We start from the raw sequence: 57671 nt of genomic DNA on the forward strand, positions 1-57671 counted from the left end.
GATTCAACACCGGTAGCAATATCGGGAAGTTGTTCTCCCATCATTAAAGTGGGTGCGCCTGCGGCAAATTCGACACATTCAATCCCCCGCTGTACTTCACCGTATGCTTCTTGATAACTTTTTCCGTTTTCCAAGGTTACGAGTTTAGCTAACTCTTCCCAGTTTTCAATCAATAGCTGTTGATAGCGAAATAGAATCCGAGCACGCCGAGGAACAGCGATCTTTCTCCATGTTTTGAATGCTTCTTTAGCAGTTGCTACAGCTCTATCTACATCTTCTTTAGTCGAAAGAGGCACACGAGCAATAATCTCTCCTGTTGCTGGATTTGGTACATCTTCAACATGTTTACTTGTAGATTCTATCCATTGTCCGCCAATATAATTTTTCAACGTTTGTATATTTTTCATTACTACCATGGTGAAGCCTCCTATTTTAAAATAACCGTCCTATGTATTTATTACACTCACAAAAGAAAGCGCATTCATTTGACGGTATGTAAACTTATTTGCATACATTTCTTCAACATTACTAATCTTAATCTTATCCATTGAATACACAGGAGCAGTCATCTGCTTAGCATTTGTCCACTCCCCAGTTCACATTATTTTAGATTAATCTCATGGTTCATCTTATAATTCTTTTTCAGAAATACTGGGCAATCCCATTCACAAACAAGATCCTTAGCTAAGGAAACGACCCAGTCCTTTGTAATATGATACTTTTTTCCATCAACAGTAATAAACACTTCACCGTCTGTCACATAGAAAACTTCCTGTTCTTCTACATGCCACGTTCCTTTATTCGGTTCGCCTACCCACGGTTCCCATGTGTTGGCACCTAGTTGCTCTGCTTCTTCTGCTGTAATTTTTTTCGCAAAAAACATGATGATATCCCTCTTTCTTATTGGTAATTTTGACGGAATACGTTCCTATAAATCTACTGTTTTAACATTGGTAGCTGTATTAACATTGGTAGCTTTTAAACGTTTGAACTCTTTTCTCATAAAGTATATGGCAATGAGAACACCTGGAATTTCTGCAGCAGGAGCAGCGTACCATACACCTTCTACACCCCAGTATTTCGGGAAAATAAATAGAAACGGTAACATGAACAACAATATTTTGCTTACACTAATAAACGTTGCGGACCAGTTTCTTTCTTGTGATTCAAAATAACCAGAGATAAGCAAACTAACTGCACTAAGCGTAAACAAACAATTGAATATAACTGTCGTCCAAATACCCAGTTTCTGTAATTCAGGATTACCACCGGAAAAAAATGCCACAATTGGATCTGCAAAAATGATTAGTATGGCTGTCACGATTACAAAGAAGGAAACTGTAAAAATGAGTCCCATCTTAATTGCTTGTTTCACACGATCAAGGTTGCCCGCACCGTAATTATAACTAATAATCGGTTGAAGTCCTGTCATCCCACCGAGCGCTGCTAAGGCGAGGAGATTTGTAATGTAACCGTTTTGAATTGTGAAAGCTGCAACGTGCAAACCACCACCGTAGCTTTGCAGTAAGTTGTTGGTGAAAATAATTGCAATAAACATCATGAACTGACTCGAGAAAGATGCAAAGCCCGTCCAAACCACTTCACCAATCTTCTTGAGATTAATCATCATATCTTTCATTTTCGGCTTAAGTTTTGTTTTACCAAACCAGAAATAAAAGATTAGGAGAGCAGGAATCGATTGCGAAATCGTATTAGCCCATGAAGAACCCATCATCCCCATGTCATACTTCACTACCATAATCCATTCCATAGTCCCAGCAACCACCGCTGCGACTAACCAACTGTTCATTGATAATATAGGTTTTTCATCGATATTAGCTAAAATACTTAATACAACGGCCAATATCGTTAATGGCAACGAAATCCATAGCAGTCGGCTATATTGCACCGCATATGGAAGCGCTTCATCACTTGCTCCAAATAAAATCATAATATCATTTTCAAAGATCAATCCAAGTATGGCTAACAAAGTGGAAAGGAAAAGAGTAAACCATAAAGTTTGTCCCATAATACCTCTAGCTTCCTCTATCTTGCCTTTTCCAAGCCGAAGTGAAATGACCGCTCCGGCTCCCACACCTAAAAGAACACCAATCATACGGGTAATAACCATGACCGTAAATCCAATTCCGATCCCTTCGACTTCCAGCTCCTGAAAGCCACTGACGAAATAGCCATCAACAACCGATACAACTCCTAAAATTACGTTAGCCATAATTCCCGCCAAAGCAAACCGTAAATATAGTAACGGAATACTTTTGGTTCCTAGCACTGAATCATCCACCGGCTTATTCATTACTTCTGGTTGCTCTATTTTTGATGACGGACCGTTGTCCACTATTTTCATGAGCATATCCCCTTATAAATAATTTATATAGCACGTTTTGCTCAATTAATTCGCATACCAACCTACAGGATTGGCATGCTGGTGGATATTGATTTGCTTCGTTTCCATAAAATGCTCTAGCCCAACAGCACCTAACGCTCTGCCGATTCCACTTTGCTTATATCCGCCCCAAGGGCCTTCAACATAAGCGAGATGATAACTATTAATCCAAGTAATTCCCGCACGCAGTTTACTAATAACACGTTTTGCTCGGTCCATATCTTCAGTAAATACAGCACCGGCTAATCCATAAATGGAATCATTCGCTTTTCGGATGGCATCTTCCTCATCTTTAAATTTCTGTACAACAAGGACTGGACCAAAAATCTCTTCCTTAACAATACACATATTCGCATTTACATCAGCAAAGATTGTTGGTGCAATGAAAAATCCTCGATCAAGCCCATTTTCTGTTAAGCGCTTACCACCACAAACTAACTTTGCCCCTTCTTCGATTCCACTCTTTATATAATGTAAAACTTCATTCATATGAGACTCGTTTGTGAGGGCTCCCATTTCGATGTTCTCGCTTTCTCCGTTGCCAACTACAATTTTGCTCGCACGCTCGGCCAATCTTTCAACAAACTTATCGTAAATGGTCTCTTGTACAAGCAAACGGGATGCAGCTGAACAAACTTGCCCAGCATTGTGGAAAATACCAAACATCGCATTATCGACTGCGGTTTCAAAATCCACATCGTCGAACACAATAAGTGGAGATTTACCACCTAGTTCAAGTGTGATTTTTTTCATATTGCCCGCAGCTGCGCGCATAATACTTTGACCTGTTTTTGTTCCACCGGTAAAGGCAACTTTGTCAACATCATGGCTCTCTGCAAGCTCATTCCCAACCTTTGAACCAGGTCCCAATACCAAGTTTGCCACTCCGTCCGGAAGTCCAACCTCTTCGATAATTTCAAATAATTTGAATACGCTTACAGGAGTGACGTCAGCAGGCTTAATTACAATTGTATTCCCCGCGGCAAGTGCAGGAGCAATTTGCCAAACAGCTAACATAAGCGGAAAGTTCCAAGGTACAATAAGTCCACAAACACCAATCGGTTCATGAATAATAATTGTTTCCGAAGCATCCTCGCGAGTGTAAGATTCCTTTTTCATACCTTTGATCAAGTCAGCATAATAGCGGAAGCATTGAATCGACACCGGAATATCCACATGGGTTGTTGCACGGATTACCTTACCGTTATTTGCAGTTTCCAAACGGGCAATTTCAGCTGTCTTCTCTTCAAGACGGTCTGCAATCTTATATAGATAGTCAGCTCTTTCATCAGCCGATAAATCCGACCAGATTCCGCTGTCAAACGCGTTACGAGCCGCCTTAATTGCTATCTTCGCATCATCTGCTGATCCATGAGCAGACGTTGCGATAACCTCTCCGGTTGCTGGATTGATAATATTTCGTCTAGCACCGGATAATGCTTCTACCCATTTCCCGTCAATGAACATGTTAATTTTCATAAACACTTCTCCTTTACGCAATAATATCTACCAGTTTGAAACCAATATGTGCTATATTGACCAGCATCGTTTTCTGATTATAGAATGGGAATGATTTGAGGCGTTCCTTTTCAAATCGGTATCCACCTGCACTCCCCGTAACGATCCATTGTGCCAATAACTTACCAAACAATGTCGAGAGAGACGCGCCGTGGCCCGTATAACCCGTTGCGAAATATGCGCCTTCTTTGGATCTACCGATAACCGGGAACGTATCAATTGTAACCCCGATAAATCCACCCCACCTGTAATCAATCTTGCTTCCTTCTAGTTTTGGCATTATTTTAACCATAGCATCGTAAACATTTTGATAAACAGCATCACCTAAGTTTGGACGAATATCGCCACCGCCAAATATGATCCGATTATCTGGTGTGCGCCTGAAATAGTAAAGGAAACTGCTTGTATCAAAAACCATGCGATCTTTAGGAATGACGGCATTCACCAGTGATTCTGGAAGCTGTTCAGTAGCAATAATACGTGCCGAAATTGGCAGTACGCCTTTATTCAGTTCAGTCATGATTTTTCCAGAGTAACCATCTGTAGCCACAATAATGTCTTTCGCAGTAACAGCACCTTTTTCTGTTACAACTTTCACACTATTTCGGCCGTACTCAATAGATAGTGCTTTCGAATGCTCAAAGATTTTTGCACCGATCGATTTAGCCGCTTCTCCCAAACCAATTGCATAGTTCAGTGGTTGGAATGAGTAACTCGAGTTGTCGACTAAACAGCCATAATAATGCGGGGAATCAATTTCTTGATGCAACTGACTTCGATTAAGCACGCTACATTCATATCCAAAATTTTTGTTTAAGTATTCCCTTTCATGTTTCAATCCTTCAAAATGCTTGGCTTTGTAAGCCGCCACAATGTGACCTGTTTTTCTGAAGTTACAGTTGATTTGATGCTCGTCGATAATATTTTTCACTAATTCAACACTAAGCAGAGAAAGATCGTTAAGCTGCCTCGCCTCTTCGGCACCATACTTCTTGGCAAGCTCCTGCATCGTTGACTTATAGCCCGGCAATACCATCCCGCCGTTGCGACCGCTTGCGCCATATCCGATTGTTTCCTGCTCAAGGACAATGACACTCTTCCCTAACTTTTGCAAATGATATGCAGAAGAAAGACCTGTGAAACCTGCGCCAATAATGACAACATCCGCCTCTTCATTTCCTTCAAGAGGTTTTCCTTTGTCATAGCTGTTTGCAGTCGCTGTCCATAGTGAGAGAGTATCCATATGATCCATCTTATCCATAGCTAATCCTTCTCCTTTCGTGACATGTATGTTACAATACAGTCAAAAATATTCAAAATATTCACATTTATTGAATTAATAATATGACTTGGAGTTTCCTCCAAGTCAATAGCCATTTGAGAGTTTTTTGAAGTCATTTTGCGAAAAAAATGGAGTAACTCCACTTTTTTCATTGGGGGGACATCTATGAAAATTGGTACATTTGCGAAGCTTTTTCATGTTACGACTGATACCGTTCGTTATTACATTGAACTAGGATTATTAATACCAGACAAAAAAAACACCCAGTATCAAATGAACCAATTGTGTTTCGACGACATGGCTTTTATTACTGAGCTGAAAAAATTTCATTTTTCATTGATAGAAATCCAACGAATTTTATCATATCGGCGTGTCACAAACTTCTCAGACCATGAGGATATCGACTACTACAACAACTTGCTCATTGATAAAAAGGACGAGCTAACCAAGAAAAAAGAAGACATATCAAAAGCTATCCAATTGATTGAAAAAGCAGCTCAAACTAGCTCACCTTCATCCAAAGAAGAGAATATTACAGGAATTCCGCTTGACTTTGTAAATTTGCTCTATTGTCCGAAGTGCCGCATTCCACTTGAAATGGAAGATGTAACGATTAAAAAAGTTTACATTCACACGGGGCGTTTAACTTGTACCTGTGGATACGAGGCAGCTATCGAAGAGGGTATTATCATTACCGCGAATTTGTACGAGACGTCTCCTTATCCATCTTATTTTTACGATAAAGAAACGATTAAAGAGATCAATCCCAAAATGATTAACTTATTTGAAAAAATTAATTTTCAGTTTCAAAAAGTTCTACAAAATATAGATTTGAAAAACAAATTAATTGTGGAAACAAACGTTGACGCTTTTGTGTCACTACCCAAATATATCGATGTTCTTGAAACAAGCGCGTCCTATGTATTCAGTGGCTATTCACTTGCGATGCTCAAGAAGGTTAGAAACAGAATTGAGCGTATGAATCCGAAGCCACGCGTCCTTTATATTTTGAATTCCGATTTAAATCTACCATTGAAACCGCTTAGCATCGATGTTTTTGTGGATAGTTTTTCAGTAACTGATTTTTCACTGCTCAATCCGCAGTTCCCAATTCACGTTCTAAAAAACTATTTACATAACAGTTCAACAATTGTCGGCGGATACTCATATTATGATAGTTCGGCCAAATCCTTGAAAAACATTTCAGCCTTATATCCAAATTCTCACGAGCATATTTTACATCCAAAATACTTAGAAGAAAATTTATCAGGCCACGAATTTCAAATCACGCAAAGTGAAAATATCGGTTACTGTACAGATCCAGGACCTTATTTCGATTATCATGTAAGAGACGAAAAATTCCACATGCTCATGTATTTGGCTAGTACGAAACAATAGCACAAAAAAGCGCCATCACAAGTGACGGCGCTTTTTATATGTAAGAGATACTAGAAGATATCCTTCTAGCCTACTCCCATTTATAAGTCCAAAATTGTTCAAGTTGCAGCCATTTTAATGTTGCTGCATCTTTGTTTTTTATTTTTGCATGTGTTTCTTCAAGCATTGCTTCTGTTTGTGAACGATGCGCGCCTAGTGCAGCTAATTTATGTTCAAATACTTCACTAATATTATTCACAACATCCGGCTCACCGAGTACCGCTTCGCGATTTCTCGTAATCGCAACTGCATGAATGACTGGACGCTCTTCTTTTGGCATACGTGATACAGCGCGAACGACAGCACGGCCAAATGCATCATGATCTGGATGTACGCCGTGTTCTGGATAAAATGTAATAATTCGAGATGGATTTACTTCTTGAATGATCGCTTCAATTTTGTCTGCAACGAAATCAACATCTTCAAATTCTAACGTTTTATCATGGAAACCAAGCATTCTTAAATCTTGAATTCCCATCGCTTCACATGCATCTTTTAATTCTTTTTCACGGATATTTGGAATCGTTTCACGGTTAGCAAATACATTTTTACCCATGTTACGTCCCATTTGTCCTAGAGTACCACATGCATACGTTACAGGTACTCCTTGATCTGTTAATAAGCGAATTGTTCCTCCCGCAGCAAATGCTTCATCATCTGGATGCGGAAATACAACAAGTACATGTCTCTCCATAAGTTTCCCTCCTTCTTACTTAAATGGCGTTAAGCTTAACTCAAGCGCTACCGCTAATCGTCCTTGATTATCATGCCCTGCAAGTAATAAACGCTCTTTATCGTCTACTTCCCAGTGCGTAATACCTTCTGCATATACCCAGCCATGATCCATCTTTAGACCAACTCGGTACGGATTTGTTCCAGTTATTTTCCCGCGTTCAAAGCGAATAATTGCATTTCGAATGAATGCTCCAACTGTCATCATCTTTTCATTGAAGTGTGACGCATACGCTCCGTTCGTCGTTTCTAAATGAATATATACATCTTTATTTACAAAACGTTCAATTTCATTTTGAATAAGAGAACTATCTTTTACTATTTCCATCGGAATTCACCTCTTTAAACCATTTTACGCAAAAATAATGTAAATTGCTATCTCTATATTAGAGGACAAAGCTCACTTTTCCTAATAATTTGCACTGTGTTTTTTATATTTTTTATATCATATGTAAAAATCACATTTTTTCCTTCACTTTGTTAAATAGTTTTCTTTCTTTTTTGAATTTGCTACAATATATTTTATCCCGTGTTAATGTAGCGAGATACATTTCGACAATTGAATACATACTTTAAAGAAGGTGACACGATTGGAACAATCAGCACATGAAGTAGCAAATTGGCAATATTATTTTGCAATTTCCGTATTTTTAGTCACGTACGGATTTATTATTTCTGAGAAATTGAATCGTGCTGTAATCGCACTATTCGGCGCTGCTATTATGATTATTTTTGGAGTTGTAGATTTACATACTGCTTTCACATCACATATTCAATGGGAAACGATCACTCTTTTAATTGGGATGATGATTCTCGTACATATTACGAGTCAATCAGGCGTCTTTGAATTTGTGGCCATTAAAGCGGCAAAAGCAGCTGGCGGAAAACCAATCCGTATTTTATTATTACTATCCTTATTAACTGCTATCGGATCAGCATTTTTGGACAACGTAACAACCGTCTTATTAATCGTACCTGTTACACTATCCATTACACGTATTTTAAAAGTAAACCCTGTTCCTTATTTGATTTCAGAAGTGCTTTTTTCAAATATAGGCGGAACAGCAACATTAATCGGTGACCCACCGAACATTATGATTGGATCAGCAAATAAGCACTTAGACTTCAATGCCTTTTTACTTAACTTAGCTCCTATCGTAATTATTATTTCTATCGTTACACTTGGCATTATTTACTTCATGTATCGCAACAAACTAAAAACAACGCCTGAGCAAATTAAAATATTAATGGCATTAAATGAAAAAGATTATATTAAAGATCGAAGCCTACTTTTAAAATCCATTTCGATTTTAGGACTAACTATTTTAGGATTTGTACTTCATTCTCTTATTCATGTAGACGCTGCGGTTATCGCGATGACAGGTGCTACACTTCTTATGCTAATCGGTGTGAAAGAACATGATATTGAAGATGTATTCGCCCACGTTGAATGGGTAACCATTTTCTTCTTCGCCGGACTATTCGTTCTCGTTGGCGGATTAATTGATATCGGACTCATTTCTTCTCTTGCACAACAAGTACTTGACGTAACAAATGGCGACATCGGTTTCGCTGCTATACTTATCTTATGGGTATCCGGTATCGCATCTGCGACAATCGACAACATCCCATTTGTCGCAACAATGATCCCACTTATTCAAGATTTGGCTACAGGACTCGGACTATCTGTCGATTCCCCGCAAATCGAAGTACTATGGTGGGCATTATCTCTTGGAGCATGCTTAGGAGGAAATGGAACATTAATCGGTGCATCAGCAAACGTAGTCGTTGCTGGTATTGCAAAACGTGAAGGACATGGATTCTCTTATATGGACTTCTTAAAAATCGGTTTCCCATTAACGATTATCGCATTATTATTATCACACGCTTATATATATTTACGTTACTTAATGTAAAAATTGTAGTGCATGAAATTATATCGTCAAAAACAAAAGGTTTGCAGCATCGTGCTGCAAACCTTTTCAGGCTGTGGAGAAAGTCTTCTCCACAGCCTGTTTTTGTGTCTGGTATTATCCCCTCATAGTAGACAATTGAAAGCAAGTTACTGTACTGTTTATTATGGAGGGGATTTTTTTATGGGGAAAATTAGAAGAATTTTTTCAATTGATTTTAAAATGAAAGCTATTGAAATGTATTTACATAGAGGAATGGGTAGTAAATTAATTGGAAGGGAATTAGGAGTTACATATTCAGTTATAGACAGATGGATTAAAAACTATAATAGTGAGGGTATTCTTGGCCTACAAGAAAAACGAGGAAGATCTAGACAAGCAAATGCAAGTTCAGTCAAGATGATAGAATCGAATGATTAGAAGCAGAAAATGCATACTTAAAAAAGCTCTTAGCTGCGAAAAAGGGGCTAAGGTCAAAAGAAACAAATCAATAGAATATGAGATCATCTATACCTTAAAGCAGAATTTTTCTATTTTATTGCTTTGTGAAACTGCGGGTGCCTCAAGAAGTGGATATTACAAATGGGAAAAAAGAAAAAACAATCCCCTACTCTTTTATGAACACCAACAAATGATTTCTTACAATTTTTACGGATTCACTCCCACTCCTTGTGGGGTATTTCCTACTGCTACGGTTGTTAGTACTGTATTTCCATCTATCACGGATACATTATTTGAACCAGCATTTGCTACATAGATACGATTCGTGGATGAATTCACTCCCACTGCGAATGGGTTCGTTCCTACTGCCACGGTTGCTAGTACTGTATTCGTATTTCCATCTATCACGGATACATTATTTGAACTAAAATTTGCTACATAAATCAAATTCGTTGATAAATTTACTCCCACTCCTACTGAGCTCGTTCCTACCGCTACGGTTGCTAGTACTGTATTCGTATTTCCATCTATCACGGATACATTATTTGAACCAGCATTTGCTACATAGATACGATTCGTGGATGAACTAACTCCCACTCCGAATGGGCTCGTTCCTACTGCTACGGTTGCTAGTACTGTATTTGCATTTCCGTCTATTACGGATACATTATTTGAATCAAAATTTGCTACATAGATACGATTCGTGGATGAATTTACTCCCACTCTTATTGGGGTCGTTCCTACTGCTACGGTTGCTAGTACTGTATTCGTATTTCCATTTATCACGGATACATTATTTGAACTTTGATTTGCTACATAAATCAAATTCGTTGATAAATTTACTCCCACTCCTGATGGATTCGATCCTACTGGTACGGTTGCTAATACTGTATTCGTATTTCCATTTATCACGGATACATTATTTGAAAGTGGATTTGCTACATAGATACGATTCGTGGGTGAATTCACTCCCACTCCTATCGGGGCAGATCCTACTGGTACGGTTGCTAGTACTGTATTCGTATTTCCATTTATCACGGATACATTATTTGAACTAGTATTTGTTATATAAATTGTACCTAGATCCATACCTGCTGCTGGTCCGGTGCTTCCTGTTGATCCCGTGCTTCCTGTTGGACCGGTGTTTCCTGTTGATCCCGTGCTTCCTGTTGGACCGGTATCTCCTGTTGGACCGGTGTTTCCTGTTGATCCCGTGCTTCCTGTTGGACCGGTGGCTCCTGTTGGACCGGTGCTTCCTGTTGATCCCGTGCTTCCTGTTGGACCGGTGGCTCCTGTTGGACCGGTGTTTCCTGTTGATCCCGTGCTTCCTGTTGGACCGGTGCTTCCTGTTGGACCAGTGTCTCCTGTTGGACCGGTGCTTCCTGTTGGACCGGTACTTCCTGTTGGACCGGTGCTTCCTGTTGGACCGGTGCTTCCTGTTGGACCGGTGCTTCCTGTTGGACCCATGCTTCCTGTTGGTCCGGTGCTTCCTGTTGGACCGGTGGCTCCTGTTGGACCGGTGCTTCCCGTTGGACCGGTGGCTCCTGTTGGTCCGGTGCTTCCTGTTGGTCCGGTGCTTCCTGTTGGACCGGTGTTTCCTGTTGGTCCGGTGCTTCCTGTTGGACCCGTTGGCAATGTTACTGGTGGAATGGGCGGTAAAGTAGGACCAATTAAATTGGGATCTAATGCATGAGCTTGAAGTATCTCACTTATTTTTTTCATTTGATGTTTATCATTCAATTCATTACCCCCTTCGCTTATTTTATTGTATGGGAATGTATACTGTTACTTTCCATACACATAGACTGACTCATGGGGGCTTGCTCTACATTACAAAGAAATATTAGGGGCAGCATCACACATTATTTACATGCACTGTATACCAGCGAACCAATTTAAACGATTAGTTTACGGAGAAAACCAAAAACATGATAGAAATATCTTAGAAAATGCGGAGTGTTCATTGTTGGACGGGCTGTATAAACAGCTTGAGATGACGAAAGAAGAGGAAACAGCATTTTTGTATCAGAAGGAGAACGTGCTGGACAAGATGGCAACGGAGTTAGAGAAGTAGAATTATAAGGATTAGATTTTATTCAAAGTATTTCTAATAGGGTATAAGTTATCATAGATACCCGTAAAGTGATTTCAAATCTTTACGAACATAAAAACTATTACACCTATAGGATGTTTACACCATCCGAAAAAAATTTATTTTATAGATGATTAAACATCCTATGATTGTTAATCAGTCATCATTAACCCCTCGATTACTTTCATATTATTAAGAGTCTCCTCATCAGTTGGTAAAAAACTAAGAACCCTTTTATTATGATGGTAAGACTGTTTATAGTCCTGTAGCTGAAAGTAGCAAAAAGCTAATTGTTTATGTGGTAACCAAGTTTTAAAGGGTTGTTGTTCAATGAAAAGAGTAGAATTAGCTGAAGGTGCTTCTATAGCTTGTTTATACCAATAAGCAGCTTGAGAAAACTGGTTATTCTTAAGAAAGAATTCCCCTAGGCGACAGCTGAATTCCGGTTGAGGAATATCATATTCTAAAGACTGAAATGTGATTTCTTTTTCTTTCTTTAAATTTCCAATTAGATGATAACAACTAGCTAATTTATGCATAACAAAAAGCCTGTGTTCTAATTGGATATCTTTGCGGTCTAAGAATTTGTTATAATATTCAATGGCTTGTCTATATTTTTTATGTTTATGTAATTCTCTAGCATAATGAAATATATCGTGAACTGTCATTTTACCTTTATTCTTTTTCAAAAATTGTTCATATAGTTTGAGATTTCGATCTGATTCATTATTGCTATAAATTTTTTTATGGGTGACTATGATGTCACTTTCGAGAGAATTATACTGATCATGAATACTTAGATCTTCATGAACAACGCCGTGCCATTGAAAGTTTTTACTTCTTTTAATTAATCTATTGCGGCGAATGCTGGTTAAAACATTATTAAATTTATCAATTTCCGCATGATAAATCATGGAAACTGCATCAATATTTTGAGTGAGTGATTGTTTTAAAGCAAGTAGCTTTTGACGTTCTTCTGGTAAAAGTATATCATCCGCATCTAACCATAAAATGTAGTCCATTGAAGCTTGATGAAAGGAATAATTTCGGGCTGCCGAGAAATCATATATCCATTTAAAATCTAAAATTTGCTCCGTCCATTTACTAGCTATTTGTTTCGTTTGATCTGTTGAGCCAGTATCTACAATAATAATTTCATCAGGGATACCTTTAACTGATTCTAAACATCTATTAAGTGTTTTTTCTTCATTTTTTACAATCATACATAAACTAATTGTAATCATCTGAACACCTCTGTTATAAATATCTTTGTTTTATTTGAATTTAGGTTTTTACTTATACCGTAGTACCTAAACGAATCTCAATAGGTGGGGCTGTAAGTAGTTCACGTTGTGGTTCTCGAACTGGTTTTATAGCTCGTAGTTCAACTATCATTTCAAGAACAATATTCCGGTATTTATTCACATCATCTAATATTTCTGCCCCAGTTTTCCCTTGATATTTGTTTGCATCTACAATGATTATAATTTTTTCGGTTAACCAATCGCCTCTATATCCATAATCTGCACGCCAATAACACGGTTGGCAAAAATAATCAAAGGAATGTAAAAAGTATTGTCTCACATGCGTCGGATCTTCAAAAGCACTATCACTTGATCCATAAGGCACTTTAACAACTGCTTTTGCATTTGACTTAGCAATACGATGTAACTCTGCCATTAAAAATAAAGGATATTGTATATGTTCTAATAAATGTTCAGCTAAAAATTCATCAATACTATCATTTTCAAAAGGTAAACGCCTATTTTTACAATCATCTAAATTAGCGACAACATCTACTCCATCTTGTTTGACCATATCAAGGTTTATCCAGTTTTCGAGAATGGTCCGTCCACAACCTAAATGGAGCTTTTTCTCTGCCATAAAATCACCTCATTTTAGTTTATTTTTATTAATATTGTTCTTAAAAAATGCTAAATGTAATTTTTAAATGAGATATTTGTTTAATCTTGAGTACAATCCATGACTATCAAGCTAATATTTTGAGATATCCCCGAAAAGAAAAAATGAGACTATTAAAGGTAAATATAGAATCAGAATGCCATCAATTATTATTTCCGTTATTGCAAGCACACTATCTAGTTGTGTAGCTAATGTTGCGATTCATTACCAGATTAAACAATTTTTATAAAAAGCAAAAAAGACTCTCCCAAGGGATAGAGTCTTTTCTCATAATATTTACATAGTTTTCGAGTGCGAAAGTAACCTTAAGTGTTAATCTTATTGTTTTATATTTTATTTAAGAAATGATTCCTATACCTGATGGACCAACCCCAACTGGTATAGTAGCAATTACAGTATTTGTTAGTCCATCTATCACGGATACGGTTCCGACTTGTGTATTTGCTATATAAATTCGATTGGTTAATGGATTAACTCCTACTCCCTCTGGACCAGCCCCCACTGGAATAGTAGTAATCACGGCATTAGTCGCTCCGTTTATCACGGAGACATTATTGCTGCTGAGACTAGCATTTGCTACATAAATAAGGTTAGTAGATGAATTAATTCCCACTCCATCTGGAGAAGTCCCGACGGCAATAGTAGCAATTACAGTATTGGTCATTCCGTTTATCACGGATACGTTGTTGCCGTTAAAATTTGATACGTAAATTCGATTTATAGATGGATTGACCCCTACTCCCTGTGGATTAATCCCCACCGGAATAGTAGTAATCACGCTATTTGTTAGCCCATCTATCACGGATACGTTGTTACTTCCAATATTCACTATATAAATCAGATTAGTTAATGGATTAACTCCTACTCTATATGGACTAGTGCCCAGAGAAGTAGTAGCGATCACGGTATTAATCGCTCCGCTTATTACAGAAACATTGTTGCCGTTACTATTTGTTACGTAGGTAAGGTTAGTAGATGGATTAATCCCTACTCCAAGTGGACCATTCCCTAGAGTAATAGTAACAATTACAGTATTAGTCATCCCATTAATTACGGAAGCATTGTTACTGCTAAAATTCGCTGTATAAATTCGGTTAGTTAATGAATTAACTCCCAAGTCTTGTGGGAAACTTCCGACAGGAATAGTAGCAATCACACTATTTGTTAGCCCATCTATCACAGAAACATTATTGCTTCCCCTATTTGATACATAAATTCGATTTGTAGATGCTGACCCTGTCGGACCCGTTAATCCTGTTGCTCCTGTTGAACCCGTCGGACCCGTTAATCCTGTTGATCCTGTTGGACCCGTCGGACCCGTTAATCCTGTTAATCCTGTTGATCCCGTCGGACCCGTTAATCCTGTTAATCCTGTTGCTCCTGTTGGACCCGTTAATCCTGTTAATCCTGTTGCTCCTGTTGGACCCGTTAATCCTGTTGCTCCTGTTGATCCTGTTGGACCCGTTAATCCTGTTAATCCTGTTGATCCTGTTGGACCCGTTAATCCTGTTGATCCCGTCGGACCCGTTAATCCTGTTGCTCCTGTTGGACCCGTTAATCCTGTTGCTCCTGTTGGACCCGTTAATCCTGTTGACCCTGTTGACCCTGTTGCTCCTGTTGGACCCGTTGATCCGGTGGCTCCCGGTGGCAAAGTAAATGGTGGGATAGCTGGAAATGTTGGACCTATTAAATTCGGATCGAGTGCCGCTCCGTACAGATCCTTATGTGGACCAAACTCATTTTTCTCTGACATATGTCACCCCAAAAAGTATTTATCATACCTAATAAATGTAGTGAGATGACAAAATGACACTGAAGAGTAAGTAAAAAACTTCTTCTTTTTACTCACTCTTCAAAAGTTACCTATATAAATTTCAATATTAATCTACAATTCTTGTTACAACTAAAGATAAATTTCCATAAGAAGAAATCTCACCTTGTACAACCTCAATTATAATATTTCGTGAATCATTTGTGGAAGCTTGTTTATTTGTAGGAAGTAACCTGATTCTTACCGTTACAGTTTGGTACATTTTTCTTAACCTAAATCCTAAGAAATCTAGCTCTATTACGACTTTTTTATTTGTCTAAAGTTATTTCTATTACAATTGACCACAAACCAAGTCACGTTATTTCTTTGATATAAACATTCGAGATTTTATCTCGTAAGTATCACAAGCATTTCACATATACATAACAAATAAGGTTTTATTGTAGTTATCTTTATATTCTCTGTTAAATTTGCACCTTTCTCAGCCCCTTTTCTTTTATTGTTCCACATATCGTTTAATAGTCACACTCCTTCAAGCAGTGCTTTTCCACAGCCTAAAAAGGTTTGCAGCATCGTGCTGCAAACCTTTTTTCATCACCAAAATATCCCGATAATTGCTAATCCACCTAAAATCATACCACCAATTTGTCCGATGATTGTTGGTGATAATTGAACACCTTTTCTCACTTCAACAACTGGTCTTTCGTGCCTTAGTTGCTGCACTTCACTTTGAAGTTGATGTACACTTCCGTGTAGTTCTTTAATTAGTTCTTTTAATTCAGCGACCTCTTCGTTTACTGGTTTTGTTTTCTCCAAATTCATCTCACATAACCCCTTATTTTTCAATCAGTACACTGTAAATTTTCGCCAATTATCATTATATCTCCTGCATACTACATATATAATATGGAATGTACTTTTAATCTTGCAGCTCTATCCATTCATCCCGCAATATCCCCATAATCATTCGATCAAAACACTTTCCATCTCGCTGAACTACTTCTCTCATACACCCTTCCATCTGAAAACCCATGTTTTTATACAACGCAATGGCAGCTTTATTATAAGAAATAACATCGAGGCCAACGCGGTGTAAATTCATTTCATAGAACGCATACTTTAAAATAAGATGCAACGCTTCTCTCCCATATCCTTTTCCTCTATCATTTGCATCGCCTATACCAATTGCTAATAAACCTGTTCTGTTATTCCACTCTATGCCGTGAATTGCAACAAAACCAATTAAGCGATCATCTTGAACTGTTCTTAACATGAAAGAAACACTATTGGATCTCCGTCCCTTTAATAGCCCATCACTCGCTATTTCATGTAACGATTGCGGGAATGCTAAGTCTGTATCTACATTTCTTAAATATTCACTATCCTCTTGCCACTTAGCCATCACTTCAGCATCTGCTTCTCTAATAGCTGATAATTTAATAGTTTTATTTTGAAAAAGATTCATCGTCATTTCAAACTCCCCCTTTATTTAAATAGCGGGGACAATTATTCTAGCCTATTTATCCCGCATTAACGGGCAGTAAGACTCCCACCTCAAAATTCAGCTGGAGCGAAGATGTTAGGTGGGAGATCAACTGCCCGTAAACGCCCGATTGGTTCAACTAATAATCAGTGGGGGATGAATAAAACCCCCACTGATTAAAGTTTCACTTTATCCCCTTGTTCCATAAACTGTTGTATAAACGGGATACTTACAATAAGCGCTGACATTGGCACATCTCCCTTGCATTAAATTAACTTCATTTTACATTTTTTTGTTTTTTTAAACAAATCAATTCTAGTTTTCTATTATTTAGAACTATAGTATACTTAATTATTCTTCAGATTATTCAATTAAAATAATAACTTACAGAAGGTGAAACGATGTTTTATATAAAACAACTACTCTATTTCACTTACGAACAAGCATTATCTTGTTTGTTCCCAGTCATTATTTTTTTAACACTAGCCCTTTCAAAAATCATTTCTATCCCAGGGTTATATCGCTATGATTTCATACTCATCGTATGTCTTCTTATGCAATATATAATGTATAAAACGGGACTTGAAACGAAAGACGAATTAAAAGTAATTACTGTTTTTCACCTTATCGGACTTCTACTAGAAATATATAAAGTGCATTTTGGATCATGGAGTTATCCTGAGGAGGCGTATTCAAAAGTTTTAGGTGTTCCGCTATACAGTGGTTTTATGTATGCGAGTGTCGCAAGTTACATATGCCAGGCGTGGAGAAGATTGCATTTGCAAATGTATTATTGGCCAAAGGCTATTTTTGCCGTGCCGTTAGGAGCTATGATTTACTTCAATTTTTTCACACATCATTTTCTATATGACTTTAGATGGGTATTAACTTTACTATTATTCATTATTTTCTTTCGGACATTTGTGGAATTTTCATTACAAGGCGTTACATATAAAATGCCGCTCGTTCTCTCCTTTTTCCTTATCGGATTCTTTATTTGGATTGCAGAAAACATCGCTACCTTCTTCGGAGCATGGCAATATCCAAATCAACGGGAAGCATGGAACCTCGTTCACTTAAGCAAAATTAGCTCATGGTTTTTACTCGTTGTTATTAGCATTATGATTGTTACGCAGCTCAAACATTTGAAGCAGTCGAAAGGATAATGCTGATTACGTTAGAAATATTAGAATTAATTAATTTTCTCTACTTGCTCAATAAAAAAACGAAATCCATCTGGGATTTCGTTTTTTTAAGCAATTAAATTCAAAACTATAAAGATTTCACCAGACGTTCCATCGCCTTCATTTGACCAATATGATCTGCTTCATGATAAAGCATCATACCATAAAGCTCCCCTACCGTTTCCAATCCTAAGAACGGCTCTGGAAGTTTATTTTCAAATGCTTCTGCTGGAATTTCATTAATACGCTTTGCTTGTTCTTGTAACTGAGACTTTAACACTTCTAATGATGGTCCTTCTGTTTCCCATTTAGATGGTCTTGATCCATATCCAAACATACCTGGATATTCACTTGGCAATTGCTTAAATTCTCTTCCAAACATGAAAGTCTCTGCTGCCGTTAATACGTGACCGATATGCCAGCGAATTGTATTGTTAAAGCCCTCCGGCTGCGTATCTGCAGTTTTATCATCTAATGTTTCCATAAATTTAAGTAATGCCCCACGCGTTATTTCAAATTGTTTTAAACCAACTAGTCTATTCATTTTATCGTTCTCCTTTTTTATGTACAGTTTATTATGAACTAAAAATGTTCAACTTATTAAAGTTTCACCTTGTTTAATCTATCAGAAACAATTAAAAAATACATCTAATATGCTTAACGCACTTTGGCAATATGTTTTTTAAAAAAGGTACAACCTTCGGAAATATAGAATTACTTAGTGCGCAAATATTTCAGTAAACAAAAGAGGAGTGTAATTACATGTTAGATGTTTTAAAACAACAATATAATCTTATTAGTTCTACAAGGGAAAATCTATTTACATTTTTGGAAGAAATTCCACAAGAAAAATTGCACAGTACGGTTCCTAACTTCGGAAGTGGCAGCATTATAAAAACCCATATTCATGTAGCCGATTGCTATCGATACTGGCTTGGAACATTCGCATTTAACCAAAAACGAGCAGATTTTTCATTTGCTAGCGATTATGAAATTGAACATGCAGATGTCAAAAAAGTCCGTGCTAGATTTAAGTTAGTAGATGAGACTGTACAACGCTTTTTAGATGAATACAATGACCGCTGGCTCGAAAATATAGCAAATGAAGTGAAATGGCAAAAAGAGCCTTGGAGCACAACTCCACTATGGCTTTTAACTCATACGGAAACACATGAGTTTCATCATAAAGGACAAATTGTATCTATGGCTCGCCACCTTGGATATACTCCTCCTGATACAGACCTTAGTTGATTCGTTTTTTCAATTATTATGGCCATACTTAAAGTGATTATAAAAATATACTATAAAGAACCGATACTTGTTTCATCCAAGTATCGGTTCCCTATATACAAAAGTGCTATTCTTCTTACATATAAAACAAATATTTCTCCACTTAATCCCTTGCAAAAGACTCCCTCGTTACATCAATGAATTGTTGTAGTGGCGATGTCATCCATTTATCTTTATGCCAAGCAATTTGTGTATAGATCGGAGTGATTGTATTCTTTAAAACTAACTCCTTTATCGTCCCCTCTCGTATATCCTTTTCTACTACTATTGCTGGCAAAACTGCTACACCTAAATCTGCAATAACACATTGTTTAATTGCCTCTACGCTAACAAACTCAATCTTATTTGCCGGATATACTTCTTCCGCACGAAATAACTCTTCAAATAAAGTCCGATACGAGCAACCGAGTTCTGTTAATAAAAGTGTTTCATTCTCTAAATCTTTTATAGAAACGGAAGATTGTTCAAGTAAACGATGCCCCGGAGCCGCTACTACTTTTAATTCTTCTTTCATAAGCGGCTCCACATGTAAAACGTCTTCTGTTTTACATTCGTCTAAAATAAATACAAGGTCTACTTTCCCCTCCATCAATTGTTCCTTCGCATCTTTATTGGAATGCGCTGGTTTAAATATAAGTTTTATTTTGGGAAATTGCGCTTTAAACCTTTTTAATATGGAAGGGAGCCTGTATGTACATTGACTTTCTTGCGCACCAATTATTAACGTACCTGCTATTTCCTCATCATCTTTCACAGCCATTTTCGCTTCGTTACTAAGCGCAATCATCTTATCGGCATATAGTTGAAACTTCTTCCCTGCTTCAGTTAAGAAAAGACGTTTCCCTAATCTTTCAAATAACGGCGTACCGAGCTCAGCCTCTAACGTTTTAATTTGCGCTGTCACGCTCGATTGGGCAAAGTTTAATTTCTTCGCAGTTTGGGTAAAGTTCAAAGTCTCTGCCGCTACTTTAAATGTAATTAATTGTTTTATCTCCATTTGCTATTCCCCCTTTTCAATCGACATTTTCGATTGATTCCATCGAAATAATCTTCTTTTTCTATTGATATTTGTATTGTATGATAAAGAACATCTACAAACAATATAAATGGAGGTATTCCATATGAAAGCACTTTATTTCGAAACATTCGGAGACGCTGATGTACTACAATATAAAGAAATAGCTGATCCAATCATAAATCCAAATGAAATTCTTGTTCGCATGCAAGCAATTGGTTTAAATTTCGCTGATATTTATAGACGCCGCGGCGATTATCATCTCGCTGGTAATCCGCCTTATATATTAGGTTATGAAGGGGCTGGTATTGTTGAAAAAGTAGGAGCTGACGTTACTACTATCAATCCTGGAGATCGCATTGCATTTGCTGACGTTCCATTTGCAAATGCAGAATTAGTTGCTGTTCCATCAGAAAAAGCAATTCCACTTCCAGATTCTATTTCTTTTGAAACAGCCGCTTCTATCTTATTACAAGGATTAACAGCACATTATTTAACGAAAGATAGCTATCAAATAAAACAAGGTGATATAGCTTTAGTACATGCCGCAGCTGGTGGTGTTGGTCAGCTTCTCATCCAAATGATTAAACTACAGGGCGGAACAGTAATCGGTCTTACGTCATCAAAAGAAAAAGCACAGATAGCAGCGTTAGCCGGTGCCGATCACGTATTTTTATATAGCGAAGCATGGCATACGAATGTACTTGAAATGACTAATGATGCTGGCGTAAATGTTGTGTATGAATCAGTAGGTTCTACATTAGAAGAAAGCTTTAAAGCGACTAAAATTGGTGGTACTGTCGTATTTTACGGAATGGCCGGTGGTAATCCTGCGCCAGTTGATCCACGTATGCTTATGGATACTTCGAAAACTTTAACTGGCGGAGACCTTTGGAATGTACTTATATCTTACGAAGAGCGAAAAGAACGTTCCTCTCAACTATTCGAATGGATTGCGAATGGAAAATTAAACATCGCGAATCCTACTACATTCTCTTTACAAGATGGTGCTCTTGCACATGAATTATTAGAGAGCCGTAAAAGTACTGGGAAGATTTTATTAATCCCATGATTCATCTAACTAAAACAGGAAGCTAGATTTTGCTAGCTTCCTGTTCTTATTTCTATTTGAGATATTATTATATTTCCACACTTTCTTTTCCTTTTTCAACATAACTCATATCCCCAACCGATTCGACTGTATACTTCCCATCTTCATATAAAACTTTCGTTACACTTGCATTTTCCACTCCAAGTTTTGTTTTACTACGATCCAGCATTTCTATTAATGCAGTAATCAGAAGTCCATGAGCTACAACTAAAACGTTGCCTCCACCATTTTCAGCAGCTTCTTCACTAATCCTATTAATTTCTTTTTTTATACGAGTAGAAAATACTGCCCAATCTTCTGCCTGTTTTGTAGGGTCTGCTGCTCTAATCAGATTAATAACTTCTTCAATAGAATACTTCATGAGTTCGTCTGGTGATGTAACACCTGCAGCTTTTCCGATAGCATCCCACATAATTTCAACTTTTTCGCCTTCAAAAGTGCCAAAGTTCAATTCACGTAAATCTTTTCTTGTCTCAAGTTTTAACTTTGATTGCTCATTATATTTTAATACTAAATTAGCAGTTTCAATCGCTCGACCACTATCACTACTATATACACTAGTAAAATGAGTATCTTTTAATCCCATTCCTAGATTCGCGGCAACTTCAACACCTTTTTCTACTAACGGAGAATCCGCCCAACCTTGCACGCGATGATTCGCATTTAATATTGTTTTACCGTGTCTTGTAACATATAACGTAACTAATTTCCTATTACTATCTGTTTCCCGCGTCTTCATCATATTCTCTCCCTTTACATTTCTATATCAATCTTATCATCTCAATTATCCATCGCGCAAAATATACGTAAGTAGATCTGCTTACTAAAAAACGCTATCTTTCTGTACATCCCTACAAAAAGATAGCATTTTTTATGATTACATTTCTTAATCGGTACTTTTATTCAGAAAAAGCACTCGAATACTGAACAACCCCTTCAACACCTTGAAGAGCATTCTCTCTAAGTTCCATCACCATAAACACTTCATCTGGTACTTCAAATGGTGCTTTTATATTCCAATCACTTGCTTTCTTAAAACCAAATTTCGGATAGTACTCTGGATGCCCTAATACTACAACTGATCCATATCCAAGTTCTTTCGCTTTTTCTAGCGCCGCTACGATAAGTTTGCCACCAATTCCTTTTTTCTGATGGCCTGGAGCAACTGATACTGGTGCCAGTGCTAATGATTCTACAGAAGTTCCGTCTTGTTCTATCTTAATTTTTGATAACATAATATGACCAACTATTTCTTCATCTACTGCAACTACTGATAGTTCCGGAATAAATGCATCACATTTTCTAATGCGACTCACAAGTTCATGTTCTTTTTTATCACTAAATTCTTCATTTAAAAACGCTTCTTTTACAACTTCTTCAGTCTTACTATAATCATTTTGTTGTTCTTGTCTAATCTTTATCACTTTATATTACCCTCTATTCTTTCTAATTTCTTTTTCAATTTTACGAAGCGCTTTTTTCGATCCGCGCTCAATATCGTGTTGCATTTTTCTTTCTTTATAATCGACAAATAGTGTATTTAAATCATATCCTTCTGGGTATAATTCTTTCGCCGCTACCTCTAAAGTAATACGTTTTACATTCACTTCAACGAATTCACCGTTATAATATACAACGACATTATAGAAATTATCTTTTTCCTTATAGATGATACCAAAATCATCATAATCCAATAAATTCACACGGTCACCGATTTTATATTCATAGTCATTTTCTCTTTTTTCTTGCACGAATTTCGGTTTTCTAATTTTGCTTTCATTCACTTTTTCTATAGCGTATTCTTTATTTCCCATATACTCTTTCGCTCTTTGCAGTACATGTTCTTTTACATTCATTTTATTTGCAATCCAAAGTGCATTACTTTCACCAGATTTACCGATCACTAATTTATAAAGAGGCTCCAATGTCTCACTATTAAATTGCATTGCTGCGTTCATAAAATCACCATGCATTTCTGAAAATCGTTTAATTTCACCGTAATGCGTACTCGCAATTGTAATACATCCCGTTAGATAAAATTCTTCTAAAATAGATATCGCAAGCGCCGCACCTTCATTCGGTTCTGTACCGCTTCCTATTTCGTCAAATAGTAGTAACGTATTATTATTTGACATCCTCATAATTTCAGACAGATTTTTCATATGAGATGAAAATGTACTCAGTGCATTTTCGATACTTTGATTATCACCAATGTCTACAAATACATTTTCGAAAATAGCAATTTCTGTTTCTTTATCTCCAGCAATGTGCAAGCCAGACATTGTCGCTAATGTTAAAAGTCCAATTGTTTTTAACACAATCGTTTTCCCGCCCGCATTCGGTCCTGTAATAATTAAACTACGGTACTCTTGACCGATTTCAAAATTTAACGGTACAACTTGCCCTGTTAAAAGCGGATGCTTACAATTCACTAAATGAATGTGACCATGATCGTTTAACTTCGGTTCTATTCCATCGATACTTTTACTAAACTTCGCTTTCGCAAATACCATGTCATATTGACTAATCAGTTCCATATTAATTTTTATATGATAAATATTTTCTAATATCATTCCTGATAAAGTCGCTAAAATTTGATACTCTTCCATCGCTTCTTCTGCTTTCCAACTTGCTAGTTCCGCATTTAATTTTGTAACCGTATGTGGTTCTATAAATACAGTAGAACCTTTTGCAGATGCTTCCACAATACTTCCTGCAACTTGATTTTTATAGGTAGATTTGATTGGAATCGTATAGCGATCATCTTTTTTACTAATAAAGAATTCCTGAATATACTTCTTATTTGCACTACTATTTAAAAACTTCGTTAAACGTTCTTTTATTTTTCCATCTACAGAATCAATGTTATTTCGAATTCGTTTTAACTCTTTACTAGCCGCTGCATCAATGCTATTTCCTTTAATTGAAAAGTTAATTTCCTCTTCAATACTTTTAAATTCAGTCATTGAATTTGCATAAGAAGCTAATACTGGCGCAAAAAATTCTTTATCTAGCATAAACTTTTTAATCTTTCGACACCCACGTAAAAAGTCTGAAACGCTCACTAACTCTGCTGGATCTAAAATCATCCCTTTTTCTAATTTTTGAATTGTACTAGCGATATTGGATATTCCAAAAAAAGGCACATGCCCTTCTGCATCTACTATAGCTCGTGCTTCTGTCGTTTCATTTAAGCGATTTCTCACTACTTTTATACTCGTACTCGGCTCTAATTTATTTAATAATTCCTTACCTAAACCACTTACACAATAAGATTTCACTATTTCCATTAATTCGTTATATTGTAACTTTTCAAAAGTCATCGTATTCATTTTGTTTCTCCTCACTATGATTGATTTCTATCATCAATGAAGATACCTACTCATTAGATTCCAATGAATTCTATATTATTTAATTACCATTTTTATACATTAAAAATATATACAAAAAAGCTGCGGGGATACCGCAGCTTTTACATTTACAAGGCAAGTGTAATAACGTATAAGGAAATAAGCCATCTAAAAAGTATATGGCAATCCCTATTATTACAAGCTTTATAAAGTATTGTAGGTATCTTCATAGGTTTCGAAATAAATCCATGACAAAATTAGGGGTATGATGTACATAAAAATCCCCTGGTCTTATCCGATTTATTTCATTAAATTTTTCCTATTTAGTACCTACCGCACTCACAAAAAGCACCTCTCATTAATTTATATTTTAGTCATTGAAATCTAATTTATTGAAATCATCATACTATATGTTTTACAAGAAGTAAAGGTGTCATACTTTAATAACTATGCAGAATGTAAAAAAGAAGAGGAAAACTTATATTTCAGTCTGCCCCTTCTTTTTCATCACAAATTTACTGCTGAATATATATTGAAACAGAGCCTCCATTTACATGGAACTGCCCCCATCCATCTTTATTAATTGTTACAGTATTTGTTTGATTACCCGTAATATCGTACCATACTTCCCCAGCGTTATTCTTTCCAACATCCATCCACTTTGATCCTCCTGGTCCGTCTGAGAGTAATGTCGCTAAACCAGAATTAGCATGTACACCATCACCTTCTCTTGTCCAGCCAATCACATCTGGATGGTCTAAATAATCACGCTGCGTACCATATGCAAAGTTTTTTCGTGCCGTCAAAATCGGATCAATTTTATCTTTTAACGCTGGAATTTCATAACTACTCTTTCCGCTTGTCCCATAGTAATCACCATAAAAAACTGAAGGATAGCCCTCTGCACGTGTTAAAATAAATGCATATGCCAACGGTTTAAACCACGGACTTACTACAGATTCCAATGACTGCCCAGGCTGTGAATCATGATTCTCAACGAGAGTAACTGCGAGTGCAAGGTGATTTTTCATTACTGTGCCATTTAAAATATTTCTCATATCATAATTCCCATTTCCTGTTGAAGCATAATGAAAATTGTAATGAAGCGGTGCATCAAATACAGATTGATTATAATTGACTTTCGCCAAATAATTGTTTAAAGTCTGGATGTCATTTTGCCAATATTCAGCTACTGTAAACATTTCTTTCCCTGTTTGCTGTCTGACATGATTTACCCAATCGCGTAAATATTCATGATCAATATGTTTAACAGCATCTAAACGAAAGCCATCTAAATTTAATTCATTCGCATACCACGTTCCCCAATTTTTCATCTCCTTCACAACATCAGGATGATCAAAATCAAGATCTGCATACATCAAATAATCATAATTCCCATTCTCGCTAGACACTTCCCAGTCCCACACTTTACCTATACCCCTAAATTTATAAATTCGATTTAATTTCCTTCCTTCATCCCAATCCGTTCCGTCAAAATGATACCATTTCCATTTGAAATTAGAATAAGAATCTCCGCGTCCTGGAAAGTTAAACCCCGTCCATGCATTAATTTCATAATCACCTGACACTTCAATATTTCGATTGTTTCGGTCTACCTCTACAGCTGTTACGGTTTCAGTATAATCAGCCCCACCTTTATGGTTCATAACTACATCACCATACACATCTATGCTTTGCTTATGTAAAGCTTCAATTGCAGATTTCAACTGTGCTTTTGTCCCATATTTCGTCCGCACCGTTCCTTTTTGATTGAATTCTCCCAAATCATATAAATCATACGCTCCATATCCTACATCATTTTGTGAAGTCCCTTTATATGCAGGTGGTATCCATACAGATGTAATTCCTTTATGGGCTAAATTTTCAGCATCAGAACGCAAACGATTCCAATGATTCCCATCATTCGGAGCGTACCACTCAAAATACTGCATTAATGTTCCATTGTTTATCGTTGCTGCTTCCGCCTTATTCCCCTCATATATATTAGGAAAAAGTAAAATAAACAATAAACAGACTACCATAATCCTTTTCAACATATTTACACCATCCCCTTCAAGAAAACGTTTGCATAATTTATTAAAATTATTATAATATTCGTTCTACAGTTAGTAAAGTAGTAATCTTTTAATCTCTCACATTATTTTTCATGTAACTTCACATATTCCACAAGTATCTCAACATAGTTTAAAATTCACATCTTACTCAATTTTGTTTACAATTTACCTATAAAAGCATAACGGAGGGATTTCAATGACAGACTTTCAAAGACAATTTTTCGCACGATTAAATATAAAGAATAAAGAAATAGTTTCTTTTAAAGATTTACCTAACATTATGTATGCAATGTCACAATCTGTCCCTTTTGAAAACTTAAATATTCTCGAAAACAACTTTACAGAAATATCAAAAGAAAATCTAAAAGAAAAAATTTTAATAAACAACCGTGGCGGCCTTTGTTATGAATTGAATCCGACTATGTATTACTTCCTTAAAGACTCTAAATTCGATGTCCATCTCGTTTCTGGAACAGTTTATAACGCTGCAAATTCTATATGGGCTGTTGATTCAGGACATATCGCAACTGTTTTACAACATCATAATGAACTTTACTTAATTGAAGTAGGTTTCGGATCATATTTACCCCTTTCCCCTGTTCCTTTCTCAGGTGAGATCGTTCATTCTGTAACAGGCGACTATCGTATTCGTAAAGAAACGACTGAAAAAGGTAATTATATTTTAGAAATGCGTAAAAATAATGAGTTTCTAGATCAATCTTCTACTAATGATTGGACAGTAGGTTATGCATTTCACTTGGAAGAAGTAAATGTGGAAAAAGCAAATGCAGCACAAAAAATTATCGTTGAACATGAGGGTTCCCCTTTTAATAAAGTACCTCTTATTGTAAAACTGACTGAAAATGGGCATGCCTCTTTAACGAAAGATAGCCTTACAATAGCGAAAAACGGTAAAAAAACGAAAGAAACAGTTACAGAAGAGCAATATAAAAATCTTTTACATTCAACGTTTGGCATTACATTAAACTTTTAAAGCCTCGCCATTTCCGGCAAGGCTTTTTATTTTCCAGCAGGGATTTTTTGCAATTTGTTGTATTTCATAGTTATATAGGAACATAACTACATATTTAGAAAGGAAATGATTATGACAGAACTTAAAGATCGACTACAAGTAGCTGATAAAGAAAAATGGAATTTAACGGACATTTACCATACAATTGAAGATTGGGAAAGCGACTTTCATAAAATTGAAGTATTAACGAATGAACTACACAAGTTTAACGGAAATATTCACGATGGCAATAGTTTATTAGCTTATTTAACAAAGAGTGAAGAAATATCTAGCATAATATCTTTAATGTTCGCTTATGCAAGACTACAATCTGATCTTGATACACGCGATACTGATGCTCAATCCCTTGTCGATAAAGTATCACAATTACACGTGAAAGTAAGTGCGGCTAAATCTTTCTTTTCCCCATTCTTGCTTAGTGTAGATGAAAACACATTACATTCTTACATAGAAGAAACAGAAGGCTTACACTATTATAAAGAAGACTTATTTGAGCTATACCGTTATAAAAAACACGTTTTGAATAAAGACCAAGAAGAGATTTTATCACAAATGGGTGAAGCACTCTCCTCCCCGCAGCATACATTTGGCATGTTAAATAATGCAGATATAATTTTTGGTGAAGTGACTACTGATGATGGAGAAAAAGTAAACTTAACACGTGGAATGTATTCAAAGTTAATAGAAGATGAGAATCGTGAGAAACGTAAAGAAGCTTATAAAGCTTATTACAAGCCATATGTTCAGTTAAAAAACTCTATCGCTTCTACTTTGTCCGCAGCTATTAAAAATAATGTTACTGTTTCAAAGCTACGAAAATATCCATCAGCTTTAGAAAAATCATTATTTGGCGACATGGTTCCGAAAGAAGTATATGAAAATTTAATCGATACGACGAAAAAAAACATTCAATCATTACATACGTATAATGAACTTAGAAAAGAAAAATTAAATGTAGATGAACTAAGACAATACGACTTGAGTGTTGATTTAGTAAAAGGTGTAAAACAAGACATTCCATACGACGAAGCGTTTGATATAATGATCGCGTCACTAGCTCCTTTAGGTGAAGAATATATCGAAACATTAAAAAGCTTTAAAGATAAACGATATATAGACGTGAGAGAAACACCAGGAAAACGTTCTGGCGCTTATAATTTTGGTGTATACGGTGTTCATCCTTTCATTCTTTTAAATCATCACGATGATTTAAATAGCCTTTTCACCCTTACTCATGAATGTGGTCACGGAATGCATACGCATTACTCACACGGATACCAGCCAAGAATTTCTGCACATTATTCCATTTTTGTCGCAGAAGTCGCTTCTACAGTAAATGAAGTATTATTAATTCACTATTTATTAAAAGAAGCGAAAGAAACGAACGTACGTAATCATTTAATTAACTACTTTATCGATAGCTTTAAAGGTACCTTCTTTACACAAATCATGTTCGCTGAGTTTGAAAAAATCACACATTCAATGGCTGAGCAAGGTAAACCATTAAATGCCCAAGTCTTTAGTGAAATTTATGAAAAGTTATTTAGAGAATATAATGGAGACTCCATCGTATTTGACGAAGAAGTAAAATATGGCTGGTCTAGAATTCCTCATTTCTACCGTCCATTTTACGTGTACAAATACGCAACGGGCTTCGCCTCTGCAATCCAAATCGCCGATAAATTATTAAGCGGCGACCCAAATGCCCAGAAAAATTATATTGAATTCCTTAAAGGTGGAAGTTCTGACTATCCATTAAACCTACTGAAAAAAGCTGGCGTTGATTTAACTACACCAGAGCCAATTGAAAGTGCATTGAATCGATTCACCCAACTTGTTGAAGAGTTTTCAGCATTATAAGAAAAAAGCATGCAGAGTTATGCTCTGCATGCTTCTTTCATTTAAATCACTTTATTCTAAATGCTGCTGCGTCACACAATGAATCATACCACCATACGCATACAATTCATTTACATAAACACCAACAACTCTTCTACCTGGAAATTGCCCTTCAATAATTTGAAGCCCTAACTTATCATGTTCATCACCGTATATAGGAACCAATACAACTTCATTGCCAATATAAAAATTCAAATACGAACCTTGACAGTCTGCCTCTTTTACCACTTTTCTTGTTACAGGTACTGGGATGAGTTGAAATGGATTTCCATCTATATTTCTCGCTTGTCGCAATTCTTGATAATGCTTTTCGTGCGCCTCCAAAAGGTACGACTCTCCTTCCCCAAAAGGATCATATTCATAAAGAATCGTATTTTCATTTACAAAACGCGCTGCCCCATCAATATGGTAATCCGTATCTTCATCATAATTATCCTCACCGCGAATACCAGTTATCCATATGAAATTCGTTACTCCCAAGTACTTCGTTAACTCCATTTCAATCTCTTCCTGACTTAGTGTGGGATTTCGATTTTCATTTATAATAGAAGTTTTTGCCGCCATTAAGGTTCCATTTCCGTTTATCTCTATTCCTCCACCTTCTAGACAGACACTTGATTCAACTTTTGAAATGCTATACATTTCACTTATTTTCTCTGGAATAACAGCGTCTTTTTCATGCGGGTATTTATTCCCCCAACCATTAAAGATCCAGTGTGTTAAGCAGAGATTTCCTTCCTTATCTTTTACAACTATCGGTCCATTATCTCTGATCCAAATATCATCAGTTTCTTGAATTAAGAAATCAATTTTAACCATATTCACTTTCGCTTCAATTAACTTCGATTGGACATGTGCTTTTTCTTCTTCATCGTATACAACAATATGCACATTTTCTCCATAATGAAGCTCCTTTGCCATCGTTACCCAAATATCATCTAACTTAGCTCTGTAACCTTCACCTCTATGGGTTCTGTCATGAGGCCATTGAAGCCATGTCCCCTCATGTTTTTCCCATTCTGCAGGCATATAAAACAAACTATTTTCCATATTTCTCATACATGTTCACCCCTTCTTCGAATGTAAGTTCAGTCTAAACTTTGACATCGTGTTAAGGTCAACAGGAATATATTCATTTACTTGTAGCAATTTTATAAAGCGATTCTTTATTTCTCCTTGTGATACACTATTTCTCCTTGTAAAACCGTCACTAAAACTTTCGCATTCGGAATCTTATCGGCACTCATTTTAGTAATATCTTCATTTAGTAATACCATATCGGCTGATTTCCCTACTTCAATCGAGCCAGTAATGTTATCAAGACCTAATGCTTTGGCTGGCTTAATTGTATAAGCATCAATAGCTGCGTATACATCAGACAAACCCTTTTCATCAATGCTTAATGCATTCGAAATCGTAACAAGTGGATTCAGTTCATTTACATCCCAATCACTACTAAGTGATACATTTGCTCCTGTTTTCCAAATTCGTCCTAACGGCATAATTCGTTTCATCTGTTGATCTGAAAAATACGTACTTGCCCAGCTTTGTTTTGGATCTTCCGCAAAATCATGACCTACTTGAAAATCAGCGCTAATACCTAATTTAGCAAAACGATTTATATCACTATCTTCTACCATTTCCACGTGCGTGAGCGTATAAGGCTGATTTGCCCCTTCTTTTTTCGCTGCTTCAATTGCGTTTAAACTTTCTCTTACCCCGCCGTCTCCAATCGCGTGGATTAATGCACCGTAACCAATTTTATTAAGTTCAGTCAACCACCACTTCATCTTTTCTTCTGGAATATAGTTCAAACCATATGGAGTCCCTTGAAACCACTCAAATTTATATTTTTCTAGTATTTTAGCTGTGCTGTTAATACCAATTCCATCACTATACATTTTCACTTGATTAATAAGCATTCGAGATGATACATCATCACGCTTAATTTTTTTGAAATACTCCATTTGTTCTGCTTCATTTAAATTCGGATACACCCACGGACGAAGTACTACTCGTGACGTTAGCTTTTTTTCATCATTTACTTTATTCCAAACATCTAACCAGCCTCGCTTCCAATAGAGACGTCCATCACCGACTGTAGTAATACCATTCTTCGCAACCTCACCTAATCCGTCCAACAAACCTTCATAATTTTTTTCAAACAGATTCGGTTGGGAGTTCCATGCTTTTTCCATCACAATGTCTCCAGCTGTATCATAAAGAATACCAAACGGTTCTCCTGTTTCTGGATTTCGAATAATTCTTCCGCCTTGCGGATCTTTCGTATCTTTATTTATCCCAGAAAGCTCCAATGCTTTCGAGTTTACCCATACAGAATGAGAGGTTCTTTCCATAATTAATGCTGGATTATTAGGAAACAGCTCATCAAGAACTTGTAATGGAGTTTGTTGTTCTGATTTTTCGTCCATATCTTTTAACAGCTCTTCCAAACTAAATCCTGTTCCGCTTATCCATTCCCCTTCCTTTACATCTTTTTTACAAGCCTCTAAATACGAGCGTTGTTCTTGCAAAGAAGCATCTGGTGAGACACTACAATTCCCTGCTGCTGGTGATTTCGCTTCAAATATATGATTATGATTGTCCACAAAACCAGGGAGGATAAAACGCCCTTGTAAATCCACCACTTTCGTATCTTCATTTATAAATCCCTCTACATCCTTGTTTGAACCAACAAATGTAATTTTCCCTTCTTTAACGGCTACAGCCTCTACGATGTCTTGCTTTCCATTTGAAGTATAGATTGTACCATTTTTAAATACTACATTCTTCGGCAACTGATTAGGTAGAACAGAGCTACCATTCTCACCTTCTCCTACTTCAGGAGTACACGCTGAGATCCATACCATACTAAGAATTAGGCAAATAAGTAAAATTTTTCTTTTCATATTCTTTCCCCTTTTTATTATGATAAATTGCTTACATATATAGAATAAGGATTGACATAATGTTAATGTCAATCCTTATTCTCATTCTATTTTCGTAACTAAAAAACAAATTTGTGTAACATACTCCTCTACTAAACAATCACATTCAGGTCCCTTTATATAGACTTCATATGGGTGACTATCTATTATATAGCCATTGCTTTCCACCCACTCTTCTAATGCCATATAAGCATAGCCTATATAGTCATAGCTGCCATAATGCATAGTAGTAACGAGTTGATGCTGATTTAGCTTTTTTATTTCGCACTCTTGTAATACGCCTTTATTGTCCTCATACATAACCGGAATTCTTAATTCAATATCACTGCGATTTGGAATATACTCTTTATCATAAAAAACTACGGATGGAGAACCGGCTATTTGAAAACTATTTTTTTGTACTTTTTCATATAAGTCATAAAAATAATCATCCATATCATCTATATCTATTTGTAATCTTTGAGCAATTACCGTTATTTCATTTCTCATTCCAATTAATATATCGTAACTTCTATGACGAGCAATATTTAAACCATTATTCATACTTACCATTTCATTCATTTCAGAAATAACCTGTAAATTTTGTTTCACCTCATGAGATAACTCTATAATTTGCGCTTGCATATGTTTAATAAATGAATTTTGATCTGCTGACTGGAGAATTACTTTAATTTTCGGTAAAGGAAACTTGTACTCCCTCAGCTTTTTAATTTTCAATGCTATTTCTAGCTGTCCTTGCTCATAATATCTATATCCATTTACCGGGTTCACATATGCTGGTTTTAATATCTCCTCTTTGTCATAATGCCTTAGCATCCGTGTACTCATTTTACAAATTCGCGAAAATTCAGTAATTGTATACATATAAATACCCCTTGAATACATTTTCTTATAAGCTTATTTATTAAAACCAATCAAAAAGTTTTCTAATTGAAGAACCTTCATTCTGATTGCTCAATCTTTTCATTTTCGAAGGCAACAAATGACTCGGACAATACCACGTTAAACAATTCATTGCGCCTCCCATTGTCGATATTTCTCCTACATGAATTTGAATAACTTGTTTCTCCGTATGCTGTTGAATATATCGTAAAACTTCCCCATCTTTAGCTAATCCAAACTTAGGAACATAAAGGGCGTCACATGTTTCTAACATATTTATATATAATCCTTTTGCCGATGCTATTTCTTGATCATATTGACCCTTCTCTGTATATGACGAAGGAACAACTATAAATTCAGCTTCTGGCATTTGTTCTTGAATAATCTCTTGAACATTATATCTAAATTCACGATCTCCTAAAAAATCGCTAATAAACATTGTATGTTCATCAATAAATTTAACCATTCCGTCTGCGTGTGCAAGTACATCCCCTTCTTCAGCAGGAATAATAATAACCCGGCTCACATCTAAATCCCACTCTAACTGCTCAATAATTTCCTCTTCCGTCCAATCATCATTATCATCAAATATACGTTCTGTTAAAATAACGGTATCTTTTTTATTCCAAATAAGGTTACCACCATCCAATATTAATGGTGATTTCACATATTCAAAGTCATTTTTCTTCAACCATTTATTAAATTGTTGGTCTAAATATCGCCCTTGATCCTCTGGTAAATAATTTGGGTGATATTTAAATTTAACAAGATGATTCGTTATAACTGGTGCAACATCTCTTAACCAAATATCATCATACTCAAAAAAGTTTGTATGAAAATCTTGCTCTTCAACAGATAAAGATATAAGTTGATCGGTAAATGCTTTATTTTCATTTAAGTATTCATTAAAATAAATAATGTCTTCATAAAATGGTCGATAATATTCATTCGATTCGTCTGGTATTGCAGTAAAAATAATTCCATTATGTTTTTGTTCCATATTATTTACCTCGCTTTTTAATAATGATTGAATAACTGTTTTCAATACGCCAACTATTCCCCAATTCATTTCTCTTTTCATTACAATTTTTGAAACGTGCACATTTCATGAATGGATTATAGCACGGAGAAATATTATATATTTATATAAAAAATATAAAGCCGTCGTTAGGCCGTAAACTGACTCTTGACAAGATTTTTAAATTTAAATCGTCGCACACAATGAAGGATTAGATGATTTTTTTATCAAGATTCAAATCCATTACTTCTGATAGAGCGTTTTGATTATATAAATTCACTAAATGCGTTTCTACCCCTATACAAATTGCTTCAAGCGGAAGATCGTTTGGATCCTGACCAAATGGATCCTCAATTTCAACCCCTATTGCTTCAATCCCTATAAATGCAAAACTTATAAACGTAGTTGCAAGTACTGTAAACCATCCAAGACTATCAACAAGACCAATCGATAAAGTCCCGCAAAATATGAGCAGTAAAATTTTAATATGAGCAAAATATGCAAAAGGAATAGGCGTTGTTTTGATACGATCACATCCACCCACAGCCGTAAGCAGAGTATTCAAATCAGCTTCCATATTAATTATTGCATTTGGATGAATTTGACCCGTTTTCAAACCTTTTGATAGTATAGTTTTTAACATAAAAACTATACTAATCGGTAAATGAATAGACTCAGTCAACATTTCTTTTTCCTTCTCAGAACAAATATCAAACAATGCTTTTATTTCGGATAAATCTTTTTCGTCTCTCAAATGTCCTTTCGCTATCTTTGGAAAAGCAATTAATAGATGTAAAAATTTTAGTTTTTCCTGATCCTTCTTTTTCCCTTCGGACTCCCAATAACATAAAAAACTAACTGCTAAATTTCTAGTACAAGCACCAATCGTGCCAAATAACTTTCTACCTTCCCAATATCTATCATACGCAGTGTTAGTACGAAAAACTAACAGTAGACCTAAAGCCCCTCCAACAATTACCCAAGGAGTTTGATTAATTTTTATTTCTACATAATAATAATTAATCACAGTTACTATCGTTGAAACGCATATATATAATAAAATTTGCGGGAAAATATCTCTTATAACTGTCCCCTTTAATGTAAATATTTGATGTAAACTATTTTGATTATTGTAATGTACCATATTTACAAAAGCCTCTTCCCTTTTTAACTTTTTATCCTTTAAAATTACGAAAGTATACAATTAAATAGTAGAATCATAAACCCTATTATTATGAAACTGGTTAAAATTATTTCTTTCAATATCTTTACTCCTTTTTTACCAAAAGATAAAACATCTTTTTTTGATTTAAACAACTAATGTTCACTCTTCTAAATCACGACGCATTATTTTAGAATTTGCAATAAATAAAGCACTAATTAATACAAGAATCGCGCAAGCATATAACAATGAATCCATTGGACTATCATGGTCTATAATAATTAGACGAACAATAGCCGTAATACCTATATATATAAAATAACGTAATGGAAAATGAAAGTTCATTTGAAAATACTTTATAATCATTACGATGAATTCAAAATATAAAAAGAATACGACAATGCTATCAATTAAATGATAACTAGATTCCTCACCACTCAATTTCAGTTCTTGTATAAATTGAATGACTTCTTTCATAAGAAACACACTTAAAACAATTCCCAAACAGATCAAAGCTACATTTATAATGCACTGTAGAACGATAGTGAAAAACGAAAATACTATTTTAAAATTCTTCAACACAAATATTTTTCTCCTTTTCCATATAAAACAATCATGACAATATACTTATATTTGATTATCATTACATTAAAATTATACATTTTATTCTTATTACAGATGTTAAAACAAGACAAAATAAGTAAAGATAGCATTTCACCTATTTTGTCTATAAAGCAACATAACGAAACTATAATCGATTACTTCAATTGAATCGGTTGTTGCTGTGTCACACAATGAATCATGCCGCCATTTTTATAAAGTTCTCTCACGTCAATTCCCACTACTTTGCGATCTGGGTATAACTTCTGAATCGTATCGTTTGCGATTTTATCATTTGGATCATTATAGTTAGGCACCAATACAACTTTATTTCCAATATAATAATTGATATACGATCCTTTATAATCGAGAGTTTTTCCACCTTCTAAAGTAACTTTATCTTTACTAAGCGGTAAGTATTCATACTTATATTTCTGTCCTGACGCATTTTTTGCATCTAACAATTTATCCATATCTTTGTTTGACAAGCCCCATTCAGCCAAGTCATCTTCTTTCATCGTTACAATGGTAGATTTATCATGGAATTTAGCAAATCCATCAATATGAAAATCCGTAATATCTAAATTAGGCACTCCATCTAACCAAATAAAGTTTGTCACCCCAAGGTCACTTATATATTTTTCAATTTCCTTTTCTGATAAATCAGGATTTCTATTTTTATTCGTTACTGCACTTCGAGTTAATAAAGCAGTCCCCTTGCTGTCTAATTCAATTGCGCCACCTTCAAGGACGAATTTCCCCCAATCAATTCTTTCAATCCCTAATTGTTTACTAACATTCTCACGTACACGGGCATCATTTTTATAAGGAGTTTTCTTCCCCCAACCATTAAATGCTGGATCTAATATTTTTAGATTTTTATTATTGTCATAAACAAAAATCGGACCACTATCCCTTGCCCACACATCATCAGTAAGAGCGATAAAGAAATCAACTTTATCCATATTCAGCCCTTTATCTATTAAAAGCTTATTGATTCGCTCTTTCTCCTCCTCATCATATGCAACAATGTGGACTTTTTCACCCTCAGTTAAAGCACTTGCCATCTTAATCCAAATAGGTTCAACTTCCTGCTTATACTCTTGACCATATGTGTATTCATGTGGCCATTGTAGCCATGTACCTTCATGTTTATCTTTTTCATCCGGCATCGTATATTTTCCAGCGTTTTTCTGTACCTCTACCTTTTCACTCTCTTTCCCTTTTGCATTTTCATTACCCCCTTCAAAAGAACACCCACTAATAATCGTTGTAGATAATGTAGCTATTAAACAAAACTTTACTACTTTTTTCATTTTGCAACCTCCTGTTCATGTCTCCAATAATGTAAGGCTTAACATAGTGTGAAGCTCAAGCTTTTTCATCAATGTAAAAATTACCAATTATTCTTCCACATGATAATCACATAAGTTCAATACAAATAGATGACATTCACAAAACGCATTCCCTATATTTAACATTAATATCATTTAACTTCCTTCATAAATTTATTCTAATATTAATCCCCTCTCATACCTGCTTGTTCACTAAATAAAACATTACTAAATAAAAAAATCGGTATTGATAATTTCATATCAATACCGATTTTTAAATAATTATTTTCCTTCTATTAAATCTTTCGCCATCTTTCTAAACTCTTGATTAAATGTATCGTTCATTCCATTTTGTACGTTAGAGAAAAGAATTACAAAAATTCGTTTATCTCCATTAAAATTATTAAATGTGTTCCATCCAGCTAATACTCCATGATTATGATTATAATCTGCATTAATGTAGAAACTAAATCCATACTTTCTAGCGGGCGATACAGTAAACATATCTGATAAACTTTGTTTAGAAAGCAATTTACCATCTATAATTGCCTCATCTAACCTTTTCATATCTTCAACAGTTGTATACATTTCACCACAACCATATAGCCAACTCATTCTTAAACGAGGCGTAGCTATTAACTCATTATCTTTTTTCGTATATCCTTCTGCTAAAAACATATCTCCTGGGAAAGTGGCACCCATCCCAGATTCATGCATTCCAACAGGAGTAAAAATGTTTTCTTTCACATAGTCAGCAAGTGGTTCATTTGTTATCTTTTCTACAATATATGCAAGCACCATATAATTATAATCTGTATATCTCCATCCCGTTCCTGCAGGAAATTCAAGCTTTTGAGATCCAATCCATGTTACTAACTTTAAACGTGATGCCGCATCAACTCTACCTTGTCCCTGCTCTGGCAATCCGGAAGTATGTGTTAACAAATTTCTTAACGTAATATTTTTATCTGCCGGAAACGACGGAATATATTTATTTACATTATCTTCTATACTTAATTTCCCTTTTTCTTTTAGCTGTAATATAGATATTGCAACTACTGTTTTTGTTATGGAACCGATGCGATATTTTGTTCTTGGCGTTGTTAAAATTTTATCTTTCACATTCGCATACCCGTATCCTTTTCGTAAAACCACATTATCTTTATCCGCCACGAGAACCGTTCCGTTAAACCCTTTATCTTTTAAATACTGATCTAGTTTCGCTGCTGCAACCTCATAACGTTTTTGTTGATTTACATCAACTTTTGGTTTATCATTTTCAACCTTATTCTTAGAATCTGAAAATGCCCTCAAATTATATTTCTTATCTTTATTTGCATATATTAGTGCAGCGACACTCCCACAAAAAATAGCAAAAATAAAAAAAACAATTAACCATTTCTTAAACATATAGGAACCCTCTTTTATCTAATCTCACTTTATACTTTTCCATTCTATTCTATATCTTTTAATTTTCAAACATTTTATAATCTATCTATCATTCATCATATTACACTAGATTCCTTTTTCTCACACTCAAATTTTGACTACTCTCTATTGTATTTCTTTTTTGTAAAATTTCCACCTTACAATCGGATGCATCCAACTTAAATTTCAATTTCTTATGTAACATTCGTTACACATTAGCCAGAATGGAGGTGTTAATTTGAAAAAGACCGATAAACGCAATCGTTTAGACGATATGATGTTTCATTATCGGGTAACAAAAAATAATATAATTATAATTGAATATTGTAGAAAACAGATTATGATTTTAAAAGGAAATGACGTTGAAAAATTTTTAAACAAAATAACTCGGGCAAATAATGAAAAAAAAAAACAACTTATTATGGCTAAAATTACAGGTAACTTCAAAAGAGGAAATGAACGTTAATGAAAACGAATCTCATTTATAACTTAATTATACAACATATAAAAAAAGAAATGTCACTCCCACGACATTTCTTTAGATTTTCTTCATAAAAGATTTACATTTTTAATATTCGTTTACTTTCACATAAACTCACCGCTGAAATACAAACGGTGCTTCTTATTTAATTACACAATAAATGCTTCATTACGTCTTCAAGTAATACGTTCGGCTTTAAGGCCTCGTTTTCCGTACGCCACCCTATAAATCCATCTGGCCTTATTACTACCGCTCCTCCATTTTCTATCCCATATAAATTCCTAAAATTATTACTTTGATCGATGAAATCACCAGTTAAACCCACCTGATACACTTTTATCTTTACGCCTAATCGGGATGAAACAACATTTGCAGCTTCAGTCCAAACACTATGCCCTGCCTCAGTAAGTAATACAAAATTGCTACCAAATAGATCAAGTATAGAAACTTCTTTTCCTTCATAAGTTCCAAAAAAATGTGGCGCACGCGTTCCCGGGCGTCCGTTCAAATCAACTATATCCATTCTATGCGGAGTGTTACATTCGTCTATAATTGCTTCTGAGCAATACTGATAACCAGCAGTGACAGCTAAACTATCCATATTACTCAAATTACCTTCCTCTCTATTCGCTGCACGAAATAATATACTACTCGCATGGTTCGTCGTTAATTTTGCAACAGGATATCTCTCGTCATGATACGTTTCTAACAATTTGGGATTTGCTTTCCCTTTTATAACAGCCGCTAATTTCCAAGCTAAATTATGTGTATCTTGTATCCCTGTATTTGAACCGAATCCTCCTGTTGGCGGCATAATATGTGCTGAGTCACCAACTAAGAAGATGCGATTTTCCTGAAATTTCACCGCTGTACTTTCACTCGCTTCCCACGGCAAAATACTTAATATTTCTGGCTTAATATCCGTACTTCCAATTGCAGTTTGAATAATTTGTTTACAGCGTTCTATAGAGAAATCCTCTGGTCGCTCCCCTTTTACTGGATCATAAGCTACATGATAAATCCATTTACTTTCGTTATCGACTGGAATAAGCGCACCAATTACTTCTGGATGTACTATCATAGTAAAACCGAATGCGTCTCCTTTAATAAATCCACTCAAATCCGCTTCAAAATATATGTTCATATAATAACCACCGATTGTACCACGGCCCTCGGTTAGAATACCTAGCTGTTCCCGTATTTTACTTTTCGCTCCATCTGCTGCGATTACATAATCACAATATATGACACTCTCTTTTTCTGTTTTTCGATCTCGAATAGTTGCTATTACTCCGTGCTCATTTTGCTCATAAGAAACCAATTCATGATAAAAAGATAGTTCTCCGCCTAATGCTTTCGCTTCTTGTAACATCATCTCTTCTAAAGTAATTTGATAACAAGCAGTTTGTTTGGATGGGCTAATCTCTTCCACTTTACGAACTAACTTTTCGTTATTTTCATACTGAGTCGCCCTTATTTGTTCCAACTCTTCATTCTTTACCTCTGCTATCGTTTGAACCGCAATTCTCCCGCGACAATTCTCTAATGCTTTACCAACTAATCTAATTCCTTTTTCTAGGCCTAATTCTCGAAATAATTCCATTGTGCGAAATGTGATTCCACCTGCTTTCGGATGAATCGCAGTAGACGGATGCCTTTCTATAAGCACATAATCAATGTTATGTTTTGCAAGAAATAATGCAGACGATAATCCTGATAATCCCCCTCCAACAATTAAAACTGGTACATGTTTCGATTTCATACATTTTCCCTCCACATATATTCTTCTGAGCTCAGTGACATAAATATAATCAAAAAATCAACAAAAATATAGACTTATATTTCATTTTGAATTATCATATAGATAGATTACACCCCAAATTTCTTTTTTCCTTTTATACATCTACAACTATGAGGACTGTGTATGAATAAAAGGAAAAAAAAACAAAAAGGGCCTTCGTTATATAACGAAGGCTCTTTTTGTTTTTATGACAGTTAAATGGACACAATGTAATGAAGTCCTTACAATAGATTTCAAGGGGATCATTTACAATAAACGTATAATATTTTTAATTAACCTCACACAGAATACATATAAGTACAAGAAAATAATTAAAAACCAATTACAATTCAAATTTCAAAAACACACAAAAAGGAGGAGATACGATGACTAATAAAAACGAAACTGCTTGGAATTTAGAGAGTAGTTATACTGACCTGCCCAAATCATTTTTCACCGAAATCCCCCCAACTCCTGTACGCTCACCGGAGTTAATTAAACTAAATAATTCTTTAGCAATATCTCTTGGCTTTAATCCTGAGGAACTAAAAAAGGACGCTGAAATTGCCATTTTAGCTGGTAATACTATTCCAAAAGGAGCTCATCCACTAGCTCAGGCATATGCTGGACACCAATTTGGTCATTTCAACATGTTAGGAGATGGTCGTGCCCTTTTAATTGGAGAACAAATTACTCCTTCAGGCGAACGCTTTGATATTCAATTGAAAGGTTCTGGCCCTACTCCATATTCACGCCGCGGTGATGGCCGTGCTGCACTCGGTCCAATGCTACGCGAGTATATTATTAGCGAAGCAATGTACGCACTTGATATTCCAACTACTCGCAGTTTAGCAGTAGTCTCAACTGGCGAACCAATCTATCGCGAAACAAAGCTACCTGGAGCTATTTTAACAAGGATTGCAAGTAGTCATATACGTGTTGGAACATTCCAATACGCGGCAGCTCGCGGCTCAATCGAGGATCTCAAAGCGTTAGCTGACTATACGATAAAAAGACATTATCCAGAAATTGAATCTACTGAAAATCCATACGTTTCATTACTACAAGAAGTTATTAAGAGACAAGCAAGCCTCATCGCCAAATGGCAACTCGTCGGCTTCATTCACGGCGTAATGAACACTGACAATATAACGATTAGCGGTGAAACGATTGATTACGGTCCTTGTGCCTTTATGGATAGTTATGACCAAGGAACAGTATTTAGCTCTATTGATGTAAAAGGTCGCTACGCATATGGAAATCAGCCGTATATGGCTGCATGGGACCTTGCACGATTAGCTGAATCTTTAATGCCGATTCTACACGAAGATGAAGAAGAAGCGCTAAAGATTGCACAAGATGAAATTTCAAAGTTCAGTGTGCAGTACGAAAACAATTGGTTCCTCGGAATGAAGAAGAAATTAGGACTATTTAGCAATGAAGAGCAAGATCAATCACTTATTGAGAAACTTTTAAAAGCAATGGAAAAATATAAAGCAGATTATACAAATACATTCCGTGCATTAACTGACACTACATTAGAAAATGCACCTTTATTTGAAAGTCCCGAATTTAAAGAATGGTACGAGCTATGGCAATCTCGGTTAGAAAGACAAAAAGAATCGAAAGATGATGCATACAAATTAATGAAAAATAACAACCCAGTAATCATCCCTCGCAACCACAGAGTAGAAGAAGCACTAGAAGCAGCTGTTAAAGATGGAGACTATAGCGTAATGGAGAAACTTCTTCAAGCTTTAGCAAATCCTTATGAATATTCTCAAGAACAAGCGGATTACTGCACGCCTCCAGCGCCGACTAATCGCCCTTATCGTACTTTTTGTGGGACGTGATTGTTTAATATGTAAAAAGGTGTGTTCATACAAATTGTGTGAACACACCTTTTTTATACACTTCCCTTTCAAAAAGATGCACTGAAGCAGATTGTAGTTATCCTTACTATATTTCACTCCCCCTATCTTAAACTAAAAAACAAAACTAGTTTTATTCCAATTTTTTAATAGTAAATCTACTAAACAAATATTGAGAAATATAAAACCCCATTTCTAAATATTGTTATTTTTGATAATATATTTTATAAGAATATTCAAAAAGCGAGGGGATTTTATGAACGTTCAATTACAAGGTAATGAACAAGTTACAAAACTATTTAATGAATGGTATTTAGCTATATTACAACATCAAACTGTCCATGCAACAAAACTAAAAAAAGAGATTGAGGATAGAATATCTGGTTCAGAAGAAGATACAAACCTGCAATTATATTATTCACTTTTTAATTTTAGATATACCGTTTTAACAGATGGATTAAATATTACTAAAGATGCCTTTAATAAAATTGACTCTTTCCCACTTCCAGAGAATGGCCTACTTTCTTATCATTATCATTTTTTCAAAGCCATTCACAACACAATTATTGGGGACTACAATACGGCAAAACACCTCTTCGAGAAAGCTAAGAAGCTGTTAATACACGCATCTGACGAATTAGAGAAGGCTGAATTTAACTACCGCTTAGCTTCCTATTATTATCAAACATATCAACCACTAGTAGCAATTCAAACTGTAAATGAAGCTAAAGAGATTTTTTCAAAACATATAAACCATGAAATTAATGTAGCTTTATGTGATAACATTTTTGGTTTATCTTGTATAGATTTAAAACAATTTGAACAAGCAGAAATAAGACTCAATTCAGCATTAAATATTCTACAGAAATATTCAGAAGAGACTTTATCATTAAGAGTGCGACACAATTTAGCTTGGTTATATGCAAGTCAAAACCTTCCAGATTTAGCAATGCGTCATATTTCAGAGGTTACAACAAAAAAACCAAATCATTTTAAAGCACTTTTTATTGAAGCACGTGAATACTACAAACTAGGCGAATATGCCCAATCTAAAGGATTTATAGAAAAAGGATTAAGTATCTCTAATAAATTAGAAAACAAAGAATTTCAACATCGCTTCATGATTTTAAAAGCATTAAATAATAAAACTCCTATTAATGATTTAGAAATGATAATTTTGGAAGGAATTTCTTACTTTAAAATAGAAAACCTTTGGGAGTGTATACAAGAATACACCGATATTCTAGCAAATATATTTTATGAAAATGAAGACCATATAAAAGCTAGTAAGTATTTCCATATGGCCAATCAAGCAAGAAAAAAACATGAAGAAAAAGGAGCTTTGGTATAATGAAAAAAATCAAATTGAGCATCATAGGCTTAGCTGTTATGGGCATCACAACTCTTGGGTTAGGTCATACTTCCGAAACACCAAAAACACAGCAAGGGTATGTTGCATTGAACATCGGGGACACTCCCGCACCACAAAGACCTGATTTTTTCAAATCCGTTGGCGTAAGTAAAGACTACAACCCAACAACTGCTGAGAAAACACTTTAAAAAGACCTTCTTAATCGAAGGTCTTTTTAAATATGCTTATGTAGTTAATATAATCTTATATTTTTTGATACAGTGCTTTCCATATGCCTCCGACGGGATTCGAACCCGCACTCCTTTCGTAAGCATAGGCTAAGGGGAACACGCTTCCCTACGGAATTTCACCGACAGGAGTTTCACCTGTCTCAGCTTATTTGCTTTTCGGTGCTTCTGAAACCTTTGCCTTGCGACCCGGCTCTACACTGTTTTCCAGCGCTCTTCCCTTCTAGAGCTACGGAGGCAGTTTTTCTTTCAAGCAAAGGGATATTTCTACAAAAATAGAAATATCCCTTTGTTTCATATGAAATCACTCTATTTCTTTCATCAAATCAGCAATCCCCCTGCTCCCTTCACTCCCAACTTTCTCAAGTTCTTCTATAACTAATTCTCGTCTCTCCACAGAATGATTTTGACTTAACTTCGCTTTTCCTTCTATTTTATTTATCTTTATTTTAAACCCAACTATTCCCTTACTTAATCCTTCCATATAATTCAGATCTACATAGTTCAGTGAGTAGGTGCTCTTTGGATTTTCATATTTATGTACTAAGTCTTGAAGTGAATCTATTAATTCCTGTTCATCTTCAACGATTTCTAACTCTCCATATACATGCAACGCAACATAGTTCCATGTTGGTACTGCTTTATTTGTTTCATACCATGATGGAGAGATATAACTATGTGGCCCTTGAAAAACAGCTAACACCTGTTGATTTCCACTATCTTTCCATTGCTCATTTGGACGTGCAAAATGACCATATAAAGTAAGTATTTCCCTATTTAAAAATAACGGTAAATGCGTTGCGTACGGTGCTCCGTTATGTTGAGAAAATAAAGTTGCAAAGCTACTTTGTTCAATAATTTCGTACTTCTTCTCTTCATCTTGTATAGTGAAATGTTTTGGTATGTACATAAGCTCCCTCTTTTCTTATCTTCTTATTCCCCATTATATTTACAAGATTTATTATTTGGCAGGGACAGATTGTAATTGTTTTATAAGGTCAGTAGTTATTTTCAAAATAATAGGTGGCAATGTATTTCTTTGCCACCTTAGTCTATTACAAAATCCTCTATTCAACTATCCTTCATAGCTTTTTCTAATACAGCTTCAATGAATTCTGTTTTACCCAAGCTATAACTTGAGCGATTTTCCGCCGTTTCTGCTAACTCTTTCTTTAACTTCCCATATTCAATAACAACGTTTGGATTTCCACGAAGATAATCACGAAACGCCACATGTCTTCTTAACTCTTTACTATTTTTATCACATACATATAAATGATGTTTCATCCAAATTGTATTCTTCCCGTCCCTCGGAACATATTGATCCTTTCTTCCAAAAGCCTCTCTCCCCTTAAAACTCCACTCTTCTTGATGAAAATATCCTATCTTTTCAAACCTCTTTATTACTTTAGGAAAAACATCATAATCTTCTATTACAACATCGACATCTAATATCGGTTTAGAAGCAAGACCTTTAACAGATGTACTCCCAACGTGCTCTATAGAAAAAATGAGTTCTTCCATTACGTTATTAATCAACGTCTGTAATTTACAAAATTCACTTTCCCATTGTGTATTATATTTCTCAACAGTAATAAATTGTTTCAATTGACCACCCTTCTCAAATCACTTTTATAACCTCTGAATATGCGTATCCTTAAAATCCGTCTCATACTTCAATCCATACCCAAGCATTCGATCCATTCCAATATGTGCTGTCCATATTAAACCAATCATTAAAATCGTATCCATCTTTAAATAGACCCCTATTAAAACAAGTAATATTGATATGATATATGTGTGAAATAGATTATAAATTTGTGCACCGACACGTTTGTTAATAGCGTACGCCACCATCGCTAAATCAGGCGCAAAAAGTAATACGATAAATAATAACCAACTAAATCCACATAATGCATATATATAAACCGCAGCTAATAAGACGACCAATCCTTCAAAGTGTATAATTCGTTTCTCCAAACTCCATCATTCCTTATCTTTTAACTTAAAAATTTTATTCGGATTTAAAATATTTTGCGGATCAAGAGCTTTCTTTATTTTTTCCATTACTAAAAGCGCAGCCCCATGTTCTTCTTCTTGATACTTCTGCTTCCCTATTCCAACGCCATGCTCTCCTGTACACGTTCCGCCACGCTTAAGAGCATACAGTACTATACTTTCGTTTATTTCATCCGCTTTTTTCACTTCATCTTTATCGTTTGGATCAATCATTAAGAGCACGTGAAAATTCCCGTCTCCTACATGGCCAAGAATACCACCAACAAGACCAACTTTATCTAATGTCTCTTTCGCATGTTGTATTGCGCCAGCTAATTCTGAAATTGGAACACAAACATCCGTACTCATTAGCTTTTTACCAGGATAACTATGAACGTAAGAGTATGCTAAGTTATGTCTTGCATCCCACAATTTATTTCTCGCCGCTGTTTCAGTTTCAAAAGCGACTTCTTTACATTTATGATCAAAAACAATTTCCTTCGTAAACTCGATATCTTGCGTTAGCCCTGCTTCATTTCCGTGAAACTCTAAAAACAGTGTTGGTTCTTCTCTGTAATTTGTTTCATTATAATGATTTACTTGTTTCATAGATAGTTCATCAACGAGCTCTATTCTCGCAATTGGAATACCAGCTTGCAGTATATTAATAACAGCTTCTACTGCATCATTTATAGTTGGAAACGATGCTCTCGCAGCCATAACATGTTCTGGTATGCCGTATACTTTTAATGTTAGCTCTGTAAAGCATCCAAGCGTACCCTCTGATCCTACGAAAATACCATTTAAATGATAACCTGATGATGACTTCGCCGCTAAATTTCCAGTATGTATCACTTGTCCATCAGCAAGTACCACTTCTAAATCACGAACTTGATCACGCATTACGCCATACTTAACCGCTGTCGTTCCGCTCGCTTTTGTAGCAGCCATCCCTCCTAACGTTGCATCTGCGCCTGGATCTACACTAAAAAATAGACCATACTTTTTCAATTCTTTATTGAGCTGAGAACGAGTCACTCCTGGTTGTACTTTCACAAGAAAATCTTTCTCTCTTATTTCAAGTATTTTGTTCATTAATGAAAAATCAACCGTAATCCCCTTTTCATACGGAATTATATGGCCCTCTAAACTGGAGCCTACTCCAAATGGAACGACAGCCTTTCCATGCAGACTCGCTACTTTCATAATCTCGCTAACTTCTTCAGCCGTTTTTGGATACACAACTACATCCGGCAAACTACTAGTATGGTAAGATTCATCTTTACTATGTAACTCTCTTACTGTCTTATTAACCACTACTTGATCTTCAGGAAGTACATCCTTTAATTCATTTACTAAACGTTCAATTGTTATTTCCATTACGTACTCTCCTTTTATATTATTTACGCCGCATTAATTATACCATTTTTATACAAAGTAATCAGAATAGTAAGATTCATGTAATTTTATATATAAAAAAGAACTTGCAGTATTCCCTACAAGTTCTTTTTTATAAAACTACATTTTAGACGATTTCTTCAACAAAATCATAAACCAAACTAAAGTAAATGCCATCATAGAATGAGAGAACCCTACAATATAAGTTAACCCTTTAAAGTCCGCTCCATTTAGTTGAAGAAGTCCTCTCGCTGCCAACGAACCTAACATTAAAGTTAATGCGATATTATGTAAAATAAACCAGTTATTAAATCCTTTCACTTCATGAAAAGCGAATACTTTTGCTAATCCTAAAGCAATTAAAAAGAAGAAAAAGCCAAGTACTAACGTATGCGTATGCAAAAGATTTAATAGTGTAGATCCTATTATCCCTTTAAATTCCCCGTACTCCCTAGCGAATATTCCTGATAGTAAACCAATAATTAAATAAGTAAACGATGCGTTATATAATTTCTTCATTATGTACCTCCTTAAGTAGAATGTGTAGTGTGTCATATTTAGTAATAATGATAGTTATATAGTAAAAACTCCTAGTTTCCTAGGAGTCATTGTATATGCATCTCACTCTTTCCAGTTAATCCTAATTATAAAATATCCTTCTATGCAAAACAATCGAACTTTATGTGAACAAGTAACTCTCAATAAAAATAACTTGCACTTTTATTTTGCACAATCCATACTAATTGTTATAACTTTTAAAGGGGGTGCAATAGATTGATAGTTCTTGAAACTGAACGACTCACTCTTCGCTGGTTTGATATAAAGGACGCTCCATTTATTCTCGAATTAGTAAACGATCCTGCATGGATTCAGTTTATCGGTGATAAAAGGGTTAAAAACTTAGAAGATGCAAAAAATTACATCTTAAATGGACCCGTCGATATGTATAATAAAACGGGCTTTGGTCTTTACTTAGTGGAACGAAAAGAAGATCTTACTCCACTTGGTATGTGTGGTCTTATTAAAAGAGATTCATTAGAAGACGTTGATATCGGCTTCGCCTTTTTAGAAAAATTCCGTTCCAAAGGATATGGCTATGAATCAGCTGCTGCGGTAATGGAATACGGTGTACAAAAACTAGGAATGAAACGAATTGTAGCAATTACTTCTATAGATAACACTGTTTCAGGAAAGCTTTTAGAAAAAGTAGGATTACGATTCGAGAAAATAATTTCAGACTCAGAAGAAGATCTGAAATTATTTGGGTATAACGCATAATAAAAAAAGGTCGCCATTCACGGCGACCCTTTTACTATTTCACTTCTACCGTATAAGTCCCTGTTCCCCCGCCGTACTGATATACATGTAAATAATACTTCCCTGGATGCGTATAGTAACTACCTACTAATTTATTTCCTTTCATTATAGATAGATAAAACAAAAATTATCACATGCATCTATCCATCAAAATAAAAGCATTTTATTAAAATACATTTAATATCCCAATGGATTTATGTTAATATTTTAAATATTAACATAAATAACACTACCTGCTTTTCATACGAAACTCCTTAAACTTTAACGTGCAACTTATTTTCAGTTGAATATGGCATATGAAATGGGGTTGAGAAATTTATAAATCACTTTCTTTTTATACTGAAATTTTGTTGAAATAAAATATAAATAAAGGGAGCCTACAAACGATGAATGTATCTTTAATTACACCTACTACCGATTTACAAGAAGAATACTTAGATTTTTATAACGAATGGAAAAATAGCGGCGAAACAATGATTCCGTGGGTTATCTCAAAAGACCCTTCTAATTTCACGGCAATGATTCAAGAATTACACGACGCACATAACGGAATAAATATACCTAAAACATGGGTACCAGATTCTACTTATTGGCTCATTACAAATGAAAATAAAGTTTTGGGAGCAGTTAATATTCGTCATAGTTTGACGGAGCATTTATTTAATGCTGGCGGCCATATCGGTTATGGCATTCGCCCTTCTGAAAGAAAAAAAGGATATGCTACGAAGCTACTCGAGTTGTCATTAGAGAAAACGAAGGAATTAAGCATTACGAAAGCACTTGTCGTTTGCGATGAAGTGAATACAGCTTCAGAGAAAACGATTTTACATAACGGCGGTCTCCGTGATGAAGATTTCACTGAAGAAGATGGTAATGTTGTGAGAAGGTATTGGATTGAGCTCTAAATAATCAAAAACAAGCCAGAAAGTGATTACACACTTTCTGGCTTGTTTTATACTACTTCTATTTCAAACTGCACTGTAATACCACTTGGGTCTACTACTGTAAATCCATTTGTAGTTTCATTTATTTCATGTTGTTTTTCTATTAATCTTTCTTTCACTTCATCTAACGCTTCTTTGTGTGGTAGTACAATGGTATATACTTTTAATCCAGTTGTATGTGCTGGTGGGTGCGGGTTATTTACCCCGTTCCAAGTATTTGCACCGATATGGTGATGATACCCACCTGCCGAAATAAATAAGCAATCATCTTCACGCTGTTGCACTTCAAAGCCTACTGTTTCTACATAAAACTCGTGTGACTTCTCTACATCAGCTATTCGTAAATGTACGTGCCCAACGATAGTGTCAGCAGGTAATCCATCAAACTCATAATTAACGAGCGTTGCTAATTCTTTTAAATCAAGTGGCGTACTTCCTCCTGGCCCTTCTCCCCACTGATCACGCGGACGGTCCGCATAAATCTCGATACCGTTCCCCTCTAAATCTTGTAAATAAAACGCTTCGCTATACGTATGATCACTTGCGCTATTAAATCTTGAAATTGGTAAAATCTCATTTGAATATGTATAACGCCCTTCTTGCTCAGCTGGACTATCAATTACGTTCTTATTACGAATCACACCAAATAATGCCGAAGCAAAAGCCTCACGAGTCGGAACTAAAAAGGCGATATGATATATACCCGTCGTACGTGGTTCTTGAAGCGCTGCATCTTCTAACTGCTCAAGTACAAGTAGCGTATTCTTACCACCTTTTCCTGCTAAATATGCTTTATTCCCCTCTTGCTTAATTACTTCTAAGCCTACTACATTCTCATAAAAAGCGATTTGACGCTCTAAATCTTTCACTTTAAATTCAACATGACCAATACGTGTTTTTGGATGAATTTGTACCATGAATAACTTCCTCTCCAGTATCCTTTAGTTTTTTATATAAGTTGATAGGCAATAGCCCTATTCAACGAATACACCTTAATTTTGTTTTTTTGTAGCATCAACTTTTAGCCATTTTTTCGATATTTCGCTTAATGTTCCATCTTGTTCTAATTCTTTTAGCGCCTTATTTATATCTTCTAACTTTTCACTCTTTTTTGCAAATGGAAATGCGATCTCTCCCCATTCAAGTGGACCAAATCCCACTTTCACATTATCTAGTTTCGCCTTCGTGATTGTTGTTTCCACTTGAACTTTATCATTATAATAAGCATCGACACGCCCCAGCCCTACTTCATTCAATTCCGCTGTTGGATCTTCTGAGAACGTTTTAATTGTAAAGGCATTATCTTTGTTTAATGCTTTTAACTCTTGTTCTCCTGCTGTGCCAAGCCCAACTCCTACCGTCTTTCCTTTTAAATCTTCTAGCGACTTAATTGTTTTATTATCTTTCTTCACCGCGAAAACAGAGCCTGAATACACATATGGAATTGAAAAGTCATATTTCTTTTTTCTTTCCGGAGAAACTGATAGTTCATTTGCAATCGTATCAATACGGCCTGAATCTAATAAACCGAATAATCCTTCAAAATCAGAAACATTCCATTCCACTTTATATCCAGCCTTTTTAGCAGCTGCTTCAATAATTTCAGCGTCAAACCCTTTTACTTTCTCACCTTCTTTAAATATAAATGGGCTACGACCTGCAGAGGTCCCAACTTTCACTACTTTTTCATCTGTCTTTTTACTTGCTGTATCCAAACCACAAGCAGACAAAACTCCAACTGATACTGTTAATGCTAATGTTAGTAATAATGATGATTTCCTCATAACCCTTCCTCCTAAATAACGAAATGATTGCCTTCTTCAGAAGCATTTAATTGTCTTAAAAACTTTTTCGTACGTTCATTTTGTGGGTTTCGGAAAATCTCTTCTGGTGTTCCCTGCTCTACGATAATTCCATCAGCCATAAATATAATACGATCCGCCACCTCTTTTGCAAAATTCATTTCATGTGTAACAATAACCATCGTTATATGTTGTCTTGCCAAATCTTTAATAACTAGCAATACCTCATTCACTAATTCTGGATCAAGCGCTGAAGTCGGTTCATCAAACAATAATACAGCTGGATTTAAAGCCATTGCCCTAGCAATCCCTATCCTTTGCTGTTGCCCACCTGATAACATTGTCGGATAAAAATTTTCTTTATCAGCTAAGCCTACTTGTTTTAATATTTCTCTCGCTATTCTCTTTGCCTCTTCGTCACTCTTTTTCTGCACAACCGTTAATGGTGTTGTAATATTTTGCAATGCTGTTTTATTTTTAAATAAATTATAGTTTTGAAAAACCATTGCTGTTTTTTTGCGTAATTTTATTATTTCTTTTTGATAAAGTTTTTTCGTATGAATCTCTAAATCTTCAATTCTAATACTGCCATCATCCGGTTGTTCTAATAAATTTAAACATCGTAGTAATGTCGATTTCCCTGAACCAGAAGGTCCAATGACTACTACCACTTCCCCTTTTTTGACAGTAAGTGAGATTCCTTTCAGCACTTCATTATGTTTGTAAGACTTATACAAATCTTTTAGCTCAATCACATATATCACCTCATTTCTCTTATAAATACGGTGCATCAAGTTTCTTCTCCAACTTTTTCTGCCCCCAGCTGATTACGATTGTAATAATCCAATACACAATCGCTACCGCTAAATAACTTTCCATATAACGATACGATTGCGCAGCTAGCATTTTCGCTTGTGCTAATATTTCAGCCACTCCAAGTGCAAAAGATAACGAAGATTCTTTTAACAATCCGACAAAATTATTTCCAAGTGCCGGCACTGCTACACGAATAGCCTGCGGAAAGATAATTTGTCGCATCGCTTGTGCCTTTGTCATTCCAACTGATAAACAAGCATCCATTTGTCCTGATTCTACAGCATTTAATGAACCTCGAATGATTTCTGACAAATAAGCAGCATTATTTAAACTGAGACCAATTAAAGTTGCTTGCATAGCTGTAAGCACTGTAAAAGTCGGGAAAATTTGTGGCAATCCGAAATACAGCACAAACAATTGAACTAATAACGGTGTTCCTCTAAAGAAAGAAATATACACCCTGACAATTGGATATAAAAATTTCGTTTTATTTTTTGTAATGATTGCCAAGCCCACTCCTATAACGAAAGAAATAATCATTGAAACAACAGTAATCCCTAAAGTTATGTATACATATTTAAATAATTGCGGAAAACTTTCTAAAAAATACGTTACATCAAATTTCACCCTATCCCCCCTCTCTAAACAAAAAACTCTTCTTACACATATAAGAAGAGTTGAATGTTAATCCATTTCCCTTCATCTCCCAAACGCCTTTTACGTTTGCTGGAATTAGCACAGTGCTTTTTTAGCCTGTTGCTGAGATTTCACCGGGCCAGTCCCTCCACCTCTCTTGATAAGAAAACTAATAAATTTTTCCATTTATTTAGTTGTTATTATGAAGAATACAGCTAAATTAAAACAATGTCAATAGGAAAACTAAGAATTAAATCCCACTCTTCTTCGGAATTACTATTCTTAATAAACTATACACAAAAAGCCATTATTTCTATCAAACTTAGAAATAATGGCTTCATTTTTATTTTTATAGCTTATAATATTTATTTCATCTTATGTACTTCTGCAACTAACTTTCCGCCCTGAATGCCCATATAAAGCTTAACAGGAGCATCATTCGTATTTTCAAACACTAAATCTAAATATGGGTATGCAATTGTAGCATCTCTTCCCTGCGGGACATAACCTACTGTTTTAGAATGTGTAGTTCTCTCTACCATTTTTAAACCAGCTTGATCTGCTGCATTGTATAGAGTTGATGATGTTTGACAAACGCCACCACCATAACCATCTACTAATTTACCATCTACAATTTCTTTACCTAATTGATATCCTTTATCTGGCGTTGTATCACCGATTAATGCATTAAAAGAGAAACTGTCTCCTTTTGCTAATACAACTCCATTTATGCTCGCTGCTGACAAACGAATATTCTCAATACGGCCACCTGCTGAGCCACCTAAATTCGTTTCATATCTACCAATTACCGTGCCACTTCCTTGCGCATCACTTAATGTTGCGGTAGGCTTTTTCTCAACGATAGGTAACTGATATGAAGAATCCCACATACCTACATTTAATAATTTGTCTACTAATTCTTTTTCCATTAATTCATAAGAAGGCTTTCCTTCTTGCCATGATCCATCAGGCGCTATACGTGAAGGGACCATCTTTTTGTCAACGCTTTTCCCAACTTCACCTGCAACCTTCGTTACCGATTTTTTGAATTTCGCCTCATCTTCAAAATACCCTAAGCTCGATAAGTCTATTTTCTTCACTTCAGTACCAGTACGCCCATCCACTAAGCTAATTGAATCCTGTACATCAGCCTTGGCCTCTACAACGTTCCCACCAAAATCACTTACTAATGCCACATCACTTACTTTTGTTCCACAACCACTTACTACAGCTACACATAGCACCCCTACTAATATACCCTTTATTTTTCGGAACAATATACTCTCTCCTTTTCCCCAACATTATTTCTTATGTATTATTTCATTTTTATGTATGTTTTGTTACAATCATTTTACAATATATTTAGAAAATGTTACAAGTTATTTTTTACTCTATTTAAATTACTCTTTTCTTTTGTAAATGTCTATACATATTTATATAAATTTTTGAGTTTGATAAGATTGTAACTTTTATGTAACCTATCTCTATCCAGTATATACCATTCAACAGATGAAATACAAATGTAAAACCCTTTCATTTCACCTCTCTAGTCACCTACATACTTCAAAAACCGTAATACCACTTTCTCATATGTGATCATTATTAAACAACTTAAACCGAGCTTTTATAGGTAAAAACAATCATTCACTTCAGCGTATATAGGTATTTGCCGTGCCACTACTCCGCTTTCGCACATACATTATGATGAATTCAACCCACCTTTAAGAAATGGAGGAGTTTTTATGTATCCCTACAATCCTTATGATCCATATAACCAATATGGTTACCAACCTCAGTATGATTTACAAGCACAATACCAACAATATATAGATCAAGCAGAGCAAGTTAATCCATATGATCCAAATAGACAATTTCAACTTCCAATCTCTTTTCCTGGCACCGGAAACCGTCAACTAGAACGACGAGTAAATGAGCTTGAGCAAAGAGTACGTCAACTAGAAAACACAGTTGAGCGTCATACTCGTAGACTAAACCGCTTAAATCAGCGTTTACGTACAGTAGAAAATAGACTAAACATTCCATTTTCAGCATTAGAAGACGGATTTTAATTTCGAAAATAACAAATATATAAGGAAGGGACTCCCCCTTCCTTATATAAATTGACGAAAGTTTTTTCCATCTCTATACTGATAAGAGTTAATGAAATGAAACAAGGTGATAAATATGGATTTTGAAATAAATTTTCTTTCCTTTTATGTAGTACAAGTAGAAGGAAAAGGTGAAGCAGTTGATAAACGCTATAAACATTTTCAAACATTAGACGCTGAAGAGTATGAAGATAGCTCTTTAAAAGAATTTTTGAATGGTGAATTATTAAAAATTTCAAAGCGAAAAGTAGAACGTCACGCAAAAACAGAACAAGCCCCAACAAAGATTGGTCGCTTTATTGTAGAAGAAGGGCATGAACTCGATTCAAACCCTCATTACAACTTATTTAATCGTATTCGCTTTGCAGAAACAAAAGAAAACTTCAAAGATATGAGCGAACCTCTCGTTTATACATATCTTGACACAAGCGCTGTACGTGGTGGTGTATTTTTAATCGCTCAAGCAAAACTACGCAAATACTTTGATGATCCATTCGTATTCGTAATGAAATGTGACTTCGAACCAAAGGTTGCTTCCATTTCTGATGAATCAACGCTTATTCGTAACGTTGAAATGGCCATCACAACAAAGAATATGAAATCTATCCAATACCCATACATGCCTGAAGAAGGCATGGTCGAAGTAGGCGAATTAAAAATACACCAAGCATCACACGCACGCTACTTTGAAGACTTCTTAAAATTCGTCGAGTATGAACGCTCTATGCCTGAAATTATGAAAACACAAGTAATGGACATGGTATATGACCAAATTGAAGACGTCTTTGAAGAAGGTACAGAAGAACGCGAACAATTCGACCAAGCGATGGAAGTATGGGCTGCTAGTCCAAAGCGTGAAATTATGGAACAATTTTCAACCGAAGAAGTAATGGAAGCCACTGCTCAAATCGTCGAGCACGCCCCTGAAGTAGAATTAAAGCTAAAAGCGGATCATATCTCTGTGAAGGCTCTACTTGCTGATTTCGGAGACCTAATACATATTGCAAAGGTAAACGACCGATATGTATTAATGATTGAAGCAGACACACTTACGTTCGAAAAAGGATTCTCTCCAATTGAGTTTTTGAAGCCGGATGAATTGCAAGATGTGATTGAGCGGATTGAGAATAAGCAGCAGTATAGTTATGGCTCAGGAGAAATCGAATAGAATAATGTAAAAAGGCAACTAAAATAACAATTATGTGTCTACACGCGTGACCATACAGTACTTAAATTTTCGGTTCTATCACTGAATAAATGCTTCCATATAACTATTTTTAACTGAGCGCTGTGAACAAGCGCTCTTTTATTTTGGTCACATTTACGTGTCTATTTGGTGGTCACTAAAAGTATATGGGTACTAACACTTTCTACTATTTGAGTTTTTGAAGCCGGATGAATTGCAAGACGTGATTGAGCGGATTGAAAAGAAATAGGGATACTAATATGTTTGTGTGATTTAAAGAAACAAGATATCATTTTATCGATTTAATTTTACAATTTGCTACTTCCCCCCCCCTCTAAACCCATATACATAAGATAATATATCTATTTGGGAGGTGCAGGGTTTTGTTCTTAAATCAAAATCCACAGCTT

54 protein-coding genes, 2 pseudogenes and 1 riboswitch (2 of these 57 only partly in view) are annotated in these 57671 nt (G+C 35.4%); of the genes and pseudogenes, 17 read left to right on the plus strand and 39 right to left on the minus strand.

The features are described from left to right. The 5 genes from NSQ47_RS10835 to NSQ47_RS10855 all read right to left on the minus strand — a co-directional run. Positions 1 to 416, minus strand: the 5' portion of a protein-coding gene (locus tag NSQ47_RS10835; protein ID WP_341036868.1) for a CoA-acylating methylmalonate-semialdehyde dehydrogenase. It extends 1045 nt beyond the left edge of the window; the window shows 416 of its 1461 coding nt (coding positions 1-416); the start codon lies at positions 414 to 416; its stop codon lies off the left edge, out of view. A gap of 185 nt (positions 417 to 601) precedes the next feature. Continuing rightward, on the minus strand, positions 602 to 883 hold the full coding sequence (locus NSQ47_RS10840; RefSeq protein WP_340824961.1) for a cupin domain-containing protein: 282 nt from the start codon (positions 881 to 883) through the stop codon (positions 602 to 604). A gap of 45 nt (positions 884 to 928) precedes the next feature. Further along, the gene (locus tag NSQ47_RS10845) at positions 929 to 2365 is read right to left on the minus strand and encodes an MATE family efflux transporter (protein ID WP_340824963.1); all 1437 of its coding nucleotides are present in this window, start codon (positions 2363 to 2365) and stop codon (positions 929 to 931) included. Positions 2366 to 2410: 45 nt separating this feature from the next. Further along, a complete protein-coding gene (locus tag NSQ47_RS10850) occupies positions 2411 to 3883 on the minus strand; it encodes an aldehyde dehydrogenase family protein (protein WP_341036870.1) in 1473 nt (490 codons plus the stop codon). Between the two features lie 13 nt (positions 3884 to 3896). Continuing rightward, positions 3897 to 5183: an NAD(P)/FAD-dependent oxidoreductase gene (locus tag NSQ47_RS10855; protein ID WP_341036871.1), complete on the minus strand. Its 1287-nt coding sequence runs from the start codon at positions 5181 to 5183 to the stop codon at positions 3897 to 3899. A 186-nt stretch (positions 5184 to 5369) separates the two neighbouring features. On the opposite strand from NSQ47_RS10855, the gene NSQ47_RS10860 reads away from it, so the two are divergent. Continuing rightward, the gene (locus NSQ47_RS10860) at positions 5370 to 6602 is read left to right on the plus strand and encodes a MerR family transcriptional regulator (RefSeq protein ID WP_002199776.1); all 1233 of its coding nucleotides are present in this window, start codon (positions 5370 to 5372) and stop codon (positions 6600 to 6602) included. Between the two features lie 70 nt (positions 6603 to 6672). Here NSQ47_RS10860 and bshB2 read toward each other — a convergent pair whose 3' ends face one another. Together bshB2 and NSQ47_RS10870 are read right to left on the minus strand one after the other, a co-directional pair. Next, the gene (gene bshB2, locus NSQ47_RS10865) at positions 6673 to 7335 is read right to left on the minus strand and encodes a bacillithiol biosynthesis deacetylase BshB2 (protein ID WP_000439466.1); all 663 of its coding nucleotides are present in this window, start codon (positions 7333 to 7335) and stop codon (positions 6673 to 6675) included. Positions 7336 to 7350: 15 nt separating this feature from the next. Continuing rightward, complete coding sequence (locus NSQ47_RS10870) at positions 7351 to 7701, minus strand: YojF family protein (protein ID WP_000407039.1); 351 nt, start codon at positions 7699 to 7701, stop codon at positions 7351 to 7353. Positions 7702 to 7963: 262 nt separating this feature from the next. Between NSQ47_RS10870 and NSQ47_RS10875 the strand changes: the two genes are divergently transcribed. Then, a complete protein-coding gene (locus NSQ47_RS10875) occupies positions 7964 to 9289 on the plus strand; it encodes an ArsB/NhaD family transporter (protein WP_341036872.1) in 1326 nt (441 codons plus the stop codon). 180 nt (positions 9290 to 9469) lie between these two features. Next, a pseudogene (locus tag NSQ47_RS10880) lies at positions 9470 to 9780 on the plus strand (transposase). A gap of 154 nt (positions 9781 to 9934) precedes the next feature. Here NSQ47_RS10880 and NSQ47_RS10885 read toward each other — a convergent pair. From NSQ47_RS10885 to NSQ47_RS10920, 7 genes are all read right to left on the minus strand, one after another. Beyond that, on the minus strand, positions 9935 to 11449 hold the full coding sequence (locus tag NSQ47_RS10885; protein ID WP_445662103.1) for an exosporium leader peptide-containing protein: 1515 nt from the start codon (positions 11447 to 11449) through the stop codon (positions 9935 to 9937). Positions 11450 to 11971: 522 nt separating this feature from the next. Next, complete coding sequence (locus NSQ47_RS10890; protein WP_341036874.1) at positions 11972 to 13063, minus strand: tetratricopeptide repeat-containing glycosyltransferase family 2 protein; 1092 nt, start codon at positions 13061 to 13063, stop codon at positions 11972 to 11974. Positions 13064 to 13115: 52 nt separating this feature from the next. Beyond that, entirely contained in the window at positions 13116 to 13703 is a 588-nt protein-coding gene (locus NSQ47_RS10895; protein WP_002161011.1) for a class I SAM-dependent methyltransferase, read from the minus strand. 376 nt (positions 13704 to 14079) lie between these two features. Then, positions 14080 to 15495, minus strand: coding sequence for an exosporium leader peptide-containing protein (locus NSQ47_RS28235; protein ID WP_445662094.1), 1416 nt, complete (start codon positions 15493 to 15495; stop codon positions 14080 to 14082). Positions 15496 to 15622: 127 nt separating this feature from the next. Beyond that, positions 15623 to 15775 carry a hypothetical protein gene (locus NSQ47_RS10910; RefSeq protein ID WP_341036876.1) on the minus strand — a complete coding sequence of 51 codons (153 nt, stop codon included), beginning with the start codon at positions 15773 to 15775 and terminating at the stop codon, positions 15623 to 15625. A gap of 332 nt (positions 15776 to 16107) precedes the next feature. After that, on the minus strand, positions 16108 to 16335 hold the full coding sequence (locus tag NSQ47_RS10915; protein ID WP_002161008.1) for a hypothetical protein: 228 nt from the start codon (positions 16333 to 16335) through the stop codon (positions 16108 to 16110). Positions 16336 to 16432: 97 nt separating this feature from the next. Continuing rightward, positions 16433 to 16984 carry a GNAT family N-acetyltransferase gene (locus tag NSQ47_RS10920; RefSeq protein ID WP_341036877.1) on the minus strand — a complete coding sequence of 184 codons (552 nt, stop codon included), beginning with the start codon at positions 16982 to 16984 and terminating at the stop codon, positions 16433 to 16435. A 413-nt stretch (positions 16985 to 17397) separates the two neighbouring features. Here NSQ47_RS10920 and NSQ47_RS10925 point away from each other — a divergent pair, with 413 nt between their 5' ends. Next, positions 17398 to 18162, plus strand: a complete 765-nt coding sequence (locus NSQ47_RS10925; RefSeq protein WP_341036878.1) for a DUF817 domain-containing protein — start codon at positions 17398 to 17400, stop codon at positions 18160 to 18162. A 106-nt stretch (positions 18163 to 18268) separates the two neighbouring features. On the opposite strand, the gene NSQ47_RS10930 is transcribed toward NSQ47_RS10925, so the two are convergent. Beyond that, entirely contained in the window at positions 18269 to 18724 is a 456-nt protein-coding gene (locus NSQ47_RS10930) for a DinB family protein (RefSeq protein ID WP_341036879.1), read from the minus strand. 218 nt (positions 18725 to 18942) lie between these two features. Here NSQ47_RS10930 and NSQ47_RS10935 point away from each other — a divergent pair, with 218 nt between their 5' ends. Continuing rightward, positions 18943 to 19431: a DinB family protein gene (locus tag NSQ47_RS10935; RefSeq protein ID WP_002111019.1), complete on the plus strand. Its 489-nt coding sequence runs from the start codon at positions 18943 to 18945 to the stop codon at positions 19429 to 19431. 142 nt (positions 19432 to 19573) lie between these two features. Here NSQ47_RS10935 and NSQ47_RS10940 read toward each other — a convergent pair whose 3' ends face one another. After that, entirely contained in the window at positions 19574 to 20467 is an 894-nt protein-coding gene (locus NSQ47_RS10940) for a LysR family transcriptional regulator (RefSeq protein ID WP_341036880.1), read from the minus strand. Positions 20468 to 20591: 124 nt separating this feature from the next. Between NSQ47_RS10940 and NSQ47_RS10945 the strand changes: the two genes are divergently transcribed. Beyond that, positions 20592 to 21557, plus strand: coding sequence for a quinone oxidoreductase family protein (locus NSQ47_RS10945; protein ID WP_341036882.1), 966 nt, complete (start codon positions 20592 to 20594; stop codon positions 21555 to 21557). Between the two features lie 67 nt (positions 21558 to 21624). Here NSQ47_RS10945 and NSQ47_RS10950 read toward each other — a convergent pair whose 3' ends face one another. The 4 genes from NSQ47_RS10950 to amyS form a co-directional block, all read right to left on the minus strand. Next, positions 21625 to 22335: a histidine phosphatase family protein gene (locus NSQ47_RS10950; protein WP_033710885.1), complete on the minus strand. Its 711-nt coding sequence runs from the start codon at positions 22333 to 22335 to the stop codon at positions 21625 to 21627. Between the two features lie 160 nt (positions 22336 to 22495). Beyond that, the gene (locus NSQ47_RS10955; RefSeq protein ID WP_341036883.1) at positions 22496 to 23020 is read right to left on the minus strand and encodes a GNAT family N-acetyltransferase; all 525 of its coding nucleotides are present in this window, start codon (positions 23018 to 23020) and stop codon (positions 22496 to 22498) included. A 6-nt stretch (positions 23021 to 23026) separates the two neighbouring features. Further along, positions 23027 to 24928 carry an endonuclease MutS2 gene (locus NSQ47_RS10960; RefSeq protein WP_078181264.1) on the minus strand — a complete coding sequence of 634 codons (1902 nt, stop codon included), beginning with the start codon at positions 24926 to 24928 and terminating at the stop codon, positions 23027 to 23029. Between the two features lie 533 nt (positions 24929 to 25461). After that, positions 25462 to 27003, minus strand: coding sequence for an alpha-amylase (gene amyS, locus NSQ47_RS10965; protein WP_341036887.1), 1542 nt, complete (start codon positions 27001 to 27003; stop codon positions 25462 to 25464). A 214-nt stretch (positions 27004 to 27217) separates the two neighbouring features. Between amyS and NSQ47_RS10970 the strand changes: the two genes are divergently transcribed. Together NSQ47_RS10970 and pepF are read left to right on the plus strand one after the other, a co-directional pair. Then, positions 27218 to 28015 (plus strand): arylamine N-acetyltransferase family protein, encoded by a 798-nt coding sequence (locus NSQ47_RS10970; protein WP_341036888.1) that lies wholly within the window; start codon positions 27218 to 27220, stop codon positions 28013 to 28015. 111 nt (positions 28016 to 28126) lie between these two features. Further along, positions 28127 to 29914 carry an oligoendopeptidase F gene (gene pepF / locus NSQ47_RS10975; protein WP_341036889.1) on the plus strand — a complete coding sequence of 596 codons (1788 nt, stop codon included), beginning with the start codon at positions 28127 to 28129 and terminating at the stop codon, positions 29912 to 29914. A 51-nt stretch (positions 29915 to 29965) separates the two neighbouring features. On the opposite strand, the gene NSQ47_RS10980 is transcribed toward pepF, so the two are convergent. The 8 genes from NSQ47_RS10980 to NSQ47_RS11015 all read right to left on the minus strand — a co-directional run bounded on the left by NSQ47_RS10980 (position 29966) and on the right by NSQ47_RS11015 (position 39307). After that, positions 29966 to 31012: an agmatine deiminase family protein gene (locus NSQ47_RS10980; RefSeq protein WP_341036892.1), complete on the minus strand. Its 1047-nt coding sequence runs from the start codon at positions 31010 to 31012 to the stop codon at positions 29966 to 29968. Between the two features lie 107 nt (positions 31013 to 31119). Continuing rightward, entirely contained in the window at positions 31120 to 32862 is a 1743-nt protein-coding gene (locus tag NSQ47_RS10985) for an amidohydrolase (RefSeq protein WP_341036893.1), read from the minus strand. 81 nt (positions 32863 to 32943) lie between these two features. Next, positions 32944 to 33765: a MerR family transcriptional regulator gene (locus NSQ47_RS10990; protein ID WP_078181270.1), complete on the minus strand. Its 822-nt coding sequence runs from the start codon at positions 33763 to 33765 to the stop codon at positions 32944 to 32946. 40 nt (positions 33766 to 33805) lie between these two features. Beyond that, positions 33806 to 34783 (minus strand): agmatine deiminase family protein, encoded by a 978-nt coding sequence (locus tag NSQ47_RS10995; RefSeq protein WP_215570645.1) that lies wholly within the window; start codon positions 34781 to 34783, stop codon positions 33806 to 33808. 229 nt (positions 34784 to 35012) lie between these two features. Then, positions 35013 to 35945, minus strand: a complete 933-nt coding sequence (locus tag NSQ47_RS11000; RefSeq protein WP_002160989.1) for a bestrophin family protein — start codon at positions 35943 to 35945, stop codon at positions 35013 to 35015. Between the two features lie 180 nt (positions 35946 to 36125). Continuing rightward, complete coding sequence (psiE, locus tag NSQ47_RS11005; RefSeq protein WP_341036894.1) at positions 36126 to 36545, minus strand: phosphate-starvation-inducible protein PsiE; 420 nt, start codon at positions 36543 to 36545, stop codon at positions 36126 to 36128. Between the two features lie 176 nt (positions 36546 to 36721). Further along, positions 36722 to 37879: an agmatine deiminase family protein gene (locus NSQ47_RS11010; RefSeq protein ID WP_341036896.1), complete on the minus strand. Its 1158-nt coding sequence runs from the start codon at positions 37877 to 37879 to the stop codon at positions 36722 to 36724. A 300-nt stretch (positions 37880 to 38179) separates the two neighbouring features. Further along, positions 38180 to 39307 (minus strand): serine hydrolase domain-containing protein, encoded by a 1128-nt coding sequence (locus NSQ47_RS11015; RefSeq protein WP_002160987.1) that lies wholly within the window; start codon positions 39305 to 39307, stop codon positions 38180 to 38182. A 256-nt stretch (positions 39308 to 39563) separates the two neighbouring features. Here NSQ47_RS11015 and NSQ47_RS11020 point away from each other — a divergent pair, with 256 nt between their 5' ends. Then, entirely contained in the window at positions 39564 to 39791 is a 228-nt protein-coding gene (locus NSQ47_RS11020) for a hypothetical protein (protein WP_341036898.1), read from the plus strand. A 160-nt stretch (positions 39792 to 39951) separates the two neighbouring features. Here NSQ47_RS11020 and NSQ47_RS11025 read toward each other — a convergent pair whose 3' ends face one another. Then, entirely contained in the window at positions 39952 to 41568 is a 1617-nt protein-coding gene (locus NSQ47_RS11025; RefSeq protein ID WP_341036899.1) for an FAD-dependent oxidoreductase, read from the minus strand. A gap of 404 nt (positions 41569 to 41972) precedes the next feature. On the opposite strand from NSQ47_RS11025, the gene NSQ47_RS11030 reads away from it, so the two are divergent. The 3 genes from NSQ47_RS11030 (at position 41973) to NSQ47_RS11040 (ending at position 45017) form a co-directional block, all read left to right on the plus strand. Beyond that, a complete protein-coding gene (locus tag NSQ47_RS11030) occupies positions 41973 to 43439 on the plus strand; it encodes a protein adenylyltransferase SelO (protein WP_341036900.1) in 1467 nt (488 codons plus the stop codon). A 274-nt stretch (positions 43440 to 43713) separates the two neighbouring features. Beyond that, positions 43714 to 44808 (plus strand): response regulator aspartate phosphatase, encoded by a 1095-nt coding sequence (locus NSQ47_RS11035; RefSeq protein ID WP_341036901.1) that lies wholly within the window; start codon positions 43714 to 43716, stop codon positions 44806 to 44808. Continuing rightward, on the plus strand, positions 44808 to 45017 hold the full coding sequence (locus tag NSQ47_RS11040; protein WP_070170482.1) for a hypothetical protein: 210 nt from the start codon (positions 44808 to 44810) through the stop codon (positions 45015 to 45017). Before NSQ47_RS11035 ends, NSQ47_RS11040 begins: the two co-directional genes overlap by 1 nt. A gap of 343 nt (positions 45018 to 45360) precedes the next feature. Here NSQ47_RS11040 and NSQ47_RS11045 read toward each other — a convergent pair whose 3' ends face one another. From NSQ47_RS11045 to NSQ47_RS11065, 5 genes are all read right to left on the minus strand, one after another. Beyond that, positions 45361 to 45966 carry an FMN-binding negative transcriptional regulator gene (locus NSQ47_RS11045; RefSeq protein ID WP_341036902.1) on the minus strand — a complete coding sequence of 202 codons (606 nt, stop codon included), beginning with the start codon at positions 45964 to 45966 and terminating at the stop codon, positions 45361 to 45363. Positions 45967 to 46127: 161 nt separating this feature from the next. Next, positions 46128 to 46664 carry a GrpB family protein gene (locus NSQ47_RS11050; RefSeq protein WP_341036903.1) on the minus strand — a complete coding sequence of 179 codons (537 nt, stop codon included), beginning with the start codon at positions 46662 to 46664 and terminating at the stop codon, positions 46128 to 46130. A gap of 24 nt (positions 46665 to 46688) precedes the next feature. Next, positions 46689 to 47036, minus strand: coding sequence for a DUF4260 domain-containing protein (locus NSQ47_RS11055; protein WP_341036904.1), 348 nt, complete (start codon positions 47034 to 47036; stop codon positions 46689 to 46691). 6 nt (positions 47037 to 47042) lie between these two features. Next, the gene (locus tag NSQ47_RS11060) at positions 47043 to 48434 is read right to left on the minus strand and encodes an FAD-binding oxidoreductase (RefSeq protein ID WP_341036905.1); all 1392 of its coding nucleotides are present in this window, start codon (positions 48432 to 48434) and stop codon (positions 47043 to 47045) included. A 138-nt stretch (positions 48435 to 48572) separates the two neighbouring features. Next, positions 48573 to 48971 carry a DUF2871 family protein gene (locus NSQ47_RS11065; protein WP_341036906.1) on the minus strand — a complete coding sequence of 133 codons (399 nt, stop codon included), beginning with the start codon at positions 48969 to 48971 and terminating at the stop codon, positions 48573 to 48575. Between the two features lie 255 nt (positions 48972 to 49226). Here NSQ47_RS11065 and NSQ47_RS11070 point away from each other — a divergent pair, with 255 nt between their 5' ends. Both NSQ47_RS11070 and NSQ47_RS11075 read left to right on the plus strand, forming a co-directional pair. Then, complete coding sequence (locus tag NSQ47_RS11070) at positions 49227 to 49730, plus strand: GNAT family N-acetyltransferase (protein WP_341036907.1); 504 nt, start codon at positions 49227 to 49229, stop codon at positions 49728 to 49730. A 425-nt stretch (positions 49731 to 50155) separates the two neighbouring features. After that, complete coding sequence (locus tag NSQ47_RS11075) at positions 50156 to 50674, plus strand: GNAT family N-acetyltransferase (RefSeq protein ID WP_002111067.1); 519 nt, start codon at positions 50156 to 50158, stop codon at positions 50672 to 50674. A 47-nt stretch (positions 50675 to 50721) separates the two neighbouring features. Here NSQ47_RS11075 and NSQ47_RS11080 read toward each other — a convergent pair whose 3' ends face one another. The 5 genes from NSQ47_RS11080 to NSQ47_RS11100 all read right to left on the minus strand — a co-directional run bounded on the left by NSQ47_RS11080 (position 50722) and on the right by NSQ47_RS11100 (position 55244). Then, positions 50722 to 51630: a VOC family protein gene (locus tag NSQ47_RS11080; protein WP_341036908.1), complete on the minus strand. Its 909-nt coding sequence runs from the start codon at positions 51628 to 51630 to the stop codon at positions 50722 to 50724. Positions 51631 to 51705: 75 nt separating this feature from the next. Then, positions 51706 to 52497, minus strand: a complete 792-nt coding sequence (locus NSQ47_RS11085; protein ID WP_215579196.1) for an amino acid ABC transporter substrate-binding protein — start codon at positions 52495 to 52497, stop codon at positions 51706 to 51708. Between the two features lie 11 nt (positions 52498 to 52508). Then, a complete protein-coding gene (locus NSQ47_RS11090; RefSeq protein WP_215579198.1) occupies positions 52509 to 53270 on the minus strand; it encodes an amino acid ABC transporter ATP-binding protein in 762 nt (253 codons plus the stop codon). A gap of 19 nt (positions 53271 to 53289) precedes the next feature. Beyond that, positions 53290 to 53958 (minus strand): amino acid ABC transporter permease, encoded by a 669-nt coding sequence (locus tag NSQ47_RS11095; RefSeq protein ID WP_002199730.1) that lies wholly within the window; start codon positions 53956 to 53958, stop codon positions 53290 to 53292. Between the two features lie 69 nt (positions 53959 to 54027). Next, a riboswitch (SAM riboswitch) is annotated at positions 54028 to 54134 on the minus strand. A gap of 198 nt (positions 54135 to 54332) precedes the next feature. Continuing rightward, complete coding sequence (locus NSQ47_RS11100; RefSeq protein WP_002111070.1) at positions 54333 to 55244, minus strand: VanW family protein; 912 nt, start codon at positions 55242 to 55244, stop codon at positions 54333 to 54335. Positions 55245 to 55709: 465 nt separating this feature from the next. Between NSQ47_RS11100 and NSQ47_RS11105 the strand changes: the two genes are divergently transcribed. From NSQ47_RS11105 to NSQ47_RS11115, 3 genes and pseudogenes are all read left to right on the plus strand, one after another. Beyond that, the gene (locus tag NSQ47_RS11105) at positions 55710 to 56036 is read left to right on the plus strand and encodes a hypothetical protein (protein ID WP_002111071.1); all 327 of its coding nucleotides are present in this window, start codon (positions 55710 to 55712) and stop codon (positions 56034 to 56036) included. Positions 56037 to 56151: 115 nt separating this feature from the next. Next, positions 56152 to 57243: a DUF3900 domain-containing protein gene (locus NSQ47_RS11110; RefSeq protein ID WP_016105799.1), complete on the plus strand. Its 1092-nt coding sequence runs from the start codon at positions 56152 to 56154 to the stop codon at positions 57241 to 57243. 401 nt (positions 57244 to 57644) lie between these two features. Beyond that, positions 57645 to 57671, plus strand: a pseudogene (locus NSQ47_RS11115) (CatB-related O-acetyltransferase); it runs 427 nt beyond the window's last position.

Origin of the sequence: Bacillus sp. FSL R10-2780 (genome assembly GCF_038006125.1) — a bacterium.
GTDB classification, from domain to species: Bacteria; Bacillota; Bacilli; order Bacillales; family Bacillaceae_G; genus Bacillus_A; species Bacillus_A cereus_U.

Bases quoted from the DNA above. Each gene is read 5' to 3' on its own strand.
- NSQ47_RS10945 (WP_341036882.1), top strand. From the start codon at position 20,592: ATGAAAGCACTTTATTTCGAAACATTCGGAGACGCTGATGTACTACAA.
- NSQ47_RS10855 (WP_341036871.1), bottom strand. From the start codon at position 5,183: ATGGATAAGATGGATCATATGGATACTCTCTCACTATGGACAGCGACT.
- NSQ47_RS11075 (WP_002111067.1), top strand. From the start codon at position 50,156: ATGAATGTATCTTTAATTACACCTACTACCGATTTACAAGAAGAATAC.
- amyS (WP_341036887.1), bottom strand. From the start codon at position 27,003: ATGTTGAAAAGGATTATGGTAGTCTGTTTATTGTTTATTTTACTTTTT.
- NSQ47_RS11060 (WP_341036905.1), bottom strand. From the start codon at position 48,434: ATGGAAATAACAATTGAACGTTTAGTAAATGAATTAAAGGATGTACTT.
- NSQ47_RS10930 (WP_341036879.1), bottom strand. From the start codon at position 18,724: ATGAATAGACTAGTTGGTTTAAAACAATTTGAAATAACGCGTGGGGCA.
- NSQ47_RS11105 (WP_002111071.1), top strand. From the start codon at position 55,710: ATGTATCCCTACAATCCTTATGATCCATATAACCAATATGGTTACCAA.
- NSQ47_RS11025 (WP_341036899.1), bottom strand. From the start codon at position 41,568: ATGAAATCGAAACATGTACCAGTTTTAATTGTTGGAGGGGGATTATCA.
- NSQ47_RS10925 (WP_341036878.1), top strand. From the start codon at position 17,398: ATGTTTTATATAAAACAACTACTCTATTTCACTTACGAACAAGCATTA.
- NSQ47_RS11010 (WP_341036896.1), bottom strand. From the start codon at position 37,879: ATGAAAAAAGTAGTAAAGTTTTGTTTAATAGCTACATTATCTACAACG.
- NSQ47_RS10895 (WP_002161011.1), bottom strand. From the start codon at position 13,703: ATGGCAGAGAAAAAGCTCCATTTAGGTTGTGGACGGACCATTCTCGAA.
- NSQ47_RS10995 (WP_215570645.1), bottom strand. From the start codon at position 34,783: ATGGAACAAAAACATAATGGAATTATTTTTACTGCAATACCAGACGAA.
- NSQ47_RS11065 (WP_341036906.1), bottom strand. From the start codon at position 48,971: ATGAAGAAATTATATAACGCATCGTTTACTTATTTAATTATTGGTTTA.
- NSQ47_RS10885 (WP_445662103.1), bottom strand. From the start codon at position 11,449: ATGAAAAAAATAAGTGAGATACTTCAAGCTCATGCATTAGATCCCAAT.
- NSQ47_RS10920 (WP_341036877.1), bottom strand. From the start codon at position 16,984: ATGACGATGAATCTTTTTCAAAATAAAACTATTAAATTATCAGCTATT.
- NSQ47_RS28235 (WP_445662094.1), bottom strand. From the start codon at position 15,495: ATGTCAGAGAAAAATGAGTTTGGTCCACATAAGGATCTGTACGGAGCG.
- NSQ47_RS11045 (WP_341036902.1), bottom strand. From the start codon at position 45,966: ATGTACATACCAAAACATTTCACTATACAAGATGAAGAGAAGAAGTAC.
- NSQ47_RS10870 (WP_000407039.1), bottom strand. From the start codon at position 7,701: ATGGAAATAGTAAAAGATAGTTCTCTTATTCAAAATGAAATTGAACGT.
- NSQ47_RS11030 (WP_341036900.1), top strand. From the start codon at position 41,973: ATGACTAATAAAAACGAAACTGCTTGGAATTTAGAGAGTAGTTATACT.
- NSQ47_RS10910 (WP_341036876.1), bottom strand. From the start codon at position 15,775: ATGTACCAAACTGTAACGGTAAGAATCAGGTTACTTCCTACAAATAAA.
- NSQ47_RS10940 (WP_341036880.1), bottom strand. From the start codon at position 20,467: ATGGAGATAAAACAATTAATTACATTTAAAGTAGCGGCAGAGACTTTG.
- NSQ47_RS10960 (WP_078181264.1), bottom strand. From the start codon at position 24,928: ATGAATACGATGACTTTTGAAAAGTTACAATATAACGAATTAATGGAA.
- NSQ47_RS11040 (WP_070170482.1), top strand. From the start codon at position 44,808: ATGAAAAAAATCAAATTGAGCATCATAGGCTTAGCTGTTATGGGCATC.
- NSQ47_RS11035 (WP_341036901.1), top strand. From the start codon at position 43,714: ATGAACGTTCAATTACAAGGTAATGAACAAGTTACAAAACTATTTAAT.
- NSQ47_RS11110 (WP_016105799.1), top strand. From the start codon at position 56,152: ATGGATTTTGAAATAAATTTTCTTTCCTTTTATGTAGTACAAGTAGAA.
- NSQ47_RS11000 (WP_002160989.1), bottom strand. From the start codon at position 35,945: ATGGTACATTACAATAATCAAAATAGTTTACATCAAATATTTACATTA.
- NSQ47_RS10890 (WP_341036874.1), bottom strand. From the start codon at position 13,063: ATGATTACAATTAGTTTATGTATGATTGTAAAAAATGAAGAAAAAACA.
- NSQ47_RS10915 (WP_002161008.1), bottom strand. From the start codon at position 16,335: ATGAATTTGGAGAAAACAAAACCAGTAAACGAAGAGGTCGCTGAATTA.
- NSQ47_RS11080 (WP_341036908.1), bottom strand. From the start codon at position 51,630: ATGGTACAAATTCATCCAAAAACACGTATTGGTCATGTTGAATTTAAA.
- NSQ47_RS10840 (WP_340824961.1), bottom strand. From the start codon at position 883: ATGTTTTTTGCGAAAAAAATTACAGCAGAAGAAGCAGAGCAACTAGGT.
- NSQ47_RS10980 (WP_341036892.1), bottom strand. From the start codon at position 31,012: ATGAGAAATATGGAAAATAGTTTGTTTTATATGCCTGCAGAATGGGAA.
- NSQ47_RS10985 (WP_341036893.1), bottom strand. From the start codon at position 32,862: ATGAAAAGAAAAATTTTACTTATTTGCCTAATTCTTAGTATGGTATGG.
- NSQ47_RS10935 (WP_002111019.1), top strand. From the start codon at position 18,943: ATGTTAGATGTTTTAAAACAACAATATAATCTTATTAGTTCTACAAGG.
- NSQ47_RS10845 (WP_340824963.1), bottom strand. From the start codon at position 2,365: ATGAAAATAGTGGACAACGGTCCGTCATCAAAAATAGAGCAACCAGAA.
- NSQ47_RS10970 (WP_341036888.1), top strand. From the start codon at position 27,218: ATGACAGACTTTCAAAGACAATTTTTCGCACGATTAAATATAAAGAAT.
- pepF (WP_341036889.1), top strand. From the start codon at position 28,127: ATGACAGAACTTAAAGATCGACTACAAGTAGCTGATAAAGAAAAATGG.
- bshB2 (WP_000439466.1), bottom strand. From the start codon at position 7,335: ATGGAGAGACATGTACTTGTTGTATTTCCGCATCCAGATGATGAAGCA.
- NSQ47_RS10950 (WP_033710885.1), bottom strand. From the start codon at position 22,335: ATGAAGACGCGGGAAACAGATAGTAATAGGAAATTAGTTACGTTATAT.
- NSQ47_RS11015 (WP_002160987.1), bottom strand. From the start codon at position 39,307: ATGTTTAAGAAATGGTTAATTGTTTTTTTTATTTTTGCTATTTTTTGT.
- NSQ47_RS10990 (WP_078181270.1), bottom strand. From the start codon at position 33,765: ATGTATACAATTACTGAATTTTCGCGAATTTGTAAAATGAGTACACGG.
- NSQ47_RS10850 (WP_341036870.1), bottom strand. From the start codon at position 3,883: ATGAAAATTAACATGTTCATTGACGGGAAATGGGTAGAAGCATTATCC.
- NSQ47_RS11085 (WP_215579196.1), bottom strand. From the start codon at position 52,497: ATGAGGAAATCATCATTATTACTAACATTAGCATTAACAGTATCAGTT.
- NSQ47_RS10860 (WP_002199776.1), top strand. From the start codon at position 5,370: ATGAAAATTGGTACATTTGCGAAGCTTTTTCATGTTACGACTGATACC.